49 protein-coding genes and 2 pseudogenes (2 of these 51 cut by a window edge) are annotated in these 57,671 nt (G+C 58.6%); 36 read left to right on the top strand and 15 right to left on the bottom strand.

What is annotated here, in order from left to right; all coding sequences use genetic code 11:
• The 15 genes from QRN33_RS04130 to QRN33_RS04060 form a co-directional block, all read left to right on the top strand.
• Nucleotides 1-373 carry the final stretch of an AraC family transcriptional regulator gene (locus tag QRN33_RS04130; protein WP_042610084.1) on the top strand. The gene continues 533 nt to the left of window position 1, outside the view, so the window shows 373 of its 906 coding nt (coding positions 534-906); its start codon lies beyond the left edge, outside the window; its stop codon occupies nt 371-373.
• Between the two features lie 341 nt (nt 374-714).
• Complete coding sequence (locus QRN33_RS04125) at nt 715-2,025, top strand: ABC transporter substrate-binding protein (protein ID WP_285407280.1); 1,311 nt, start codon at nt 715-717, stop codon at nt 2,023-2,025.
• Nucleotides 2,026-2,174: 149 nt separating this feature from the next.
• A complete protein-coding gene (locus QRN33_RS04120; RefSeq protein WP_041480415.1) occupies nt 2,175-3,101 on the top strand; it encodes a carbohydrate ABC transporter permease in 927 nt (308 codons plus the stop codon).
• Nucleotides 3,102-3,109: 8 nt separating this feature from the next.
• Nucleotides 3,110-3,940, top strand: coding sequence for a carbohydrate ABC transporter permease (locus QRN33_RS04115; RefSeq protein ID WP_016774872.1), 831 nt, complete (start codon nt 3,110-3,112; stop codon nt 3,938-3,940).
• Nucleotides 3,941-4,071: 131 nt separating this feature from the next.
• Complete coding sequence (locus QRN33_RS04110) at nt 4,072-5,175, top strand: ABC transporter ATP-binding protein (protein ID WP_285407278.1); 1,104 nt, start codon at nt 4,072-4,074, stop codon at nt 5,173-5,175.
• Nucleotides 5,176-5,190: 15 nt separating this feature from the next.
• Nucleotides 5,191-6,663 (top strand): mannitol dehydrogenase family protein, encoded by a 1,473-nt coding sequence (locus tag QRN33_RS04105; protein ID WP_285407276.1) that lies wholly within the window; start codon nt 5,191-5,193, stop codon nt 6,661-6,663.
• 432 nt (nt 6,664-7,095) lie between these two features.
• Nucleotides 7,096-8,592, top strand: a complete 1,497-nt coding sequence (gene xylB / locus QRN33_RS04100; RefSeq protein ID WP_285407274.1) for a xylulokinase — start codon at nt 7,096-7,098, stop codon at nt 8,590-8,592.
• A gap of 13 nt (nt 8,593-8,605) precedes the next feature.
• Complete coding sequence (locus tag QRN33_RS04095) at nt 8,606-9,544, top strand: carbohydrate kinase family protein (RefSeq protein WP_285407272.1); 939 nt, start codon at nt 8,606-8,608, stop codon at nt 9,542-9,544.
• Nucleotides 9,545-9,588: 44 nt separating this feature from the next.
• A complete protein-coding gene (locus QRN33_RS04090) occupies nt 9,589-10,209 on the top strand; it encodes a transglycosylase SLT domain-containing protein (protein ID WP_285407269.1) in 621 nt (206 codons plus the stop codon).
• Nucleotides 10,210-10,497: 288 nt separating this feature from the next.
• Nucleotides 10,498-12,591 (top strand): type VI secretion system Vgr family protein, encoded by a 2,094-nt coding sequence (locus QRN33_RS04085; RefSeq protein ID WP_285407267.1) that lies wholly within the window; start codon nt 10,498-10,500, stop codon nt 12,589-12,591.
• Nucleotides 12,591-13,430, top strand: coding sequence for a DUF4123 domain-containing protein (locus tag QRN33_RS04080; RefSeq protein WP_285407265.1), 840 nt, complete (start codon nt 12,591-12,593; stop codon nt 13,428-13,430). Before QRN33_RS04085 ends, QRN33_RS04080 begins: the two co-directional genes overlap by 1 nt.
• 86 nt (nt 13,431-13,516) lie before the next feature.
• A complete protein-coding gene (locus QRN33_RS04075; protein WP_240999301.1) occupies nt 13,517-14,008 on the top strand; it encodes a DUF3304 domain-containing protein in 492 nt (163 codons plus the stop codon).
• Nucleotides 14,005-15,810, top strand: a complete 1,806-nt coding sequence (locus QRN33_RS04070) for a phospholipase effector Tle1 domain-containing protein (RefSeq protein WP_285407261.1) — start codon at nt 14,005-14,007, stop codon at nt 15,808-15,810. The genes QRN33_RS04075 and QRN33_RS04070 overlap by 4 nt, the downstream gene beginning before the upstream one ends.
• Before the next feature lie 80 nt (nt 15,811-15,890).
• Nucleotides 15,891-16,388: a DUF3304 domain-containing protein gene (locus QRN33_RS04065; protein ID WP_285407259.1), complete on the top strand. Its 498-nt coding sequence runs from the start codon at nt 15,891-15,893 to the stop codon at nt 16,386-16,388.
• On the top strand, nt 16,276-16,833 hold the full coding sequence (locus QRN33_RS04060) for a DUF3304 domain-containing protein (RefSeq protein ID WP_350310275.1): 558 nt from the start codon (nt 16,276-16,278) through the stop codon (nt 16,831-16,833). The genes QRN33_RS04065 and QRN33_RS04060 overlap by 113 nt, the downstream gene beginning before the upstream one ends.
• Nucleotides 16,834-16,885: 52 nt before the next feature.
• Here the strand turns inward: QRN33_RS04060 and QRN33_RS04055 are convergent.
• Nucleotides 16,886-17,180 (bottom strand): annotated as a pseudogene (locus QRN33_RS04055) (hypothetical protein).
• A gap of 487 nt (nt 17,181-17,667) precedes the next feature.
• Here QRN33_RS04055 and QRN33_RS04050 point away from each other — a divergent pair.
• Together QRN33_RS04050 and QRN33_RS04045 are read left to right on the top strand one after the other, a co-directional pair.
• On the top strand, nt 17,668-17,895 hold the full coding sequence (locus QRN33_RS04050; protein WP_285407255.1) for a DUF2790 domain-containing protein: 228 nt from the start codon (nt 17,668-17,670) through the stop codon (nt 17,893-17,895).
• A 90-nt stretch (nt 17,896-17,985) separates the two neighbouring features.
• The gene (locus QRN33_RS04045; RefSeq protein WP_123419490.1) at nt 17,986-18,384 is read left to right on the top strand and encodes a hypothetical protein; all 399 of its coding nucleotides are present in this window, start codon (nt 17,986-17,988) and stop codon (nt 18,382-18,384) included.
• Here the strand turns inward: QRN33_RS04045 and QRN33_RS04040 are convergent.
• Complete coding sequence (locus QRN33_RS04040) at nt 18,381-18,650, bottom strand: DUF1652 domain-containing protein (protein WP_042606881.1); 270 nt, start codon at nt 18,648-18,650, stop codon at nt 18,381-18,383. The two genes, QRN33_RS04045 and QRN33_RS04040, sit on opposite strands and share 4 nt — an antisense overlap.
• Before the next feature lie 212 nt (nt 18,651-18,862).
• Nucleotides 18,863-18,991, bottom strand: a complete 129-nt coding sequence (locus tag QRN33_RS04035) for a hypothetical protein (protein ID WP_268893401.1) — start codon at nt 18,989-18,991, stop codon at nt 18,863-18,865.
• Between the two features lie 27 nt (nt 18,992-19,018).
• On the opposite strand from QRN33_RS04035, the gene eco reads away from it, so the two are divergent.
• Nucleotides 19,019-19,504, top strand: coding sequence for a serine protease inhibitor ecotin (gene eco / locus QRN33_RS04030; protein ID WP_042606880.1), 486 nt, complete (start codon nt 19,019-19,021; stop codon nt 19,502-19,504).
• Between the two features lie 37 nt (nt 19,505-19,541).
• On the opposite strand, the pseudogene ilvA reads toward eco, so the two are convergent.
• A pseudogene (gene ilvA, locus QRN33_RS04025) lies at nt 19,542-20,531 on the bottom strand (threonine ammonia-lyase, biosynthetic); the annotation flags it as partial.
• 249 nt (nt 20,532-20,780) lie between these two features.
• Here ilvA and QRN33_RS04020 point away from each other — a divergent pair.
• Nucleotides 20,781-21,119: a DUF2834 domain-containing protein gene (locus QRN33_RS04020; protein ID WP_042606879.1), complete on the top strand. Its 339-nt coding sequence runs from the start codon at nt 20,781-20,783 to the stop codon at nt 21,117-21,119.
• Nucleotides 21,120-21,217: 98 nt separating this feature from the next.
• Here the strand turns inward: QRN33_RS04020 and QRN33_RS04015 are convergent, their stop codons facing one another.
• The gene (locus tag QRN33_RS04015) at nt 21,218-22,012 is read right to left on the bottom strand and encodes a class I SAM-dependent methyltransferase (protein ID WP_285407250.1); all 795 of its coding nucleotides are present in this window, start codon (nt 22,010-22,012) and stop codon (nt 21,218-21,220) included.
• Nucleotides 22,013-22,172: 160 nt separating this feature from the next.
• Here QRN33_RS04015 and QRN33_RS04010 point away from each other — a divergent pair, with 160 nt between their 5' ends.
• Nucleotides 22,173-22,433, top strand: coding sequence for a hypothetical protein (locus QRN33_RS04010; RefSeq protein ID WP_148050745.1), 261 nt, complete (start codon nt 22,173-22,175; stop codon nt 22,431-22,433).
• A 5-nt stretch (nt 22,434-22,438) separates the two neighbouring features.
• On the opposite strand, the gene QRN33_RS04005 is transcribed toward QRN33_RS04010, so the two are convergent.
• The 3 genes from QRN33_RS04005 to QRN33_RS03995 form a co-directional block, all read right to left on the bottom strand.
• Nucleotides 22,439-24,706, bottom strand: coding sequence for a hypothetical protein (locus tag QRN33_RS04005; protein ID WP_285407247.1), 2,268 nt, complete (start codon nt 24,704-24,706; stop codon nt 22,439-22,441).
• Between the two features lie 277 nt (nt 24,707-24,983).
• Entirely contained in the window at nt 24,984-26,285 is a 1,302-nt protein-coding gene (locus QRN33_RS04000; protein ID WP_042606876.1) for an ATP-binding protein, read from the bottom strand.
• 4 nt (nt 26,286-26,289) lie between these two features.
• Entirely contained in the window at nt 26,290-26,991 is a 702-nt protein-coding gene (locus tag QRN33_RS03995) for a response regulator (protein WP_016774890.1), read from the bottom strand.
• Nucleotides 26,992-27,258: 267 nt separating this feature from the next.
• Between QRN33_RS03995 and QRN33_RS03990 the strand changes: the two genes are divergently transcribed.
• The 8 genes from QRN33_RS03990 to QRN33_RS03955 all read left to right on the top strand — a co-directional run bounded on the left by QRN33_RS03990 (nt 27,259) and on the right by QRN33_RS03955 (nt 37,797).
• Complete coding sequence (locus tag QRN33_RS03990) at nt 27,259-28,416, top strand: efflux RND transporter periplasmic adaptor subunit (protein ID WP_042606875.1); 1,158 nt, start codon at nt 27,259-27,261, stop codon at nt 28,414-28,416.
• 15 nt (nt 28,417-28,431) lie between these two features.
• A complete protein-coding gene (locus QRN33_RS03985) occupies nt 28,432-31,530 on the top strand; it encodes a multidrug efflux RND transporter permease subunit (RefSeq protein ID WP_285407241.1) in 3,099 nt (1,032 codons plus the stop codon).
• Nucleotides 31,531-31,692: 162 nt separating this feature from the next.
• Nucleotides 31,693-32,334, top strand: coding sequence for a DUF1345 domain-containing protein (locus QRN33_RS03980; protein ID WP_123419482.1), 642 nt, complete (start codon nt 31,693-31,695; stop codon nt 32,332-32,334).
• Between the two features lie 140 nt (nt 32,335-32,474).
• Nucleotides 32,475-33,503 carry a LacI family DNA-binding transcriptional regulator gene (locus QRN33_RS03975; RefSeq protein ID WP_285407240.1) on the top strand — a complete coding sequence of 343 codons (1,029 nt, stop codon included), beginning with the start codon at nt 32,475-32,477 and terminating at the stop codon, nt 33,501-33,503.
• A gap of 152 nt (nt 33,504-33,655) precedes the next feature.
• Nucleotides 33,656-34,438 (top strand): sugar phosphate isomerase/epimerase family protein, encoded by a 783-nt coding sequence (locus QRN33_RS03970; protein WP_065616265.1) that lies wholly within the window; start codon nt 33,656-33,658, stop codon nt 34,436-34,438.
• Nucleotides 34,431-35,450, top strand: coding sequence for a sugar kinase (locus QRN33_RS03965; RefSeq protein ID WP_285407239.1), 1,020 nt, complete (start codon nt 34,431-34,433; stop codon nt 35,448-35,450). Before QRN33_RS03970 ends, QRN33_RS03965 begins: the two co-directional genes overlap by 8 nt.
• Nucleotides 35,451-35,507: 57 nt before the next feature.
• Nucleotides 35,508-36,806 (top strand): MFS transporter, encoded by a 1,299-nt coding sequence (locus QRN33_RS03960; RefSeq protein ID WP_042606869.1) that lies wholly within the window; start codon nt 35,508-35,510, stop codon nt 36,804-36,806.
• A 13-nt stretch (nt 36,807-36,819) separates the two neighbouring features.
• The gene (locus QRN33_RS03955) at nt 36,820-37,797 is read left to right on the top strand and encodes a 2-hydroxyacid dehydrogenase (protein ID WP_285407236.1); all 978 of its coding nucleotides are present in this window, start codon (nt 36,820-36,822) and stop codon (nt 37,795-37,797) included.
• 117 nt (nt 37,798-37,914) lie between these two features.
• Here the strand turns inward: QRN33_RS03955 and QRN33_RS03950 are convergent, their stop codons facing one another.
• Nucleotides 37,915-39,102 carry a pyridoxal phosphate-dependent aminotransferase gene (locus QRN33_RS03950; RefSeq protein ID WP_285407234.1) on the bottom strand — a complete coding sequence of 396 codons (1,188 nt, stop codon included), beginning with the start codon at nt 39,100-39,102 and terminating at the stop codon, nt 37,915-37,917.
• 232 nt (nt 39,103-39,334) lie between these two features.
• Between QRN33_RS03950 and QRN33_RS03945 the strand changes: the two genes are divergently transcribed.
• Entirely contained in the window at nt 39,335-40,060 is a 726-nt protein-coding gene (locus QRN33_RS03945; protein WP_285407232.1) for a hypothetical protein, read from the top strand.
• 66 nt (nt 40,061-40,126) lie between these two features.
• Here the strand turns inward: QRN33_RS03945 and QRN33_RS03940 are convergent, their stop codons facing one another.
• From QRN33_RS03940 to QRN33_RS03930, 3 genes are all read right to left on the bottom strand, one after another.
• The gene (locus tag QRN33_RS03940; RefSeq protein ID WP_123419476.1) at nt 40,127-41,752 is read right to left on the bottom strand and encodes a methyl-accepting chemotaxis protein; all 1,626 of its coding nucleotides are present in this window, start codon (nt 41,750-41,752) and stop codon (nt 40,127-40,129) included.
• 304 nt (nt 41,753-42,056) lie between these two features.
• A complete protein-coding gene (locus QRN33_RS03935) occupies nt 42,057-43,196 on the bottom strand; it encodes a glycerate kinase (protein ID WP_285407229.1) in 1,140 nt (379 codons plus the stop codon).
• 199 nt (nt 43,197-43,395) lie between these two features.
• Nucleotides 43,396-44,514, bottom strand: coding sequence for a sugar diacid recognition domain-containing protein (locus QRN33_RS03930; protein WP_285407227.1), 1,119 nt, complete (start codon nt 44,512-44,514; stop codon nt 43,396-43,398).
• 189 nt (nt 44,515-44,703) lie between these two features.
• Here QRN33_RS03930 and QRN33_RS03925 point away from each other — a divergent pair, with 189 nt between their 5' ends.
• Nucleotides 44,704-46,014 (top strand): MFS transporter, encoded by a 1,311-nt coding sequence (locus QRN33_RS03925; protein ID WP_285407225.1) that lies wholly within the window; start codon nt 44,704-44,706, stop codon nt 46,012-46,014.
• 270 nt (nt 46,015-46,284) lie between these two features.
• On the opposite strand, the gene QRN33_RS03920 is transcribed toward QRN33_RS03925, so the two are convergent.
• Nucleotides 46,285-48,231 carry an Ig-like domain-containing protein gene (locus QRN33_RS03920; protein WP_285407223.1) on the bottom strand — a complete coding sequence of 649 codons (1,947 nt, stop codon included), beginning with the start codon at nt 48,229-48,231 and terminating at the stop codon, nt 46,285-46,287.
• Between the two features lie 222 nt (nt 48,232-48,453).
• Here QRN33_RS03920 and QRN33_RS03915 point away from each other — a divergent pair, with 222 nt between their 5' ends.
• From QRN33_RS03915 to rarD, 3 genes are all read left to right on the top strand, one after another.
• Nucleotides 48,454-49,467, top strand: coding sequence for an aldo/keto reductase (locus QRN33_RS03915; RefSeq protein WP_064362739.1), 1,014 nt, complete (start codon nt 48,454-48,456; stop codon nt 49,465-49,467).
• Between the two features lie 155 nt (nt 49,468-49,622).
• Nucleotides 49,623-51,737 carry an acyltransferase family protein gene (locus QRN33_RS03910; protein WP_285407220.1) on the top strand — a complete coding sequence of 705 codons (2,115 nt, stop codon included), beginning with the start codon at nt 49,623-49,625 and terminating at the stop codon, nt 51,735-51,737.
• A 176-nt stretch (nt 51,738-51,913) separates the two neighbouring features.
• A complete protein-coding gene (gene rarD, locus QRN33_RS03905) occupies nt 51,914-52,795 on the top strand; it encodes an EamA family transporter RarD (protein ID WP_285407218.1) in 882 nt (293 codons plus the stop codon).
• Between the two features lie 147 nt (nt 52,796-52,942).
• Here rarD and hppD read toward each other — a convergent pair whose 3' ends face one another.
• Complete coding sequence (gene hppD / locus QRN33_RS03900) at nt 52,943-54,019, bottom strand: 4-hydroxyphenylpyruvate dioxygenase (RefSeq protein WP_123419469.1); 1,077 nt, start codon at nt 54,017-54,019, stop codon at nt 52,943-52,945.
• A 351-nt stretch (nt 54,020-54,370) separates the two neighbouring features.
• On the opposite strand from hppD, the gene QRN33_RS03895 reads away from it, so the two are divergent.
• Both QRN33_RS03895 and QRN33_RS03890 read left to right on the top strand, forming a co-directional pair.
• A complete protein-coding gene (locus tag QRN33_RS03895; RefSeq protein ID WP_285407352.1) occupies nt 54,371-55,906 on the top strand; it encodes an EAL domain-containing protein in 1,536 nt (511 codons plus the stop codon).
• Between the two features lie 227 nt (nt 55,907-56,133).
• Nucleotides 56,134-56,499 (top strand): histone-like nucleoid-structuring protein, MvaT/MvaU family, encoded by a 366-nt coding sequence (locus QRN33_RS03890; RefSeq protein WP_042606858.1) that lies wholly within the window; start codon nt 56,134-56,136, stop codon nt 56,497-56,499.
• 215 nt (nt 56,500-56,714) lie between these two features.
• Here QRN33_RS03890 and QRN33_RS03885 read toward each other — a convergent pair whose 3' ends face one another.
• Nucleotides 56,715-57,233 carry a DUF4946 domain-containing protein gene (locus QRN33_RS03885; protein WP_285407214.1) on the bottom strand — a complete coding sequence of 173 codons (519 nt, stop codon included), beginning with the start codon at nt 57,231-57,233 and terminating at the stop codon, nt 56,715-56,717.
• Between the two features lie 137 nt (nt 57,234-57,370).
• Here QRN33_RS03885 and gloA point away from each other — a divergent pair, with 137 nt between their 5' ends.
• Nucleotides 57,371-57,671, top strand: the 5' portion of a protein-coding gene (gloA, locus tag QRN33_RS03880; protein WP_285407212.1) for a lactoylglutathione lyase. The gene runs 221 nt beyond the window's last position; only the first 301 of its 522 coding nucleotides appear in the window; it begins with the start codon at nt 57,371-57,373; the stop codon falls past the right edge of the window.

The following is a 57,671-nucleotide window of genomic DNA, read 5'->3' as shown; positions in this document are numbered from 1 at the left end:
CACGCCGCAATTGGCCGACGAACACAATATCGACCGCACCAACCGTGCGGTCGATTACATCTTCAGTCACTACGCCCGAGATATTTCATTGGAAGAGGTGGCGGAGCACTTGGGCATGACGCCGACCTATTTCAGTCGAGTGTTCAAACAGGCCACCGGACGCAATTTCATCGAGTTCGTCAATCGCCTGCGCATCAGCAAATCCTGTGAACTGCTGGCCGACGGCGACAAACCGGTGACTGAGGTGTGCTTCGAGTCGGGCTTCAACAATATTTCCAACTTCAATCGGCGCTTTCAGCAGCTCAAGGGCATGACGCCTTCACACTATCGACGGCTGGCGGTGCAGCGCCTGACAGAACAAAACCACGGCTGATAAACAAAGCCCCTGTAGGAGTGAGCCTGCTCGCGATGGCGGTGAGTCAGCCAACACATTTGCAATGTGAAACACCGCTATCGCGAGCAGGCTCACTCCTACAGGGGCTGTGTTGGCATCAAAAATCTGTACGCATTCGCTAACGCTCCCTCGCGCAAAACCCCTTCCCTGCGTTCCCCCAAGCAAACCCCAGTGCAAAAAAGTATCAACAAAAGTGCTAGGGATGATTTGTCAGTCCTGCCATTGAAGGCTGTAATCAGCGCAGATTCTTCCTGCATTCGGAAGACACAAAAACAATAACTGTCCTTCTGCCCCGACGGGTGTCAGAAAAGGAGTGCACGATGCAACCCACTGCAAAAGCTCTGCTCGCTCTCACCTGCATGACCCTCAGCAGCGTCAGCCTTGGCGCCCAGACCCTGACCATCGCCACCGTCAACAACAGCGACATGATCCGCATGCAAAAACTCTCGAAGACCTTCGAGAGCGAGCACCCGGACATCAAGCTCAATTGGGTGGTGCTGGAAGAAAACGTCCTGCGTCAGCGCCTGACCACTGACATCGCCACCCAGGGCGGACAGTTCGACGTGTTGACCATCGGCATGTACGAAGCGGCACTCTGGGGCGGCAAGGGCTGGCTCGAGCCGATGAAGGATCTGCCGGCCAGTTACGCTCTGGACGACGTGTTCCCCTCGGTGCGCGAAGGCCTGTCGGTGAAAGGTTCGCTGTATGCGCTGCCGTTCTACGCAGAGAGTTCGATCACCTACTACCGCACCGACCTGTTCAAGGACGCCGGGCTGACCATGCCGGAGCGTCCGACCTGGGAAGAGATCGCCGGTTTCGCGGAAAAACTCACCCAGAAAGACAAAGAGCAATACGGCATCTGCCTGCGCGGCAAGGCCGGTTGGGGCGAGAACATGGCGCTGGTCACCACGGTCGCCAACGCCTACGGCGCGCGCTGGTTCGATGAGCAGTGGAAACCGGAATTCAGCGGGCCGGAATGGAAAAATGCGCTGAATTTCTACGTCAACACCATGAAGAAATCCGGCCCGCCGGGCGCATCCAGCAACGGTTTCAACGAAAACCTCGCCCTGTTCAACAGTGGCAAATGCGCGATCTGGGTCGATGCCAGCGTCGCCGGCTCGTTCGTCACCGACAAGACCCAGAGCAAGGTCGCCGATCACGTCGGCTTCACCTTCGCCCCGCATCAGGTCACCGACAAAGGCTCGGAGTGGCTGTATTCGTGGGCGCTGGCGATTCCGACCAGCTCCAAGGCCAAGGATGCGGCGAAAACCTTCAGCGCGTGGGCCACTTCCAAAGAGTACGGCGAACTGGTTGCCAAGACCGATGGCATCGCCAACGTGCCGCCGGGCACCCGCGCTTCGACCTACAGCGACGCGTACATGAGCGCCGCGCCGTTTGCCAAAGTGACGCTGGAGTCGCTGAAGGCCGCCGACCCGAGCAAACCGACGCTCAAACCAGTGCCGTACATTGGCATTCAGCTGGTGACCATTCCTGAATTCCAGGCAGTCGGCACCCAGGTCGGCAAGCTGTTCTCGGCCGCGCTGATCGGCCAGACCACGGTGGATCAGGCGCTGGCAGCGGCGCAGCAGACCACGGAACGTGAGATGAAGCGCGCGGGTTATCCGAAGTAATCCGCAAAGCTTGCTCCTGCTTTTGTAGGAGTGAGCCTGCTCGCGATGAGGCCGTGTCAGTCGACATCAACGTTGAATGATATTGCGCTATCGCGAGCAGGCTCACTCCTACAGGGGATCTTCATTCGCCTGTCGAATCGGTTACTGCCATGAATACTTCAACTGCCAAAGCCCACATCGACCTGTCGCCACCCCAGCGCAAGCTGCGGGTGCGCAACCCAGGCTGGTTTCTGGTCAGTCCTTCGGTGGCACTCTTGCTGCTGTGGATGATCGTGCCGCTGGGCATGACCCTGTACTTTTCGATGATCCGCTACAACCTGCTCTACCCCGGCGAAAACGAATTCGTCGGGCTGGAGAACTTCACCTATTTCCTCACTGATTCGGGTTTCATGCCCGGCGCGACCAACACGTTGTTGCTGGTTGGCAGCGTGTTGCTGATCAGCGTGGTCTTCGGCGTGCTGATCAGCGCGTTGCTGGAGGCCAGCGAATTTCTGGGTCGCGGCCTGGTGCGAGTGATGCTGATTTCCCCGTTCTTCATCATGCCCACCGTCGGTGCGCTGATCTGGAAGAACCTGATCTTCCACCCGGTTTCGGGGATCCTCGCCTACATCTGGAAGCTGTTCGGCGCGCAACCGGTCGACTGGCTGGCGCACTACCCGCTGCTGTCGATCATCATCATCGTTTCGTGGCAATGGCTGCCCTTCGCGATCCTGATTCTGATGACGGCGATGCAGTCGCTGGATCAGGAACAGAAGGAAGCCGCACGCCTGGACGGTGCCGGCCCGATTGCGATCTTCTGGCATCTGACGCTGCCGCATCTGGCACGGCCGATCGCCGTGGTCGTGATGATCGAAACGATCTTCCTGCTCTCGGTATTCGCGGAAATCTTCACCACCACCAATGGCGGCCCCGGCTACGCCTCGACCAACCTCGCCTACCTGATCTACAACCAGGCGCTGGTGCAGTTCGACGTCGGCATGGCTTCGGCGGGCGGTTTGATTGCCGTGGTCATCGCCAACATCGCCGCGATCATTCTGGTGCGGATGATCGGCAAAAACCTGACTGACAAAGCGTGAGGCCTGCCATGACGCTCCAACAATCCCGCCGCCTGCAAAGCCTGCTGCTCGGTACGCTGGCCTGGGCCATCGCGATCGTGATTTTCTTCCCGATCTTCTGGATGGTGATGACCAGCTTCAAGAGCGAAATCGACGCCTTCGCCACGCCGCCGCAGTTCATCTTCACACCGACGCTGGAGAACTACCTGCACATCAACGAGCGCAGCGATTATTTCAGTTTCGCCTGGAATTCGGTGGTGATCTCCTTCAGTGCCACCGCCCTGTGTCTGTTGATCGCGGTGCCGGCGGCCTACTCGATGGCGTTCTACGAAACCCAGCGCACCAAAGGCACGCTGCTGTGGATGCTCTCGACCAAGATGCTGCCGCCGGTGGGCGTGCTGATGCCGATTTATCTGTTGGCCAAGAGCTTTGGCCTGCTCGACACGCGCATTGCGCTGATCGTGATCTACACGCTGATCAACCTGCCGATCGTGGTCTGGATGGTTTACACCTACTTCAAGGACATCCCCAAAGACATCCTCGAAGCCGCCCGGCTTGACGGCGCGACGCTGTGGCAGGAAATGGTGCGCGTGCTGCTGCCGATCGCCAAGGGCGGCCTCGCCTCGACCGTGCTGCTGTCGCTGATCCTGTGCTGGAACGAGGCGTTCTGGTCGCTGAACCTGACCTCGTCGAATGCCGCGCCACTGACTGCGTTGATCGCCTCGTACTCAAGCCCCGAGGGTCTGTTCTGGGCCAAGTTGTCGGCAGTCTCGACCCTCGCCTGCGCGCCGATTCTGATCTTTGGCTGGATCAGCCAGAAGCAACTGGTGCGCGGGCTGTCGTTTGGTGCCGTGAAATGAATTGAAAAGCAAAAGATCGCAGCCTTCGGCAGCTCCTACAGGGAATGTCGAATCGGCATGAATCTCCTGTAGGAGCTGCCGAAGGCTGCGATCTTTTGATCTTGAAAAACAACAATGCGGAGGCCCATCTCATGGCCAACCTGAAAATCAAGAATCTGCAAAAAGGCTTCGAAGGCTTTTCCATCATCAAGGGCATCGACCTGGAAGTGAACGATAAGGAGTTCGTGGTCTTCGTCGGCCCGTCGGGCTGCGGCAAGTCCACCCTGCTGCGGCTGATCGCCGGCCTGGAAGAAGTCAGCGGCGGCACCATCGAACTCGACGGCCGCGACATTACTGAAGTCAGCCCGGCCAAGCGTGATCTGGCGATGGTGTTCCAGACCTACGCGCTGTATCCGCACATGACCGTGAAGAAGAACATGTCCTTCGCCCTCGATCTGGCCGGCGTGCCGAAAGCCGAGGTCGAGCGCAAGGTCGGCGAAGCGGCGCGCATTCTCGAACTCGGGCCGATGCTCGAGCGCAAACCGAAACAGCTGTCCGGCGGCCAGCGCCAGCGCGTGGCGATCGGCCGTGCCATCGTGCGCAACCCGAAGATTTTCCTTTTCGATGAACCGCTGTCCAACCTCGACGCGGCGTTGCGCGTGCAGATGCGTCTGGAGTTGCTGCGCCTGCACAAAGACCTGCAAGCAACGATGATCTACGTGACCCACGATCAGGTCGAAGCGATGACCATGGCCGACAAGGTCGTGGTGCTCAATGGCGGCCGGATCGAACAGGTCGGCTCGCCGCTGGACCTCTATCACAACCCGGCCAACCTGTTCGTCGCCGGCTTTCTCGGCACGCCGAAAATGGGTTTCCTCAAAGGCAAGATCGCGCGCATCGACGGCGCCAGCTGCGAAGTTGCGCTGGACGCCGGCACGCGCATCACCCTGCCGTTCAATGCCGCCAACCTCAGCGTCGGCAGCGCGGTGACGCTGGGCAGTCGCCCGGAACACCTTGAGCTGGCGCAACCCGGCGACTGCACGTTGCAGGTGACTGCCGACGTTAGCGAGCGCTTGGGCAGCGACACCTTCTGCCACGTCACCACCAGCGCCGGCGAAGCCCTGACCATGCGCGTGCGCGGCGATCTGGCCAGCCGTTATGGCGAACAATTGAACCTGCGCCTGGACCCGACTCACTGCCATCTGTTCGACGCCGACGGTGTGGCGCTGACCCGCCCACTGCGCGCTGCCGCCTGATTTCGAGACTATCCGATGAAACTCAACCAACAGAACCTCAATCGCCTCGCCGCCGAAGTGCAACTCCCCGGCTACGACCTCGGCGACACACGCCAGGGCATCGCGCATATTGGCGTCGGTGGCTTCCACCGCGCGCATCAGGCCTATTACACCGATGCCTTGATGAACACTGGCGAAGCGCTCGACTGGGCCATCTGTGGCGTCGGCCTGCGCCCGGAAGACCGCCGCGCTCGCGATGATCTGCGCGAGCAGGATTATCTGTTCACTCTGTTCGAACTGGGCGACAGCGACGACACCGAAGTGCGCGTCATCGGCGCCATCCGCGACATGCTGCTCGCCGAAGATGGCGCACAGGCGCTGATCGACAAACTGGCCGAACCGCAGATCCGCATCGTCTCCCTGACCATCACCGAGGGCGGTTACTGCATCGACGACAGCAACGGCGAGTTCATGGCGCATCTGCCGCAGATTCAACACGACCTGGCCCATCCCGAAGCGCCGGGCACCGTGTTCGGTTTCCTCTGCGCCGCACTGGCCAAACGCCGAGCGGCGGGCGTTCCGGCGTTCACGGTGATGTCCTGCGATAACCTGCCGCACAACGGCGCGGTCGCTCGCAAGGCACTGCTGGCATTCGCCGCCCTGCGTGATCCGCAACTGCGCGAGTGGATCGAGCAGAACGTCAGTTTCCCCAACGCCATGGTCGACCGCATTACACCGATGACCAGCACCGCACATCGCCTGCAACTGGCCGACAAACACGCCGTTGACGATGCCTGGCCGGTGGTCTGCGAACCGTTTGTGCAGTGGGTGCTGGAGGACAAGTTCGGCAACGGCCGCCCCGCATGGGAAAAGGTCGGGGTGCAGTTCACCGACGATGTGTCGCCGTACGAAGAGATGAAAATCAAACTGCTCAACGGCAGTCATCTGGCGCTGACGTATCTGGGCTTTCTCAAGGGTTATCGCTTCGTCCACGAGACCATGAACGACCCGCTGTTCGTGCGGTACATGCGCACCTATATGGACATCGACGTCACGCCGCAACTGGCACCGGTACCGGGCATCGATCTGAGCGAGTACAAGGACACGCTGGTGGCGCGATTTTCCAATCAGGCGATTGCCGATCAGCTTGAGCGGGTGTGTTCGGATGGCTCATCAAAGTTTCCCAAATTCACCGTGCCGACGATCAACCGGTTGATTGCCGATGGCAAAGAGACCAAACGCGCGGCATTGGTCGTCGCCGCGTGGGCCTTGTATTTGAAGGGCGTGGACGAGAACGGCGATACGTATTCGATTCCGGATCCGCGAGCGGCTTTCGTACAGGGACTGGTAGCGGACGATGAGTTGATCAGCGAACGCCTGCTGGGCGTGGAAGAGATTTTCGGCACGGCGATCGCGAAATCGGCGGAGTTTGTTGCGGCGTTCGAATGGTGCTGCCAGAGTCTGCGCGAGGTTGGGGTTTCGCGGACTCTGGAACGGGTGCTCGGCTGAAAAGCCCCTCACCCTAGCCCTCTCCCGGGGGGAGAGGGAACCGACCGCGGGGTTCTTCCGTTGTTCATCGACCTGAAATTCCGAGTCGAATAAAGAGTTTGAAAAGCATGACAATCTGCTCCCTTTCCCCCTCGCCCCCCTGGGGGAGAGGGAACCGACCGCGGGGTTCTTCCGTTGTTCATCGACCTGAAATTCCGAGTCGAATACAAAGCTTGAAAAGCATGAAAATCTGCTCCCTTTCCCCCTCGCCACCCTGGGGGAGAGGGAACCGACCGCGGGGTTCTTCCGTTATTCATCGACATGAAATTTCGAGTCGAATACAAAGCTTGAAAAGCATGAAAATCTGCTCCCTTTCCCCCTCGCCCCCCTGGGGGAGAGGGCTGGGGTGAGGGGGTAGCTCTTGATCTTCAGCGCAATCTGACAGGCCCATACATGACAACAACAAAGCTCTTCCTGGGTATTGACTGCGGCACCCAAGGCACCAAAGCGATCATCCTCGATGCCGACAGCGGTCAGGTGCTCGGTCTGGGCGCGGCGCCCCATACGATGATCAGCGGCGCCAATGGCCGCCGCGAACAAGACGTCCAGCAGTGGCTCGACGCTTTCGTCAGCGCCACTCGCCAGGCCTTGCAGGCGGCCAATGTCGACGGTCAGGCGATTCTCGGCGTCGGCGTCTCCGGGCAGCAACACGGTCTGGTTCTGCTCGACGAGCAAGGCGCAGTGCTGCGCCCGGCCAAGCTCTGGTGCGATACCGAAACCACGCCGGAAAACGACCGCTTGTTCGCGCAACTGGGCGGTGAGCAAGGTTCGCTGGAACGCCTCGGCGTGGTCATTGCGCCGGGCTACACGGTATCGAAACTGCTCTGGACCAAAGAGCAGCATCCCGAGGTGTTCTCACGCATCGCTCGGATCCTCCTGCCCCACGACTACCTCAACTACTGGCTTACCGGCCGCGCCTGCAGCGAATACGGCGACGCGTCCGGCACCGGTTATTTCAACGTGCGCACGCGTCAGTGGGATTTGCAGATCCTGCGCGACATCGACGCCAGCGGCTGTTTGCAAACCGCGCTGCCGGAGCTGATCGACGCGCACGCCGCCGTGGGCACCCTCCTGCCAGCGATTGCCGAGCAACTCGGCATCAACCCCAACGCAGTCGTTTCGAGCGGCGGTGGCGACAACATGATGGGCGCCATCGGCACCGGCAATATCCAGCCCGGCGCGATCACCATGAGCCTCGGATCGTCCGGCACGGTCTACGCCTTCTCCGACGCGCCGAAGGTCAGCGCCGATGCCTCGGTCGCCACCTTCTGCTCGTCCAGCGGCGGCTGGCTGCCGCTGATCTGCACCATGAACCTGACCAACGCCACCGGCGCGATTCGTGAATTGTTCAAGCTCGATCTGCCGACCTTCAATGAATTGGTCGCGCAGTCGCCGATCGGCGCCGAAGGCGTGAGCATGCTGCCGTTTCTCAACGGCGAACGCGTCCCCGCCCTGCCCCACGCCACCGGCAGCCTGCACGGGCTGACCATGGACAATCTGACCCAGGCCAATCTGTGCCGCGCCGCCGTCGAAGGCACCACCTTCGGTTTGCGCTACGGGCTGGATTTGCTCCGTCAGAATGGTTTACAAAGCCTGCGCATCTGCCTGATCGGCGGCGGCTCGAAGAGCGCGGTGTGGCGGCAGATCGTCGCCGACATCATGAACGCCCCGGTGATCTGCACCGAACAAAGCGAAGCCGCCGCACTGGGCGCAGCGATTCAGGCAGCGTGGTGCGCGTTGCGTTTGAACGGTGACGATGTCTCCCTGGCCGCTCTGTGCGAACGCTGCGTGAAACTCGACGCGCGCAGTGAAACCCTGCCGATTGCCGCCAATGTCGCGGCGTTCCAGCAGGCCTACGAACGCTATCAACAGCATGTCGCAACCCTATAACGAGCAAACAACTATGTACCTGGTGTGTGGCGAAGCCCTGTTTGATTTCTTCAGCGAAAACGATGCCAGCGGTCTGGCCTCGAAAGTCAATTTCAAAGCGATTGCCGGCGGCTCGCCGTTAAACGTCGCCGTCGGTTTGCGGCGTTTGGGCGTGGACTCGGCGTTGTTCGGCGGCCTGTCCACTGACTACCTCGGCCGCCGACTGCAGCAAGTGCTGCAGGACGAAGGCGTCCGCCCGGACTATCTGGTGGATTTCGCCGCGCCGACCACCCTGGCAATGGTCGCCGTGGGCGCCAACGGTTCGCCGCATTACAGCTTCCGTGGCGAGGGTTGTGCCGACCGGCAGTTGAGCGAGGCGCATCTGCCGACACTCAGCTACGAGGTTCGCGGCCTGCACATTGGCTCGTTTTCGCTGGTGGTGCAGCCGATTGGCGACACGCTGCTGAAACTGGTCCAGCGTGAAAGCGGCAAACGCCTGATCAGCCTCGATCCCAATGTGCGCCTCAATCCCGAGCCGAACATCGATCTATGGCGCGAGCGCATCGCCACGCTGGTGCGGCTGGCCGATCTGATCAAAGTCAGCGACGAAGACCTGAGCCTGCTCTATCCCGAGCAGGATCCGCAGCAGGTGATTGAAGGCTGGCTCGAACATCGCTGCCAGATCGTCTTCCTGACGCGCGGCGGCGACGGCGCAACGGTGTTCAGTCGCGCCCACGGCTCATGGTCGGTGCCGGCCAACCCGGTAACGATTGCCGATACCGTCGGCGCCGGTGATACCTTCCAGGCAGCGCTGATCACTTGGCTGACCGAGCACTCGCTGGACTCGGTCGCAGGCGTGCAGCAGCTCAGTCGCGAGCAAATTGACGGCATGCTCAGGTTCGCCGTGCAAGCCGCCGCGCTGACGTGTAGCAAAACCGGTCCGGATCTGCCCTATCGTCATCAATTGAGCTGAGCGCGTAGACTGTCGGCCTTTTTGCGCACGACGGAAAACAGCTTTTGAATCGCAGGCACATCTTCGCCCTCCTGACCCTAGCCACCCTGCTGAGCGGTTGCGGCACCTCGCCGCCCCGCTCGCCGGAAGACATCTGCGCAATCTTCCGCGAGAAAAGCGACTGGTACGACGCCGCACAAGTCACCCAGAAACGCTGGGGCGTGCCGATCCAGGTGCCCTTCGCGATCATGTACCAAGAGTCCGGCTATCGCTACGACGCCAAGACGCCTCGCAAATACCTGCTCTGGGTGATTCCTTGGGGCCGCGTCTCGACCGCGTCCGGCTACGCGCAAGCCAAGGACGAAGTCTGGGCCGACTACCAGAAAAGCACCGGTCGCAACTGGGCCGACCGCGAAGACTTCGACGACGCCATCGACTTCGTCGGCTGGTACATGGACAAGACCACCACGATCAACGGCGTGTACAAATACGACGCCTACAACCAGTACCTGAACTACCACGAAGGCTGGGGCGGCTTTCGCAACAAGACCTACGCGAGTAAAGCGTGGCTACTGCCGACCGCACGCAAGGTGCAGAACCGCTCGGATCTGTACGCGCAGCAGTATGCCGGGTGCAAGGAAGACCTCAATCGCGGGTTCTGGAGCCGGTTCTGGCATTGGTTGTAGGGTGATCCGAACGCCTCATCGCGAGCAGGCTCACTCCTACAAGAGATCTTCGGTGGACGCGGTAATCATGCCCGCCACCCATCCAATGCAGGAGTGAGCCTGCTCGCGATGGCGCCCGATCAGACACTAAAAATCCATTCGCTGCCCGGCTTCACTGGCCGAAACCGCCCTCCTAAGGGTTTTCCCTATGGCATCGCGGTCCCACGCCTACGCCATTTGCGCCTTGAATGAGGCCGTCTAATCCTGCAACATCCATCACCTGCTTATTCAACGGACGGAATTCAAGGCATGCTGGACGCCAACGCAACCCACATCACCCTCTCGATCGAAGACGCCAACGCCGACCTGCAAGTCCTCAGCTTCACCGGTCGCGAAGCCCTCAACGAACCGTTCCGTTTCGACCTCGAACTGGTCAGCGCCCGCCCCGATCTGAAGCTCGAAGAGCTGCTGCACAAGCGCGCCTGCCTGACGTTCGGCGCCACTGGCGAAGGCAAGATTCACGGCCAGGTCTATCGCATCGAGCAGGGCGACTCCGGCAAGACCCTGACCCGCTACAGCATCAGCCTGATGCCACAATTGGCCTATCTGCAGCACAACCATGATCAGCAGATCTTCCAGCAGCTGACGGTGCCGAAAATCATCGCTCAGGTGCTGGAAGATCGCGGCATTCTCTCCGACGCCTATAGCTTCCAGCTTGGCGCCGAGTACCCGGAACGCGATTATTGCGTGCAATACGACGAGTCCGACCTGCATTTCATCCAGCGTCTGTGCGAAGAGGAAGGCATTCACTTCCACTTCCAGCACAGCAGCAGCGGCCACAAACTGGTGTTCGGCGACGACCAGACCGTATTCCGCAAACTGAAACCGGTCAGCTACCAGCAGGACTCCGGCATGGCCGCCGAGAAGCCGGTGATCAAGCGCTTCAACCTGCGCCTGGAAACCCGCACTACCCGCGTCAGCCGCCGCGACTACGATTTCGAAAAACCCAAGTTGCTGCCGGAAGGCGCGGTCAAATCCGAATTCGCCCCGGATCTGGAAGACTACGATTACCCCGGCCGCTTCACGACTCGCGAGCGCGGCAAGTTCCTCTCGACCCGCGCCCTGGAGCGCCATCGCAGCGACTACAAACTCGCCGAAGGCAAAGGTGACGAACCGACCCTCACCAGCGGCCATTTCCTCACGCTCGCCGAACACCCGCGGGCCGAGTGGAACGACCTGTGGCTGCTGCTGGAAGTCTTTCACGAAGGCAAACAACCGCAAGTGCTCGGCGAAAACGTCACCAGCGACGTCACCGACAACAAAAGCGATTTCCACCAGGGCTACCGCAACAGCTTCCTTGCCACCCCGTGGGACGCGCACTACCGCCCTGCCCTCGAACACCCGAAACCGAAAGTCCTCGGCAGCCAGACCGCCGTCGTCACCGGTCCGCCCGGTGAAGAAATCCACTGCGATCAGTACGGCCGCATCAAAGTGCAATTCCACTGGGACCGCGACGGCCAGTCCGACGACAAAACCACCTGCTGGATGCGCGTCGCCAGCGGCTGGGCAGGCAGCGCCTACGGCGGCATCGCCATCCCGCGCATCGGCATGGAAGTGCTCGTCACCTTCCTCGAAGGCGACCCCGACCAGCCCCTCGTCACCGGCTGCCTGTACCACAAGGAAAACGTCGTCCCCTACGACCTGCCGGCCAACAAGACCCGCAGCACCTTCAAAACCCTCAGCTCCCCGGGCGGCAAGGGCTATAACGAATTCCGCATCGAAGACAAGAAAGGCGCCGAACAGATCTACATCCACGCCCAGCGCGACTGGGACGAAAACATCGAACACGACCAGAAAATCCGCGTCGGCAACGAACGGCATGACACCGTAGAAGCCAATGTGTTGAGTGAATTCAAGGTTGAAGAGCACCGGATTACCCATCTGGATCGCATCAGTGAGATGCGCGCGGATGATCACCTGACGGTCGGTGTGACGCAGCATGTGAAGGTTGGGACTGGGCAGTTTGTTGAGGCCGGGACCGAGATTCACTATCACGCTGGTGAGAAGGTTGTGGTTGAAGGCGGCATGGAGCTCACGGCTAAAGCTGGCGGGAGTTTTGTGAAGGTTGATGCCGGTGGTGTGACGATTAGTGGGGCTGAGGTGAAGGTGAATACCGGTGGTGCGCCTGGATCAGGTACAGGTATTCAGATACTTGCACCATTCATTCCGGGCCTCGCAGCCGTTGATAACGCCGGACGCCTGATGCAAACCCGCGCTAACCAGATGATGCAGGCGGAGTCCCTCGCCGTGACGCCGAAACTCAAAGCACCTACCGGCATCTGCGTTGAATGCCTGAAAAAAGCCATGCGCGAAAAGCTCGCCCTGCAATCGGGGGCCAATTGATGACAAAGAGTGACGCAGCGAAAGCCTGGAGCGAAGCGCAAAAGAACGCTCAGGCGATATTCGCGATCGTTGAAACCGGCTTGTTGCCGGAATCCGCTCGATTGCAGTTCATTAGAGCTGAGCCGTCGCGACGGCCGCTGATGGTGCAACCGGAATTCTCCGAACTGCGCAACTACGGTCCTTGGCTGGTCGACGTTAGCCACATGGAATTCGAGGCCTTTCTCGCTCACGAACACTTCACCGGCTGCACCGCGATGGCCAGTTGGATTCGTACCGACTGCCCAGCCGACAAGCTCGCTGCTCACCTGAGTGATGCGTTGCTGGCAAAAAATGAAGCTGGCGAAGTCCTGATGATTCGTAGCTACGCGCCAGAAGTGGTGCCGATGCTGCACGCACGCGATGATCTGTCTTGGCATGCGTGGCTGTTTGGCCCACTGCAGGAATGGTGGGTGCCAGCAGAGGAAGATCAATGGCAGTGTCTGAAGGGGCTCAACCTCGAAAAGCCCGGAAGATACGAGCCTATTTTCCTCGACGGAAAGCTTTGGACGGACATGGAGATCGATCCTCTGCCCTACAGCCTCACCACTGAACTGGAAAAAGAAGCGCCTGAAGTGTTTGCCAGCACCTGCCACGGTGCACGGTTGAAGCAAGTGAAAGAAGCGCTGGACGCTGGCCGCAGTGAAGGTTTAACAGACGCGGAAGACGTCACTCTCTTTGCCAGCCTGCAATTGATGGACCGCGAATTTCCGGCGAACTGGCCAATGTGGGAAAAGGCGAAAGAACGGGCAATTGGAGAGAAGTTGCCGCTTGGTGTGGTGATGCGAGAGTTGTCGGAGTGAGTGTCGAGATGAGCATGTTGATCAGCACTTTCTGTCTCATTTTTCTGGATATTCAAGATGCACTGCTGGATAAGGGATTTACGTAAATGACCGTGGCTATGAATACTAAACGGCAAAAAATATGGCGTCGCCGCAACCTTGTCATTGGGGTATTCGTTTTACTGCTGCCTTTCATTGGATCGTATCTTTATAACCAGTTTCGTACGCCGGGTGCGATGTTGACATCTGCGAACTATATGGATCGGCCTATTCTAAGCTTTTGGATAAACGATTTCTGGGGCGGAAATCTCGCCGCAATGGGAGGCGGCGGCACTATGTGCTGCAAAAAAATTCAAGGGCCTACTGTAAAAGTAACTTGGATTCTTAGCCGAACTGGAGAGCAACTCCGTCAAGGGGTAAAAAAAGAAACTCATGAAAGAATTCTTCCCTTACCTGAACGTCAGAGGACAGATGAGTTTCTTCACGTACGATTCCTTCCTGGAAATATCGTAGAACTGAAATGGAGTCCTGACCTCGTTAGCCCATTCGAAAAATTCCATAGATCTTCAACCAGTCCGCAGCAAGGAAGCCTGAAATGAGCGGAAACTCTAATCTAGATCGTGCTCAGACGGTCAGTACAAAAGCTTGCGCAGTTACTGACGGGCAGAAAAAATCAGTTTTGCCCTGCGAGTCCACGCTACACATCTCATTTTTTTTTGATGGGTTCGGTCGAAATTCGGTCAAAGATATTCAGGAAGGTAACCTAAGCAATGTGGCCCGCCTGTTTTTCGCACATCCGGATGACACTGGCCAAGACAGAATTCAAACAAATGTGGATCGCCGCAGATTCTACATATCCGGTCTAGGGTCTGACTTCGATGCGTCACTCGGCGGCGGCGCTCCTACCAGCGGGGCTGGCATTGATGGCGCGTTGAGCCGAGCCAAAGACAGTGCTTTGAAATCCCCCGAAGACACTTTCAGTAAGAGCCCACTTGATGCAGCAAAAGATATTCTCACGGGTAAAAAATGGTGGGAATCTTTGTTAAACAACCTGAAGGTTGGCAATGTCATCTCCGGAGCTATTAAAGCCGCAGCGCCGGCGGGGCTAGATCTTTTCGGAATAACTCGAGACAACGAATATACCGCTACTTTTTTCAAAACAGGCGTTGATACGCGACTTGAGGCAGCATTTAAAGTCGTAGAAAAGACACTCGCTGATGCAAAAGAAAAAAGTGGTGCGCCTGTAAAGCGTATTTCCATCTCTGTTTTTGGATATGACTTCGGGGCGAGTCTTGCTCGAGCATTCACCCATAAACTGTTCGAAGAGTGTGATCCCGCAACAAATGTTTTTAAAGGCGCCCAACTCGAAGTGAATTTCGCCGGATTGTTTGACGCGGTGGATCGAAGCGGCGACAGCTCTATTTTACTGGAATATTTCATCCCGTTTGTGAACATTGTGGATGACGGCGAGTGCCTCGCTGGGCCCGTTAAATCTGCGCTTCATCTCGTTGCCGCCCATGAGTGCCAGGATTCTCGTCGCTCCAGGCTGATCGGCACTGGTCCGTCCACTCCTAAATGGGAGGAACGATTAGTACCAGGGACGAGCTACGACGTGGGAGGCGGTTTGAAAAAAACCGACGTCGCTCATAGCACTGAGCTTCAACTAGCAAGTTTGCATGAAATGTATCAAGCTGCCCGAAAGGCAGGAGTTCCCTTTCCTACACTTGACGAATTGCATGAGAGCCAGCCAGATATCGCCGAGTATTTCATACTGAACGATCATATCAACGGGGCAAGTGCGATCGGCGCGAGCAAAGATTACATGAGTAAAGCGGGTAATAAAAAAGTATCTGCTGAAAGCTTCCTAGCCCATCGTCGATTGTATATCCAACGTTTGCGTGGTTTATGGGAGTTGTATCGTGGGCAGCATCAAGCATATGACGACCAAGAAGAGCGCCTGCAACGTCCTATTTTTAGCAAACAAGGCTCAATCGCGCGAGCGCTAGGGATGAGCAGCGAAAGCGCCGCTCAAACAGCAAAACGCGACCAGGCTCTCAAGCAAACTCAGCAAGGCAAGGCTGCCCTCCGCGCCGAGCTAAGTTGGCTTGAGGACGTAGACCGCGAAGCCTGGAGGTTGAAAACCAGCTTTCCCTCTGCCCCCGTAAAAGCGCTGTTGGACGAGTGGTTTGCTCCAGTTCCCAAAGGCCTTAGTTTCGACGTTGAAGATCTACTCGAATTTTACGTAAACGATCAATACATGATCCAACAGATACCTCGGGGCACAGGTATTCCGATACCTAAATACTTTCGCGTTCGAGAGTTCGACATGCCGAGCCTGAATAAAACCAAAGGGATGGCCCCCGACTATCTGGAACAGATGATGCGGAAACCTTCAGCATAGGCTCCCGGTGCATCAACCTAAACTCAGGAAGATTCATTTCAGTCTCAAAGACTCAATATTGCTTTTCTAGTTTGGATTTCATGCGCTTGATAGATATTGCTGCGGATGCACGTCGAAAACGAACATGGCGAAGAAGGCGAATAGCCCTGGCTGTACTGGTTTTGCTGCTTAGCTACGCCACCCCAAAAATCATTGATCTATTTCGTACGCCCGGCGCCATGCTGACATCAGAAAATTACACAGATCGGCCAATATTCAGCTTTTGGATAAATGACTTTTGGGGCGGCAATCTGTTCGCAATGGGCGGCGGTGGAATAATGTGCTGCTCCAAATTTGAGGGAGACACAGCTAAAGTTACCTGGATATTGGACATGACCCAACAGCAGCAAATACAGGGCTCGGTAGAAGAGCGCCATGAAATTCAGCTTTCGCTTCCCCAGCGCGGCCCGCACGATCAGTACCTGCATGTGCGCTTTGATCCGGGTAATAAAGTACGGCTCGGATGGAGTCCTGATTTGTTTAGCCCATTTGAATCCCGACCAGCCAAAGCTGTTTCGGAAAGCAGTCAGGCGCAGTAAGGATATGCGATTCAGTCAGACGCCCATGTCCAGTCGCTCGAAGATATTGATCTGCGCGACAGTGCTGCTGGCCGCTTTTGTGACATCTCTAATACATGACCGTGTTCGTACGCCCGGGGCTGCCCTTACATCCCACAACTACACTGATCGTCCCATCGGCAGCTATTGGGTAAATGGTCACTGGGGCGGTAACGGAGGCGTGACCTGCTGTTGGAGCATCGATGGCAACACCGCTAAAGTTGTGTGGATTCTGAGCATGTCTAAAGCTCAAGAGGATCAGGGGATGAAGATCGAAAGACACGAAGTGCAAGTGCACTTGCCTTCACGCAACCGTGGCGATGACACGTTGCATGTCTATTTTCTACCGAACAATCGTATCGAGTTGATGTGGGCATCGACGGTGCTGGATCCGCGTCATCACTCAACGGAATCCTTGCCACGCTGAAACACGGGTCGTTTCTCACTCCGTCCCGTGGTTGCGTCCTTTCAATTCCTCATCAAACCGGCGCCTTCCAACTCAACATCTGCTGCTGCGCCACCTGCAGCAAATCATTGCCATCCTGCGTCAGCAGGTAAAGTGCATGGGTGAGGTGTGGAATGTCCTGCACCTCGGCGTGCTTGAAGCATAGGCAATGCAAGGTTTCGAGCAGATCGGCAGAGGCGCGGATGCGTTGAACGGCAGCTTCGAGGATGTCTTTCGGGTTCGCTTGGGTGTCGAGAGCAGCGTCGGGGTTTCGGTGACGTTGGTGCTGGGGGGAGATAGCGGCTTTGTAGCGGCTTAATTATTGGCATTTTGATTACTCAACTGTATTAGAAGGTAACCGCCATAGCCGTGACCAAACGTTGGGAGGCGGCCGTGTACAGGCTTGGTCAACCGAGAACAGTTCAAAACTCAGCTCGCCCGAAGGCGTCCTGCACACAGCCGCGACAGCAGTGCACTTCGCGGACCAGAAATTCGCGCAGGGCAAATGATGGCACATATGCAACGAACTTTTCTCAGGTGACCCAACCCGAACCACTGATTTTGCAGCGGCACCGGACAATAACCCTCCCCTCCACCTGCCGAAAGCAGACTAGCTTTTGTAGGAATTCGCCGAACCTTCTAAAGAAAACCACCGCAATCCCTAACAGCCGGCGTTCAGCTCGGTTAACCATCCTTATCGCCGTATTCAAAATACTCTACTGAACCGCACGCCCTCAGCCATTCTGGCTGGCCCCCAGTGCGGCAGGTTCGAGTGAATCACGCCGAATTCTAGAACCGCCACACGGGAGTCCTCTCATGAACATTCGCGCTTTATCGCTCAGCGTCGCCCTCGCCTGCATCGCATTTGCCGGGCTGGCACAGGCCAATGACACCTCTGCTACATCCAAGGTGGTGTCGTTGACTGAGCCACCAACGCAATTGTGCAAAGTGGTTACGGCCGATATGAAGTACATCGACAAAGCCGGTAATCCCGAGGAAATCAGCTACCGGAAATTGTCTGACGCGTGCAAATTCCAGAACTGACAGAAACGTCTGATTTGCGGGTTTGCGGTAGGCGTGCGGTGGTTTCGGCGGGTATGCTCGGGGCCTTCCCTACTGCCGCAAGGACTGGCCATGCAGTTGTCGTTTCGCACGCTGTCGAGCTTCACTTCCATCCTGTGTTTTCTGCTGGCGCTGGTCTGGGGGTTTTTTCCGGAGGTGTTGCTGGCGATCTGGAGCATCGGGTATTCGGAGGGCACCGGCGTAGTCGCTCGGCGCAGTGCGGTGCTGTTTGCGGCGTTGGGGGTGATGTTTTATTTGCTGCGTAATGCTCCGCCGTCAGCGGCACGCAGTGCACTGAGCAATGGTTTTATCGTCGGCTGTTTCGGTTTGTCGGCGCTGGGTTTTGGCGAGTGGCTCAACGGCCATGCCGGCCCCGGGATTTTGCTCGCGGTGCTGGTCGAGTTCGCGCTGGGCCTTGGTTTTGTGCAGGCCCGGCGCGTGACGGTCGAACTGGGTGAAACGGTGGGTTAAACGGCTCGAGAACGAGCGCTGGTTTGATGTGTCGCGGTTTGCTGTGCGAGATCGGAACGCAGGCCAGCGACCAGGTTGTTGATTTCACGGCAGCTGTTCAGGCGGCTGGCGTCGATTCCGCTGACGTAAAGATCGGCTTGGTCAGTTCGATGATCGCCAAACACTTTGACGGACATCGACAAATCGGGTGACAGCGTGCACTGGCAGCGTTTCGGCAGGAAGCTGCTTTCAATGATATTGCGTAATTCCAAGGCAGATAAAAACATGGCGAACCCTCTCCTTTCTGTACGATTGCCAATCAAGTATTCACGCTGACCCTTTGCTGCGCCTTCACGGGTGTGCCCCCGCTGTTTCCCTGGTGCGGCAAGTGGTGGTACTGCGAAATGCCTATTGGAGTGTAGGCGCCCAAATCCTGTGCGCCGCACTTGAATAACGCATAAAACGTGCCTTTGGTCGGCCTGTTTCGCCTCTAGCTAAATCAAGCACTTGGAAGCGTCGCCAGCATTTTGCTATTTGCAAAATGCATGAATCGACCACCCATCCCCTGCAATATGCAATCCCGGGTGAATTTGCTTTCGAAGACCATGGCGGCAAGAATGTCTTCCATTCCAATTCAACCCGCACGGAGGCTTCCATGAATTCCTTACGCATTTGCGCGATCACTGGCCTGTGTATCGCCAGCCTGTCCACGCTTGCCCATGCCGCCAAGCTCGAAGACGTCGCGCCTTATCCCAAAGCCGAAGCCGGGTTCACCCGACAGGTCATCCATCTGCCCAAGCAAGAGCAGGAAGAGAATTTTCAGGTTGAAATTCTCGCCGGCAAAACCCTCGAAGTGGACTGCAACCGCCAGCGTCTGGGCGGTGTGCTCGATGAAAAGAATCTGCAAGGCTGGGGCTATCCGTTCTACCGTCTGGAAAAAGTCATTGGCCCGATGAGCACGCTGATGGCCTGCCCGCCCGGCAGCCAGAAAAAGCGCGCTTTCGTTCCGGTCGTCGGTGACGGCTTCATGTTGCGCTACAACAGCAAGTTGCCGGTTGTGGTGTACGCGCCCTCCGACGTAGAAGTGCGCTATCGCATCTGGTCCGCGTCGGACAAAGTCGGCACCGCTCTGCAGGAATAACCGCTGGGCACCATCACGCCGGCACGCTGCAAGCAGCGGCGCGCTCGGCGACATGGCGCAGGCTGTCAAAGTTGATATTGGCCCCTGAATCGATGGCGACGAAGGTCTGGCCACTGGCGCCATTGCGCGCCACGTACTGCTTGATCCCCGCAACAGCCAGGGCGCCGGATGGCTCGGTGATCGAGCGAGTGTCGTCGTAAATGTTCTTGATCGCCGCGCAGAGCTCGTCATTGCTGACCTTAATTACCTCATCTACACAAAAACGGCAGATCTCGAAGCCATATGCACCGATCTGCGCCACCGCCACGCCATCGGCGAAGGTTCCGACGCTCGGTAGAACCACACGCTCCCCCGCGCGCAAAGCGGCTTGCAGGCAGGCCGAATGTTCGGACTCGACGCCAACGATCCGTACTTCCGGACGCAGGTATTTGACGTACGCCGCGATGCCGGCGACCAAGCCTCCGCCGCCGACCGGGACAAAAATCGCATCCAGCGCGCCTTGATGCTGACGGAGGATTTCCATCGCCACGGTGCCTTGGCCGGCGATCACATCTGGGTCATCGAAGGGTGAAACGAACGTGCATCCGGTCTGCTCGGCCAATTGCAGCGCATGAGCCAATGCAAAGGGGAAACTCTCGCCGTGCAGCAACGCGTCGGCACCGCGACTGCGCACGCCGAGTACTTTGAGCTCAGGAGTGGTAGACGGCATGACGATCGTCGCCGCGATGCCCAACTCCCGCGCCGCCAGCGCTACGCCTTGCGCATGATTACCCGCCGATGCAGTGATCACTCCCCGCGCTCTCTGCTCATCGCTCAGTTGCACGAGTTTGTTGTAAGCACCACGGATCTTGAAAGAAAACGTCGGTTGCAGATCTTCGCGCTTGAGCAGGACCCGATTGCCCAGTGCTTCCGACAACGCCGGAGCTGGCTGCAACGGCGTGCGCACCGCAATGTCGTACACCGGCGCGGCGAGGATCTTTTTCACGTAGTGCTCAAGCAGGGCTTGCTGGTCGGGGCTGTGCGGCATGGTCGTCTCCTGACATTTTTCAGAACCCCGGAGACAGAAAGTAAAAACCCGCCTCTAGGGCGGGTTGGGTGCTGCAGTCGTGAGCTAGCCCGCCAAATGAGGAATGGCGGTAATAATCATTGGCTGGCAGCGCGATACGGTGAAAGTCATGGGCTGGAAATTAGCCTGCGCGGTGCTGGCAAGTCAATGGCCAATTCCTGGCGGCGGCGTTAGTCTGGCGACTCTCTCATCACACCAAGGAAGGATTGCATGATGTCTATCGCCCTGCCCCTCACGGCTTTGCTCGCTTTTACCGGTTACACCGTTTCTGTGATGCTTAAAGCCGAACAGTCGTTGATCGACTTCGGCATCAGCCTGATGTCGCGGCCCGATACCGCGCAGGTGGTGATTGATCTGTACCTGCTGGCGACACTGGCGGGCATCTGGATGGTCAAGGACGCGCGGTCGCGTGGGCAGTCGGTTTGGTCGGTACTGCCGTATTTGTTGCTGACCGCGGTTTTCGTGTCGATCGGGCCGTTGTTGTATCTGGTGGTGCGTGGGGTTCGCGAGCGGCGCAAGGCGGTGGAAAAGTGCAGCCAGATACTATGAACACCTGAAAACCCTGTAGGAGTGAGCCTGCTCGCGATAGCGGAGTGTCAGCCAAAGATGAGTTGACTGACGCTCCGTTATCGCGAACAGGCTCACTCCTACACTGGAATGTCATGGGGTTCAGCCTTTTTCACGGTGACGAATGCGGCGGTTTCATAAGGCACTGTCACCGTGTCCCTGCCGCGCAATTCTGGCTCTGCGGCAATCAACGCGCGAATCTGCTCTTCGACCTGCGCCCGCTGCGCCTCCGGCAGCGCGGCGATGAAACTGGTGGAACGCACGCGGTTGAAGATCACGTCTTCCGGCGATCCAGTATGACCATGGTGAAACCGTTCAACCTGCAAGGGCGCGAATGCAGGGTGCGGAAACGCTTCGCGCCAGGCGCCGGTGTAATAGCGCGGTGTGTCACCTTCCAGCGCATTGACGATGGCATCCAGTTTCGGCACCCAACTGACTTGGCTGTCACGCAGGTTCCAGATCAGCCCCAACTTGCCACCGGGCTTGAGCACCCGGGCAATTTCGCTCAGCGCCTCGGCGCTGGCAAACCAGTGAAACGCTTGCGCACAGATCACCACATCCACTGAAGCGTCGGGCAACGGCAGGTCGGTTGCGGTGCCGCTCACCGCCAAGACCTGGGGCCATGCGTCAGAGAGTTTTTCCAGCATCTGTGGCACCGGTTCGACGGCGATGACTTGCGCGCCGGTCGCCAGCAGCCGGCCAGTGAACTTGCCGGTGCCGGCACCCAGATCGATCACGGTCTTGTGCCTATCCAGACCCAGCGTCGCGACCAACCACTCGCTGACCTGCGGCGGATAGTCCGGCCGTCCTTTGACGTAGGTGTCGGCAGCGCTTTTGTAGCCGGCAGCGGCTGAGTGATGGACCTGATCGTTCATGACAATGCTCCTTCAGGCAAAACATCGGATCAACGGCAGACGCTTCCGAGCATAGCGCTTGAATTTACGCTGAACTTGAACAGTCACTGATAAAGCAATGAATAAAAATTCACCCTGTGGGTGTTCAAAGTGAAACACAACCTTCTGTGGAGCCTTGCCCATGACTATCCGTCCCGTTATGTTCGCCGCCCCGTTGCTGCTGGTCGCGGCGATGTCCAGCCAATTGGTCGTGGCCAGTGGTGGCGAAAAAGACCCCGTCCAGAAACCCGAATGCCCGAAAGGCCAGGTCTGGGACAGCAAAACGCAGAAATGCGTGCTGCAAACCAGCAGCCTGCTGCCGGACGCCGACCGTACTATTTATGCCTATCGCCTAGCAGATGGCAACGCTGTTGAAATCGCGGTTCATCGGTTAGTGCCCTGAGGGAATCAGGCATCCACTTTGAAAGTATCGAGGGAAAACCAGTCCGGCGTCGGCATGTGGAACTCCAGGCGTGCGATCCCCGGTGCATCAAAGGCAACATTGACCGGTTTGCCGTACGACATGCCTAACGTCCGACGTCCCAGGAGCGTCCCGTTGCTGGCGAAGTAAGCCACGGTGCTGTCCTCATAGTTCACGCTTAAATGAAAGAAGCTGATTCGCGAGCAGGTATTTTTCAGCTTTATTTCTACGACTTGCGCAGCCTGGCCAAACGCGTCGCGACCGATGCTCAGTACCTGACCTTCGATTTGGCCGGGAAAGGATTCGCCGATGTCGGAACGCGGCATGATCGCGCATTCGCCGTCACCGGATTTGAACGTGATCTGCATAGTGGGCGTTTCCATGATTGCGCCCTGCCGTGCCGTCTGATTCGGTACCCCGGTGAAATCTTCCATTAGCGTCGCTGGAGAATTCAGCACGGTAAATGTCGGCGCATTGAACACCACCGCCGTGGTTTCATCATCGAGCCCGTCATAGGCAACTTTCAATTCCATGCGCAGGGGCGTACCTGGCTTGAGCTTCAGAAGTTCGCTGCGAGGCAGCGCATTATCCAGCCCACTGTCTTTCTCCGGCGCTGTCACTGGAGCAGCCTTGGCGATGACAATCGGGTAATCGTCACCGTTGATACCGGTGCCGTACAAGCGGAACCAACGCAACTGCCCCACCGCCATCGATGGCCACACCGCACATTGCGCCTGCGCACCACCGCTAAAATCAGCCAGATCAAGTATCCCGTTGCGGGCCTGAGGAATATCGGGTGTCGGCAGCCGTCGATCCCGATCCTCGATCCGCTTGAGCACCACGTCACGGTGCATGGAGGGTTGAGGGGCCGCACCACGCAGCAGCTCCCATGACAGCTGGATTGTCTTGCCATGACTGGCCGCCAGCACTGGAGACTCGATCAGAAAGTTGGCCCGGTGATTCTTGTTGAATGCGGTTGGAGCAAAGACCGGCGAGACGGGCCCGGCTGCGCCCTGGATCAACAATCTCGCTTCGTCACCCGGTTGATCCTCCAGATACTCGACTCGGGCTGTCACGCCGTTGGGCACATCCAGAGGGTCGATCAGGTAACCGGAGCCCACCAATGCAGGTGGCGGAAGTGTCACAGCGGGTTCGCCAGTGATGCTGGCTTTCAGGGCGTAGGACCGATCGAGTTCGGCCCCTTGGCTGACGCGCCTATAGGTAAACACTGCATGGCCCTTCGCGGCGGCGGCAAACGCTGCGTAAGGCACAGGGATCGAGTAGGAAAACGGCGCATTCTTCACTTTTTCGCTCAGCGTCAAATGGTCCAGTAACACTCCGTCCTCAGCGTAGAAGCGCCCCGTAAAACGGATTTCATCGTCTCTGAGCCAACTGCGCGATACATAGATTTGTGCAATCGCTGGTCCACCAGCCAGCTTGTTCAGGTCGATGATACTGACGTCATCGTCAGGATCATCGGGCTTCTCGCTGAGGATCGGCGGGTCATACCAATTGCCCTTCCGATTGACATAGAGGTACTGGCTGGCCGAGGCAGGACTGTTGACATCCGGACTGTTGCCCACGCGATCAAGTACCGTGAAACGCACTTCGAAGCGCGGACTGTCACCCGCCTCGTCGAAGGTTGCCTCATCGATGATCATCTGGATGGGCTGCTGTCGATTCGCCTCTTCCTCACTGACCGGGTGGCGCAAGGTTTTACCATTGCAATACAACACGATGGTGTCGAACGCTCTCATCAGCGGGTACGCCACCCTGGCGCTTACACCTGCAAGCGCGCGATCAGCGTCGATACCTTCATCCACTGCATCCTGATCCACTTCAAGCACCAATTCGGAATGGCCTGCCTCCTCAGGAAAACGGTCCACGTTACCCGGACGCTTGTCGTGATAAATGACCGTCAAAGGCGCCGAAGTTTCGAGCTCCATGCCTCCTCGCTCCAACCCGTACTCGAGAACGTTCAGCGGACTCTTCCATTTATCCGCAGCCACATAAACGATTACCTGTTGAGTCGTCTCGCCGATGGCGATGGTTTTGTCGGCAACCCGCTCTCCGTTCAAGCGCACGACATAGGTGTCATCGTCCTGCGCGGTAGAGGCGGGTTCGATGAACACCTTCACCCCCTCGGGGTACAGATAAGTGAGTGCCAGAGGCAGCCCGGCGTCTGCATTTTCCGGTCCGAGGACTGGCTGACTCATGCCAGGGATTCGTGGTTTTTCGAGGGTTTTGACGTTCATGGTGGTCATCCTTTTCCAATCGGGATCCGATGCGATGGGTGGCGAAGAGGCATGTCCTGCGCATGAGACACCCATCGGCTGCGGTTGCCTACTGTCAAACCTGACAGGTACCCCCTATGAAACCGGTGCAAAAAGTTTCCATTGGTCGGAAAAACACAATCCCACTGTGAAGCGAGCCTGCTCGCGATGACGGTATATCAGCTGAATATGCGCTGACTGACCCGACGCCTTCGCGAGCAAGCCAGCTCCCCCACGTCACTACTCAGAGACATGAATCTCAGGCGTTAGTGGGCAACCACAACCGGAACCGTGCGCCGCCCAACGGCGAGGGCTCCACGGTCAACACGCCCCCCTGCGCTTCCAGTGCCCGGCGGCTGATCGCCAGGCCCAGACCAAACCCACCGGTGGCGCGATCACGGCTGCGGTCGAGTCGATAGAACGGCTCGAATATCCGCTCACGCTCGTCGTCGGGAATCCCGATGCCGTCGTCATCGACCCAGATCTCGCAGCCCTCGGCATTCACCTGCACGCCAATCTGGATGCGCTTCCCGCAATAGCGCATGGCGTTGCGCAGCAGGTTCTGGATCGCCCGCGCGGTCAGGCGCGGGTCCAGCGCGAAGCGTTCGAGCTGACCGTGCAGCAGAACATCGATAACGATTTCAGGTGATTCCAGCTCCTCGTCGACGCTGCCGAGAATGCTGTCGATGAACTCGTCCAGCGAAACCTCGATACGCTCGGGCGATTGCGCGGGGTTCTGCAAGCGGCTGTAGGAAAGCAATTCCAGCACCAGTTCATCCAGCTCACGAATATGCGCAACCAGGCTCTGCAAGCGCTCGCGGCTGGCGGCCGGCAAGTCTTCGGAGAGCGCCAGCGCCAGGCCGAAATCCAGACGCGTCAGCGGCGTACGCAGTTCGTGGGAAACAGCGTTGAGCAGGTCGCGTTGCTGGTTGAGCAGGTTTTCGATATCACCGGCCATGGTGTCGAACACGTTGGCGAGGCTGCCGATGTTCGAACTGGGCGCGATTTTGGTCCGTTCGCTCAAATGGCCTTTGCCGAAGCGCTCAGCGGTGCCTTTCAAGCGTTCCAGATCGCGCCAGTGCGGGCGCAGCCAAAGCAGCAGGCAGCCGAGCAACATGGCGCCGATCAGCACATTGATGCTCCAGTACAACAGGTCAACGTCGACCGGATCCGGCGGCACGACCATGCGCACGGCCATGTCCGCATTCAGCGGAGTGACCGCCAGCGTCCGCCAGCCCCAGTCGCCGATACGCACAACGTTTTCACCACGGTGTAATCGTTCCTGCTCAATGGGCGTAAATACCGGGTCGTCGATTGGCGTCAGGACGATGTGCAAAGGCTGGAATTCCTTGTCCATCGACGCAGCAATCGCCGGCCACTGTTCTTGCGGCGCGGCATGAAACTGACGGGTGATCAGCGATTGCAGGCCTCGGGAGAACTCCAGGTTGTAGGTGACGAAGCGATCCCGAAAGACCATCACCACCAGATCCGGCACCAGATAGATCGCCGCGCTATAGGAGACGATCGTCACCAGATACAGGCGAAACAGGATGCGAAACATCAGTTCAGCATTCCCATTCCGAGCGGCTGAACAGATAGCCCTTGCCCCACACTGTCTTGATCTTGCGCGCCTCGCCGGCGTGATCATCGAATTTGCGCCGCAGCTTGGAAATTGCCACGTCCACCGAGCGGTCGGTGCCGTTGAATTCGATACCGCGCAGTCGCTGCAGAATCTGATCGCGACTCAGCACTTCGCCGGCGTGCCGCGCCAGCACCACCAGCAAATTGTATTCGCCGCTGGACAGTTCGACCGCTTGATCGCGCCAGGTCACGGTGCGTTCGGAGAGGTCAATGCACAGATTGCCCATGACGATCCGGTCATTGACCGCCAGCGGTTCGCCGAGGCTGCTGCGTCGCAGCAACGTGCGCACCCGCGCCAGCAGCACCCGGGGCTCGCAGGGTTTGGTCACGTAGTCATCAGCGCCCATCTCCAGGCCCAGCACCTGATCATGACTGTCATCGCGGGCCGTGAGCATGAGGATTGGCAGCGTCGCCGAATCGGCGCGCAGCAAACGGCAGACTTGCAGGCCATCGAGGCCCGGCAGCATGAGGTCGAGGATCACCAGATCCGGCGGACTGATCCGCGCCCGCTCGCGCACATGGTCGCCACGGCCAATGACGCTGACGGAATAACCGTTACGTTCCAGGTAGCTGGAAATCAGTTCGGCGAGGGCGGTGTCGTCTTCGACCAGGAGGATGTTGGGCATGGGGTGTTCCAGAAAAATGCTGGGGCGACAGTTCGGGCCTCATCGCGAGCAGGCTCACTCCTACAGTTGGAATGCGATCCTCTGTGGGAGCGAGCCTGCTCGCGAAAGCGATCGAACTGTCGCAATAAATTTCAAGGCCTGCAGGATATACGCCCTCACCCGCCACTGAGCAAAACCCTTACACAATTTCACACAGCAACTACAAAGCTTCACCGCTAACCTCCCCGTCTGGCCGTAGGATGCGGCCTTCAATATTGGGGGTTGTACATGTCTGGAAAACTGCTGGCCGGGCTCGGCCTGATCGCATTGGCGCTGACGCTGAGCGCTTGTGATTCGTCCTCGAATGCCGAAGAGCAAGCGCCACCAGCCACGGTACGCATCGAGACCATCAAAACCCAGCCACTATCGATCAGCAGCGAATTGAGCGGGCGCATCGCCGCGCCACGGATTGCCGAAGTGCGTGCGCGAGTGGCCGGCGTGGTGTTGCAGCGCACTTATCGCGAAGGCAGCGACGTGAAAAAGGGTGATGTGCTGTTCCGCATCGACCCGGCGCCGTTCAAGGCCGATCTCGACAGTGCCGAAGCCGCACTGCGCAAAGCCGAGGCCAATGCCTTTCAGGCCAGACTGCAAGAACAACGCTACGCGCAATTGATCGAAGACAAGGCCATCAGCGGTCAGGACTACGACAACGCCCGCGCCGCTGCCCGGCAAACAGCAGCTGATGTCGCGGCCAGCAAGGCAGCGCTTGAACGGGCGAAACTGAACCTCGGCTACGCCACTGTCACCGCGCCGATTTCCGGGCGTATCGGCCGCGCGCTGGTCACCGAAGGTGCGCTGGTCGGGCAGAACGAAACCACGCCGCTGGCGCTGATTCAGCAACTCAACCCGATCCACGCCGACCTGACCCAGTCGACCCGCGAGCTCAACGAACTGCGTCGCGCATTCCGTTCCGGGCAGTTGCAGGAAGTCGGTCAGGATCAGGTCAAGGCCACACTGATTCAGGATGACGGCAGCCTGTACCCGCTGCCCGGCAAGCTGTTGTTCAGTGACATCACAGTCGATCCGGGCACTGGTCAGATCATCCTGCGCAGCGAATTCCCCAACCCCGATCTCGACCTGCTGCCGGGCAGCTTCATCCGCGTACGCCTTGAACAGGCGACCATCCAGAACGGCATCACCGTGCCGCAACGCGCGGTGCAGCGTGACAGCGCCGGCATTGCCCAAGTGCTGACCGTCGACGAACAGATGCGCGTTGCCGAGCAACCGGTGCAACTGGGTGCGGTGCAGAACAATCGCTGGATCGTCACCGGCGGCCTCAAGCCCGGCGACCGTATTGTTATCGAAGGCCTGCAACACGCCCGTCCCGGCGAAAAGGTGCAGATCGACGAAACCCCTCTTCCACTTGCCCAGACCTCTGGTCAGTAAGCAGGACGCTTTTCTATGCCGCAGTTCTTTATCGACCGCCCGGTATTCGCCTGGGTGGTCGCGTTGTTCATCCTGTTGGCCGGTGCGCTGGCCATCCCACAGTTGCCGGTGGCGCAATACCCCGACGTCGCGCCGCCGCAGATCGAAATCTACGCCGTCTACCCTGGCGCCTCGGCGCAAACCGTCGATGAAAGCGTGGTCAGCCTGATCGAGGAAGAGCTTAACGGTGCCGATCACCTGCTCTATTTCGAATCGCAGAGCAGCCTTGGCAGTGCGACGATCAAGGCAACCTTTCAGCCGGGCACCAACCCCGAGCTGGCGCAGGTCGACGTGCAAAACCGTCTGAAGGTTGTCGAGTCGCGTCTACCGCAAGCGGTCAACCAGCAAGGTCTGCAGGTGGAGAAGGTTTCTTCCGGTTTTCTGTTGCTGATCACCCTGACCTCCAGCGACGGTAAGCTCGATGACGTCGCGCTCAGCGATTACCTGGCGCGCAACGTGATGAATGAGATCAAGCGTCTGGACGGTGTCGGCAAGGCGCAGCTGTACGGCGCCGAACGGGCCATGCGCATCTGGATCGATCCGCAGAAGCTGATCGCGTTCAATCTGACACCGGCAGACGTCAACGCAGCCATCGTGGCGCAGAATGCCCAGGTGTCCGCCGGCAGCATCGGTGATCTGCCGTCACCTTCAACGCAGGAAATCACCGCGACGATTCTGGTCAAAGGGCAATTGTCGACACCCCAGGAATTCGCCGACATCGTGCTCAAGGCCAATCGCGATGGCTCCACGGTGCGCATTGGTGACGTCGCGCGAGTGGAGATCGGCAGTCAGGAATACCAGTTCGGCACACGCCTGAACGGTAAACCGTCCACCGCCGTCGGCGTGCAACTGTCACCAGGTGCCAACGCGCTGAACACCGCGACGCTGGTGCGGGCGAAGATGGACGAGCTGGCGCGCTACTTCCCGGTAGGCGTGGAATACAAGATTCCTTACGACACTTCGCCCTTCGTCAAGGTCTCGATCACCAAAGTGATCTATACCCTCGGCGAAGCGATGCTGCTGGTGTTTGCGGTGATGTTCCTGTTCCTGCAGAACGTGCGCTACACGCTGATCCCGACGCTGGTGGTGCCGGTGGCGCTGATGGGCACGTTCGCGACCATGCTGGCGCTGGGGTTCTCGATCAACGTGCTGACCATGTTCGGTATGGTGCTGGCCATCGGCATTCTGGTCGACGATGCCATCGTCGTGGTGGAAAACGTCGAACGGATCATGGCCACCGAGGGCTTGTCACCCAAGGAAGCCACGCGCAAGGCCATGACGCAGATCACCGGCGCGATCATCGGCATTACTCTGGTGTTGGTCGCAGTGTTTATTCCGATGGCGTTCATGCAGGGGTCGGTCGGGGTCATCTACCAGCAGTTCTCGCTATCGATGGCCACCTCGATTCTGTTCTCGGCGTTCCTCGCCCTGACGCTGACGCCGGCCTTGTGCGCGACCTTGCTCAAGCCTGTTGCCAAGGGCGAACATCACGAGAAATCGGGCTTCTTTGGCTGGTTCAATCGTCGTTTCGAGCAATTGACCGATCGCTATCAGGGCTGGGTCGGCTATGCGCTGCAGCGCACCGGTCGCTACCTGTTGATCTACGTCGTCCTGCTGATCGGGCTCGGGATATGTTTTGCGCGCCTGCCCTCCTCTTTTCTGCCGACCGAGGACCAGGGCTACACCATTACCGATATCCAACTGCCACCGGGGGCGACGAAGAACCGCACGGTGCAAGTGGCCGAACAGCTCGAAGCGCACAACGCGGGTGAGCCGGGGATCAGTGACAGTGTGGTGATTCTCGGTTTCAGCTTCTCCGGTAGCGGACAGAACGCAGCGCTGGCGTTTTCGACCCTCAAGGATTGGTCGGAACGCGGCAGTGACGATGCCGCCAGTTCGATCGCTGACCGCGCGAACGCTGCCCTCAGCCAGATCAAGGACGCCATGGCGTTCTCGGTACTGCCGCCGCCGGTGGATGGGCTCGGCACGTCCAGCGGTTTCGAGTTCCGCTTGCAGGATCGTGGTGGGCTCGGGCATGCGACGTTGATGCAGGCGCGTACGGAACTGCTCGCCGCGGCCGAGAAAAGTCCGGTACTGATGAACGTGCGCGAAAGTGCGCTGGCCGAAGCGCCGCAGGTGCAACTGATCGTCGACCGTAAACAGGCGAATGCCCTGGGCGTTTCGTTTGCCGACATTGGTAACGCGTTATCCACCGCAGTGGGGTCCAGCTACATCAACGATTTCCCCAATCAGGGCCGCATGCAGCGGGTGGTGGTGCAAGCTGAAGGTGATCAGCGCAGTCAGGTGGATGATTTGCTGAAAATGCACGTGCGCAACAACGCCGGGAGCATGGTGCCGCTGTCGGCGTTCGTCCAGGCCAACTGGATTCAAGGCCCGGCGCAGCTGACCCGCTACAACGGTTACCCGGCGATCGCTATTTCCGGCGAACCGTCCGAGGGGCACAGTACCGGTGAGGCCATGGCGGAAATCGAACGGCTGGTGGCGCAAGGGCCGAAAGGTCTGGGCCAGGAATGGACCGGCCTGTCGTTGCAGGAACGCCTGTCCGGCAATCAGGCGCCGATCCTGCTCGGTTTGTCGTTGCTGGTGGTGTTCCTGTGTCTGGCGGCGCTGTATGAGAGCTGGTCGATTCCAACCTCGGTGTTACTGGTCGTGCCGCTGGGTGTTCTCGGTGCGGTGTTGGCTGTAACGTTGCGTGGGATGCCTAATGATGTGTTCTTCAAAGTTGGTTTGATCACCATCATCGGTCTGTCGGCGAAGAACGCGATCCTGATCATCGAGTTCGCCAAGAGCCTCTATGACGAAGGCCACGACCTGATCGACGCGACATTGCAGGCAGCGCGTCTGCGACTGCGACCGATCGTGATGACGTCGCTGGCGTTCATTCTTGGCGTGGTGCCGTTGGCGATTGCCACGGGTGCCAGTTCCGCCAGCCAGCAGGCGATCGGCACCGGCGTGATCGGCGGGATGATTACTGCGACGCTGGCGGTGATCTTCGTACCCGTATTCTTCGTCGTAGTGATGAAACTCGTACAACGATTCACCAAACCCCACTGATCCAAATGTAGGAGCTGTCGAGTGCAACGAGGCTGCGATCTTTTGATCTTGAAAAGCTAAAACCAAAAGATCGTCCGATCGCGGCCCGAGCCATCGGCAGCTCCTACAAAAGCAGTGTTGCGTACGCTATGGTGCAGAGACCATTCTCCAACGTGAGTCTCCATGCGCTTCCTCGCCCGCACCCACCCACGCCTCTCCGCCGCCGCTCTGCTCGGAATCGCCACCGGCCTGCTGTTCCCCGCCGATTCGATCGTCAGCAAAATCCTCATCGGCTGGAACGCCGGTGTCTGGACTTACCTGATCCTGATGTTCTGGCTGACCGTGCGCGCCAAGGCCCCGGACGTCAAACGCATCGCTGAAGTCGAAGACGAAAACGCCGGCCTGGTGTTGTTCGTGGTGTGCATTGCCGCGCTGGCGAGTCTGGCCACCATCACCTTCGAACTGGCCGGCAGCAAGGATCTGGATAGCACCCACAAACTGCTCCATTACGCGTTCACAGCACTCACGGTAATTGGTTCATGGCTGCTGATCGGGGTGATTTTCTGTGTGCACTACGCCAGGCTGTTTTACACCTGGGACGGCAAGGACCCGGCCCTGCGTTTCGCCGAAGGTCTGACCACCCCTAATTATTGGGATTTTCTGTACTTCTCGTTCACTGTCGGCGTCGCGGTCCAAACGTCGGATGTGGGCGTAGCGACGCGGGGCATCCGCAAAATCGTACTGGCGCAGTCCCTGATCGGCTTTGTGTTCAACACTGCGATTCTGGGTTTTTCGATCAACATCGCCGCCGGATTATTCGGGTAGGCAGCGCCCGCCCGTCGGTATCAGCGGGCAATCTCACGATCATTCACTTGACGCCCTATTTGTTTCTGGTGTTTCCTGAAACCGGTTTCAGGGCATCTTTCCGCCTTGGGCCTATAAATCCAATAACAAGGTTTAAGACCGTGCACGACTTTTCCGCCGCCCAGCGCAGCCGCGTCACCATGCTCGATGTCGCCGAACGCGCGGGCGTGTCCAAGGCCAGCGTATCGCGCTTCATCGGTGATGACCGCGCCCTGCTCTCCGAAGCAATCGCCCTGCGCATCGAGCAGGCCATCAGCGAACTTGGCTACCGCCCGAACCAGATGGCCCGTGGGCTCAAACGCGGGCGCACTCGCCTGATCGGCATGCTCGTCGCCGATATCCGTAACCCTTATTCAATTGCCGTGATGCACGGGGTGGAAACCGCCTGCCGTGCGCACGGTTACAGCCTGGTGGTGTGCAACACCGACCGCGATGACGAGCAGGAACGCCAGCATCTGGCGCTGTTGCGCTCGTACAACATAGAAGGGCTGATCGTGAACACGCTTGGCCACCACCGTGACGAATTGCACGAACTGCGCCGCGAGATGCCGCTGGTGCTGGTGGATCGCAAGGTGGACGGCCTCGACAGCGACATGGTCGGGCTGAATAACCCGCAAGCGGTGGAGATGGCGCTCGCGCACCTCGGGCAGCGAGGGTATCGCGATGTTTTATTAATCACCGAACCGTTTGATGGCACCAGTTCGCGGATCGAACGGGTCAGCAGTTTCCAGGCGCAGATCGCGGAGCGCTCGGGGTTAACCGGGGCAGTTGTTGAAACCGGTGATGGTCTGGCGAGCCAACTTCAGCAGTTCATGAACACGACCAATGCAGGGCCGAAAGCACTGTTTTGCGCCAATGGTGTGGCAGCGTTAGCCGCGACGACGGCGTTGCGCCAAATCGGTTGTCGGTTGTTCGAGGATGTGGGGCTTATCGCCCTGGATGATCTGGATTGGTATCCGTTGGTGGGCAGCGGGATTACTGCGCTGGCGCAGCCGACGCAAGAGATTGGTGCGTGGGCGTTTGAGTGTCTGCTCAGGCGCCTGCGCGGGGATAACGAGGTGGCGCGGGTGATGGATTTTGCGCCGGTGCTGATTGAGCGGGGGTCTACTCTTGGGATTTGTGGTGTTTGAGCTGACGCTATCGCGAGCAGGCTCACTCCTACAGGGGAATGCATTGCAAATTTAGGAGTGAGCCTGCTCGCGATAGCGCCCGAGAGAACAACGCAGAAACACCCGATATTTTTCTTGAACAAAAATGAAACCGGTTTCAGAGGTCAATAACAATGAACAAACCAGCCGTTTCCATCAGTCTGTCCAGCTACGGTGCCGATCTTGTGCGCCAGCGTGGCCAGGATTCCTTCATCGATATTCTCGCGGCGGCCGGGGCCAATCGCATCGAGTGGCGTGAAGAGCTGTTGACCCGTGAGGATCCGGCGCAACTGGCCCAGGCCACGCAAGCGCAAGGCCTGCAAAGCATTTATTCCTCGCCCACCGAACTGTGGCTCGCAGGGCAAGCGCAGCCGAATCCCGAATTGATTACTGCGCTGCATCAGGCCCAGGCGTTCGGGTCGAAATGGCTGAAAGTGTCGCTCGGCTACTTCACCGACAACTCTGATTTGCAGGCGCTGGCCGAGCGACTCCAGCAGAGCCCGGTGCAATTGCTGGTAGAGAACGACCAGACCTTGCATGGCGGGCGCATTGAACCGTTTCAGCGTTTCTTCGCCGCCGTCGAACAGCACCACCTGCCGATCAAAATGACCTTCGACATTGGCAACTGGCATTGGCAGGACCAGTCCGCCGCCAGTGCCGCCCGCGCGCTGGGGCGACATGTCGGTTATGTGCATTGCAAGGCCGTTGCGCGCCGGGCCGACGGCAAACTGGTCGCCGTACCGCCAGCCATCAGCGACCTGCATCTGTGGGAACAACTGCTGCGTCACATGGACCAAGGCGTTATGCGCGCCGCCGAATACCCGTTGCAAGGCGATGACCTGGTGCAACTGACCCGCGAACACGTCGCCGCCCTCGCCCGCCTGGGGCAATCGCGCCTGGAGCCAGCTCATGTCTGAGATCGATATTCTTTCTTTCGGTGAAACCATGGCGATGCTGGTTGCCGAGCAGACCGGTGATCTGGCGAAGGTCGAGCAGTTTCATAAACGTATTGCCGGGGCCGACAGCAATGTCGCGATCGGCTTGTCGCGGCTGGGCTTCAATGTCGCGTGGCTGAGCCGCGTCGGTAATGATTCACTCGGGCGCTTTGTGGTCGAGACGCTGATCAAGGAAGGTCTGGATTGCAGCCACGTTGAAGTCGATAAAACCCATTCGACCGGGTTCCAGTTCAAATCGCGCAATGACGATGGCAGCGACCCGCAAGTCGAATACTTCCGCCGTGGCTCCGCGGCCAGTCATCTGTCGCCGCGCTCCATCACCGACAACCTGCTCAGCGCCCGCCATTTGCACGCCACCGGCATTCCGCCGGCGCTGTCGGCTTCGGCGCGGGAAATGTCCTTCGAACTGATGACCCGCATGCGCAACGCCGGACGCAGTGTGTCGTTCGATCCGAACCTGCGCCCGAGCCTTTGGGCCAGCGAGGGCGAGATGATCCGCGAGATCAACCGCCTCGCCGCCCTTGCCCATTGGGTGCTGCCGGGTTTGAGCGAAGGTCGTTTGCTCACCGGTTTTGACGACCCGGCGGACATCGCTGCGTTTTATCTTGATCAAGGTGCGGAAGCGGTGGCGATCAAGCTCGGGCCTGAAGGCGCTTACTACCGCACGCAGCTGGATCAGGGTTTTGTCGCTGGCGTGCCGGTGACCAACGTGGTCGATACGGTGGGTGCCGGAGATGGCTTTGCGGTGGGGATGATCAGCGCCCTTCTCGAGCATCAAAGTTTTGCCGAGGCGGTGCAGCGGGCGAACTGGATTGGCAGTCGCGCGGTGCAGAGTCGCGGGGATATGGAGGGCCTTCCAACCCGTCTGGAGTTATCGATTGAATTTGAATCCGCCTTCGCGAGCAGGCTCGCTCCCACAGGGGAACGCGTATCAAATGTGGGAGCGAGCCTGCTCGCGAAGAGGCCTGCCTAGGCAACGCAAATTTTTGAACCTGCTGCGACAAAAACAACAAGCTCAGGAGTCACACCGATGAAAACCGCAACCCTCGCCACCCGCCGCTGGTGGTACATCATGCCGATCGTGTTCATCACATACAGCCTGGCCTATCTCGATCGCGCCAACTACGGCTTCGCCGCTGCGTCGGGCATGGCCGAAGACCTGATGATCACACCGGGCCTGTCCTCGCTGCTCGGTGCGTTGTTCTTTCTCGGTTACTTTTTCTTCCAGGTACCGGGCGCGATCTACGCGCAAAAGCACAGTGTGAAGAAGCTGATTTTCGTCAGCCTGATCCTCTGGGGCGGTCTCGCCACGTTGACCGGCGTGGTCTCCAACGCCTATTGGCTGATCGTCATCCGCTTCATGCTCGGCGTGGTCGAAGCGGCGGTGATGCCGGCGATGCTGGTCTATCTCTGCCACTGGTTCACCCGGGCCGAACGCTCGCGCGCCAATACCTTTCTGATCCTCGGCAACCCGGTGACCATGCTGTGGATGTCAGTGGTCTCGGGTTATCTGGTGCAGCATTTCAGCTGGCGCTGGATGTTCATCATTGAAGGTCTGCCGGCGGTTCTGTGGGCCTTTATCTGGTGGCGACTGGCTGATGATCGTCCGGCCCAGGCCAAGTGGCTCAACGATCAGGAAAAACACGATCTGGAAAGCGCCCTCGCCGCCGAGCAGGTCGGTATCAAAGCGGTGAAGAATTACGCTGAGGCATTCCGTTCGCCGAAGGTGATCATCCTGGCGCTGCAGTTCTTCTGCTGGAGCATCGGCGTTTACGGCTTCGTTTTGTGGCTGCCGTCGATCCTCAAGGCAGGCGCGCAGATGGACATGATCGAGGCTGGCTGGCTGTCGGCGCTGCCGTATCTGGCGGCGGTGATCGGCATGCTAGCGGTGTCGTGGGGCTCGGACAAATTGCAGAAGCGCAAACGCTTCGTCTGGCCGCCGCTGCTGATCGCCTCGATTGCGTTCTACGGCTCCTATGCCTTGGGCGCCGAACATTTCTGGTGGTCGTACACACTGCTGGTGATCGCCGGCGCCTGCATGTACGCGCCGTACGGGCCGTTCTTCGCCATCGTTCCGGAAATCCTGCCGGCCAACGTCGCGGGCGGTGCCATGGCGTTGATCAACAGCATGGGCGCGCTCGGCTCGTTCGGCGGTTCATATCTGGTCGGTTATCTGAACAGCTCCACCGGTTCGCCCGGCGCTTCCTATCTGTTGATGAGCGGCGCGTTGCTGCTGTCGGTGGTGCTGACGATTTTCCTCAAGCCCGGCGCCAGTGATCGCGTCGTCGCCAAAGCCGTCGCCACACCGCGTGTGCCGGCGCATTCCTGAAAGGATTTTTGCCATGAAAAAACAGGTCGTGCTGTACAAGAAACTCTCGCCCGCGCTGATGGCGCGCCTGCAAGCGCAGTTTGACGTGACGCAGATTGAAAGCCTCGACGCCGATGGCCTCATGCAGTTGCGCGATGCCCTGCCCCGGGCCCACGGTTTGCTCGGCGCCAGCCTGAAACTCGATGCGGCGCTGCTGGATCTGGCGCCGCAGCTGGAGGCGATTGCCAGCGTTTCCGTCGGTGTCGATAACTACGACATTGATTATCTGAGCCGGCGCGGGATTCTGCTGACCAACACGCCGGATGTGCTCACCGAGACCACTGCCGACACCGGTTTCGCGCTGATCCTCGCCGCTGCTCGGCGCGTGGTCGAACTGGCGAACATGGTCCGTGGCGGCCAATGGAGCCGCAACATCGGTCCGGCGCATTTCGGCACCGATGTGCACGGCAAGACGCTGGGCATCATCGGCATGGGCCGCATCGGCGAGGCCCTGGCCCAGCGTGGGCATTTCGGCTTTGGCATGCCGGTGATCTATCACAGCCAGTCGCGCAAGCCGGCGGTCGAGGCGCGTTTTGATGCGCAGTATCGAAGCCTCGAAGAATTGTTACAGCAGGCTGATTTCATTTGCCTGACCTTGCCGCTGACGGCGCAGACCGAACGCTTGATCGGCGCCGAACAGTTTGCGCTGATGCGCCCTGAGAGCATCTTCATCAACATCTCGCGGGGCAAAGTGGTCGATGAGGCAGCAATGGTCGAGGCGTTGCGCAACAAGCGTATTCGCGCGGCGGGGCTGGATGTGTTCGAGCGCGAGCCGTTGAATCATGATTCGCCATTGTTGCAGTTGAGCAATGTGGTGGCGACGCCGCACATGGGCTCGGCGACGCATGAGACGCGCGAGGCGATGGCGCGGTGTGCGGTGGAGAATCTGTTGGCGGCGCTGGGTGGGCAGCGGCCGGCGAATCTGGTGAATGCCTCTGCATGGCAAAGCTGAGATCTCTGGTGTCAATAAAGCCGCCTTCGCGAGCAGGCTCGCTCCTACATTTGAAATGCGTCCCCTTGTAGGAGTGAGCCTGCTCGCGATGAGGCAGGAACAGGCAACACAAAACTGTCAGGCACTGCGCGCCTGCAACAGCTGCACCGCACACAACGCAATCCGCGCGCAGGCATCCGCCAGTTTCACCCGATCCACCACCAGCCCTATGCGGATATGCCCCGCCGCGCTAGGCCCGAACGCCTCGCCGGCCAACACCGACACCCCGTAACCTTCCAGCAACCGCTCGGCAAACGCCTGGGCGCCGAGGCCAGTCTGGCGCACGTCGACCATCACGAACATGCCGCCATCCGGGCGGATCGGCTGCAAACCGGGGCAACCCTGCAACCGTTCGCAAACCAGATCCCGGCGCAAGCGGTACTCCTCGCGCATCTGCGTGACTTCCGGCAGATCGGTTTGCAGCGCCACTTGCGCGGCCTTCTGGACGAAATCCGGCAGACCGAAGAGCATGCTCAGTGACAGGTTCACCAGATGTTCCGCCAAGGGTTTCGGGCCGATCATCCAGCCGATGCGCCAACCGGTCATCGCGTGGGATTTCGACAGGCTGTTGATCGTCGCTGTACGTTCGGCCATGCCTGGCAGGCTCGCCGGACTGACGTGTTCGCCTTCATATAACAGCTCGCTGTATACCTCGTCGCTGATCAGCCACAGGTCATGCCGAATGCACAGCGCCGCCAGTTCCTGCCAGATCAGCAGGGACAAGCTGGCGCCGCTGGGATTGTTCGGGCTGTTGAGCAGCATGGCGCGGGTTCGCGGGGTGATGCGTGCGGCGACATCGACCGGGTCGACTCGAAAACCGTTTTCCGGGCGCACCGGCACCGCGATCACTGTGGCACCACACGCGCCAAACACTCCTTCGTAGGTGACGTACATCGGCTCAGCAACGATCACTTCATCGCCCGGATCGAGCAGACACTGCGCCACCGAATAAACTGCGCATTGCGCGCCGGGCAGGACGATCACCTGATCAGGATCCACCCGTTGACCACTGCGCTGGCGATGACGCTCGGCAATCAGCCAGCGCAACTCGAATCGACCACGCACGTCGGCATAGTGCGTATCGCCGGCCAGCAGGCTGTCGATCGCGCCATGGACGATCGGCAACGGCGTATCGAAATCCGGATCACCGACACTCAACAGCAGAACATCAACGCCCTCGGCGCGCAGTTCCAGCGCTCGGTCGTGAATCTGCCAGGCAGCGGCACCCTCCCCGGCGATTCGTTGGGTCAAGGCTGAATAGCGCATGTACGTCTCCTGAGGGGGCAGTCTCCAGCCTTCACCGTATCTCAAATCACGAAACGCGCCAGCCGTTTTGTCCCCAGGATGAATCTGAGGAGAAACTTCGCAGGATGCTCGATCACCGGTCCGGTGCCTACCTGTCAGAGTTGACAGTAGACCGATTGCAAGAATATTCCTCTAATGAACCCGCGGCAAAATGTTCAGCCGTTTCTTATCAAAACAACGGAGTGTTAAAACGATGACAACTAATGAAGATATTCTCGTTCTGGACCCACCGCTGATTCCTGATGCGTTACCAAATTTTCCTGACAGTCAAGTTAACTTGTTGCCATTGACTGCGCTGGAGTCGCCCTTGCTGGTGTTAATCCCAGAATGGTCGGATTTACCCACAACTCCAGGCATGCAAGTCCTGGTGAGTCTGTTGTTAAATGAGCAGCAAGTGGCGCAGTACCAGTACACGACGCCTATTAACCCAGCGCTTTTCCCACTGAACGTACATATTCCTAAGCATCATTTAGTAGAGGGCGCACACCGGGTTTCATACATCATGACAGTTTTCGGAAACCCTATGCCGTCAGCGAGCACGCCGGTCACCGTCGATACAAGCGCTCCAAACCGCGGCAACCCGGGACACGCTCCGAACTTTCCACCAGATGTCATCCTTGAAGGGATTACGCAGAGCTATCTAGACGAGAACGGTGATGAAGTTCTGTTAACTATTGACCCGTATCTGCAGCAACTAGCCTGCGACAGCATCGAGCTTCACTATGGTTCACTAACAGATAAACCTGTCATCGTTAAAACGGTGCATGACTCGATCTCCCCTACCAAAATCAAACTGAGTGGCGAGATTATCCGTAGATACGGCTCCGGCAAGATGCTCGCCTTCTACAGACTGGGCGATCGCGCAGGAAACCGGGGAAGTATTTCTGAATTCGCGCAGATCAACGTGAACCTTTCTTGAACGGTGATTGCCTGACGTGGGCCGGATAAAAACTGTTTCAGCCCACTTCAGGCAATTCCGTATTTCTCAAATCACAAAACGCGCCACCATCGCATTCAAATCCACCGCCAGTCGTGACAGTTCGTGGGTCGCGGCGCTGGTCTGGTTGGCGCCGGCGGCCGATTGTGTGGCCAGATCGCGGATGTTGACCAGGTTGCGGTCGACCTCGCGCGAGACTTGCGCCTGTTCTTCCGAGGCGCTGGCAATCACCAGATTGCGTTCGTTGATCTGATGAATCGACTGGGTGATCTGCTCCAGCGCCACACCGGCGGCGCGGGCCATTTCCAGGGTGGACTGGGTGCGCTGATTGCTTTGCTGCATCGACGAGACCGCTTCACCCGTGCCGTTCTGGATGCCGGCGACCATTTTTTCGATTTCCTGAGTCGACTGCGCGGTGCGATGGGCCAGTGCCCGTACCTCGTCCGCCACCACGGCGAAGCCACGCCCGGCTTCCCCGGCACGGGCCGCTTCGATGGCCGCGTTGAGCGCCAACAGGTTGGTCTGCTCGGCGATGGCGCGAATCACGTCCAGCACTTTGCCAATGTCGCGACCTTGCGCGGCGAGGCCTTCGATCATCTGCGCGGTGTTCTGCACGTCGTGGGTCATGGTCTGGATCGCGTCAACGGTTTTCACCACTTGATCGCGCCCTTCGCGGGCGGCGTGGGTCGACTGGTTGGAGGCCTCGGAAGTCGACACGGCGTTGCGCGCGACTTCTTCCACCGCAGCGGTCATCTCGTTGACGGCAGTGGCGGCTTGTTCAATTTCATTATTCTGCTGCTGCAAGCCACGGGAAGCTTCTTCGGTAACGGCACTGAGCTCCTCGGCAGCGGCGCCCAGTTGCGTGGCGGAGCCGGCAATCTGTTCGATGGTTTTGCGCAGGTTGGTCTGCATCGCGGCCAAGGCTTCGAGCAGACGCGCCGGTTCATCCTTGCCGTCCACTTCGATGGCTTTGCTCAGGTCGCCGCCGGCAATTGTCTGCGCGGCGAGCACTGCGCGGTTGAGTGGCGTGACGATGCTGCGGGTCAGCAACCAGGCGAGCAGCACGGTGGCCAGCGCGGCGATCACGGCAACGATGATGATCCCGGTGATGGCGCTGTCATAGTTTTCACCGGCCTGGATGGCCGCCGCTCTGGCCCCGGCCGTATTCATGCCGATCAATTTGTTGAGCTGCTCGCCCATTTGATCGGTGCCTTCCTTGATGCGCGTGTTGATCAATGCACGCATCGCTTCCAGATCGCCCTGGCGCGACAGCTCAAGCATGCGGTTCTGCGCTTGCAGGTAGTTATCGAGGGTGGTCGAAAACGTCTGGAAGACCGCGCGCTCGTCAGCGCCTGCCGGCAGCGCGGCGTAGCTGGCCTGGGCTTTGCGCACCTTGTCGACCAGCACAGCGATGCGGGTTTCTGCTTCTTGCAAGCTGGCCGGTTCGCGATTGACCAGCACACGGAACGAGAGAATGCGCATGCGCAGGACGTTTTCCGTGACCACGCTGAGGTGGGTCACGCTGGGCAATTGGTTGGTGTCCATATCGATCGACGCCTGACGAATGACCGTCATGCGGCTGACGGCGAACACGCCGAGGACGATCACCAGCAAGGCGATAAAGGCAAAACCGAGGAAAGCACGGGGCGCGATATTGAGGTTACGCAGGGACATGGTCGGACTCTCGATAGAAAGAAACTGCGAGCGTCCATGCCGTGAGCACTGGCCCTTGGCGGGCGGCAGTCCGGCGTCACTGGGTTATGGTTTTGTGCGCGCCTGACCGTTGTATCGGCCAGGCTTGAGGAAGGTTTCGGGTCCGCAGCAAATATTTTTCGGAACGTCACAACAATCAACCCAGCTCCGCTGCCTTTGGTAGGAGCTGTCGAGTGCAACGAGGCTGCGATCTTTTGATCCTGCTTTTAAAAGTGAAAAGATCGCAGCCTCGTTGCACTCGACAGCTCCTACATAGGCAAGCCGATCAGCGTTGGGTGGCGAGTTGCCAGACCCGAGCAATATCGGTGGCACGCTCACTCAGCAGCCGTGGGGCTTCGGCGCAAGCCTGTTCCAGGGTCATCGGTCCGCTGGTCACGGCGAACGCGGCGTCGATGCCATGTTGATAGAGTTCCTGATAGCCCTCGCCCAAGGTTCCGGCAATCACAATCACCGGCACGGCATGCTGTCTGGCTATCCGCGCAACACCGAACGGCGTCTTGCCGCGCAGGGTCTGCGCGTCGAACCGACCTTCTCCGGTGATCACCAGATCGGCGCCATTGACCGCCTCAGCAAGCCCGACCAATTCCGCCACCACCTCGACACCCGCCTGAAACTGCGCGCCGAGAAAAGCCTTGGCCGCAAACCCCAGGCCACCCGCCGCGCCGCTGCCCGGCTCATCGCGCACATCCTTGCCCAACGCCTGCGCGCAGAGTTCGGCGAAGTGCCCCAGCGCCTGATCCAGTTGCTCAACCTGCACAGGCGACGCGCCCTTCTGCGGACCGAAAATGGCCGAGGCACCATGAGGGCCGCACAGCGGATTGTTGACATCAGCGGCGATGTCGAAACGCACCTGCGCGAGACGCGGATCGACTTCGCTCAAGTCCAGCTTCGCCAATTGCGCCAAGGCCAGCCCACCGGGCACCAGCGGCTGATCCTGCGCATCCAGCCACTTCACGCCCAAGGCCTGCATCGCCCCGGCCCCGCCGTCGTTGGTCGCGCTGCCGCCAATCGCCAGAATCACCCGTTGCGCCCCCGCATCCAGCGCAGCACGAATCAATTCGCCGGTGCCGAAGGTGCTGCTGATGCAGGCATCGCGCTGTCCCGGCGACACCAACTGCAGGCCGCTGGCCTCGGCCATTTCGATGATTGCCGTATGACTGTGCGGCAACCAGCCCCACGCCGCGTCGACCGGCGTACCCAACGGGCCGCGCACGCGGGTGCGGCGCAGTTCGCCTTCGCAGGCCGCGAGAACCGACTCGACCGTCCCTTCGCCGCCATCGGCCATCGGGCACTTGATCAGTGTCGCCTGCGGCCAGACCTGGGCCAGTCCGCGGGCGATGGCTTCGGCAACGCCTTGGGCACTCAGGCTGTCCTTGAACGAATCGGGGGCGATGACGATCTTCATGGGAATTCTCCGGTTGCATTGGCGTTCATGCTGCCAGTCGCCATGGGCGTTGACGCCGGTCGGGTGCACAAGGGCTGGAGGTGATTGTTGTTCATTTTCACAAAAGGCTCTGCGGTGAATGTACCGCCGCCATCGCGAGCAGGCTCACTCCTACAGGGGAATGCATTCTGCTCGCGATGGCGTCTTTGAAGACGCCCAATTAACCCGGATCTGTCTGCGGCAGTAGCTGCACCCCAAGATACAACGCCAGCATCCCGTCCAGCTTCAACGGATCAACCCCGCTCAACTCGGCAATCCGCTCCATCCGATAACGCAAACTGTTGCGATGAATCCCCAAGGCATCGGCACACGCCTGACTCTGACCATCGTGCTCGCACCAACTGCGCAAGGTCGCGAGCAACTGGCCGTTGCTGTCCTTGGCAATGACCTTGCGCAGGGGTTTGAGCAGTTCGTCCAGCGCATCATCGTTGCGATGGCGCCACAGCATGACCGGCAAGCGGTAACGATTGAGCGTCAGCAGCCTCGAATTCGGCAGCACATCACGTCCATAAGCGAGCAAATCGCCGACCCGTCGATAGCAGCGACGCAACCCGGCCAGGCCATCCGCCTGCCCGCCGACGGCGATACGCAGAATCTTCCAGCCAAGGCCGTCGAGTTTTTCCAGCAGGCGATCATGCTCGACGTGCTGGCTCGCCGGGCGACACCAGAGCAGCGACGACTTCGCCGAACTCACGCACCAACTGTCGGGATAACGCGATATCAGCCATGCACTCAACGCCTCGACGGTTTGCCCGGGGCCGTGTTCGAGGCCCAGCTCGAACAGATAGGGCACCCGCGTCAATTGTGGTTTCAGCCCGAGCTGCTGCGCCTCGTCGACCAGACGCGGCGAATCCGCCGCCTCGCTCAACAACAGCGCCAGCAGATCATCACAACGCTGGCGCCGCCACTGCTGCTCGGCCTGCTGATTGCGCTGGCCGACGAGCATTTCGGCGGTCATGCGCACCAGTTCGGCGTAGGTGCGCAATTGTTCCGGCTCGCCGGTGATGCCGAGCACGCCGATCAGGCGCTGGTCGAGCAGCAGCGGCAGATTGATCCCCGGCTGCACGCCTTTGAGATGCACCGCCGTCTGCGCATCGATTTCCACTACACGCCCGTTGGCCAGCACCAGTTGCGCGCCTTCATGACGGGTGTTGATCCGCTCCGGCTCGCCGCTGCCGAGGATCAAGCCCTGACTGTCCATGACGTTGACGTTGTACGGCAAAATGGCCATGGCCCGGTCAACGATGTCCTGGGCAAGGTCGTGATCGAGTTCGAACATAGCGGCGGCAATCCTTCATTTCAGGCACAAGCAGTTGTTCAGCCGCACAGGGTCTGGCGACAAACCCTGTGCTCAGGCACAAAGACAATCCGGCCGAAGGTGGCCGAGACTCTCAGGGCGATCAACGTTACCCTTTGCATCGCAAAAAATCATAATAAAGAGAGAGCCGCTATGTCGCAGAGAGCCGCTATGTCGCAGAGCGCCGCAGCTACCCAGACCATCGACGACGGTAAAAACGCCGTCTACAAACGCATCACCCTGCGTTTGATTCCCTTCATTTTCATCTGCTACCTGTTCAACTACCTCGACCGGGTCAACGTTGGTTTCGCCAAGTTGCAGATGCTCGATGCACTGAAGTTCAGCGAAACCGTGTACGGCCTCGGCGCCGGGATTTTCTTCATCGGCTACGTGCTGTGCGGCGTGCCGAGCAACCTGGCACTGACCCGTTTCGGCCCACGGCGCTGGATTGCACTGATGATGATCACCTGGGGCACGCTGTCGACCTGCCTGTTGTTCGTCACCACACCCACTGAGTTCTACACCCTGCGCTTCTTCACCGGTGCGGCTGAAGCCGGTTTCTTCCCGGGCGTCGTGCTGTATCTCTCGCAGTGGTTCCCGACCTTCCGCCGTGGGCGGATCATGGCGCTGTTCATGTCGGCAATTCCGGTCTCAGGTTTGCTCGGAAGCCCGTTTTCCGGGTGGATCCTCAACCACTTCGCCGCTGGCCAGGGTGGCCTGGCCGGCTGGCAATGGATGTTTCTGCTGCAAGGCATTCCGACCGTGATCCTCGGCGCGCTGGCGTATTTCCTGTTGAGCGACAGTTTCGCCAACGCCAAATGGCTGACCGCCCACGAACGTTCGGTGCTCGAAGCCGACCACGCCGAAGACCTCGCCAACAAACCGAAAACCGCCACCGACTCGCTGCTCGCGGTGTTCAAGAACCCGGCGATCTGGGCGTTCGGCCTCATCTATTTCTGCATCCAGAGCGGCGTCTACGCGATCAACTTCTGGCTGCCTTCGATCATCAAGAACCTCGGCTTCAGCGATAACCTGGTGATCGGCTGGCTAAGTGCGATTCCGTATCTGCTGGCGGCAGTGTTCATGTTGGTGGTCGGGCGTTCGGCAGACTTGCGCAAGGAGCGTCGCTGGCACCTGGTGGTACCGATGCTGATGGGGGCCGTCGGGCTGGTGATTGCAGTGGATTTTGCAGCGGATCCGGCGATTGCGATTCTCGGCCTGACCATTGCGACGATGGGAGCGCTGACCGGCCTGCCGATGTTCTGGCCAGTACCAACGGCCATGTTGAGCGCGGGTGCGGCGGCCGGTGGCTTGGCGTTGATCAACTCGATGGGGCAGATGGCGGGGTTCCTCAGTCCGTACCTGGTCGGATGGGTCAAGGACAGCACCGGTTCGACGGATGCGGCGTTGTATGTGCTGGCGGCGGTGATTGTCGGCGGGAGTCTGTTGGCGTTGCGGATGACGCGGGCGTTGCGGGCGTGAGTTTTGATGCAAAGAGAGACGGCTTTTTTGAGGGCCGTTTTTATTTGACTGAAGCAGGTCGGCATATGCCGATAGGTTTCGCGAGTCCGTCGAGTGGCGTTGCCGATCCTGCCGCTATAGCGCTATGTCGCATGCGGTGCAGTTTTTTGCGAGAGCGGTGCGAGGGTTGGCCGGATCAATCACTTTGCCCCGTTGCGCGCCTTGATCCTTCCCACGCATAGCATGGGAAGGATCATGATCTTTGTGTTACTCATTTATAACCCGCTAAGCTTATAGAGGGGTTAAACACCACGCTGTATATAGTTTCGCCGATGGTAGGCCATAGACACTGAAGTCCGGCCTCATATAGGTATACCAACCACCGTTCATCTGACATGTATTAATGTTCTCCGGAAAAACTGGCAAGTAAACCCGACGTACATCTCGGATAAACACTGATCGATAAACATGCAGACCTCCCTGGTTGTTCATCCAGTCGATAGCGACATTCGCATACAGCTTCTCATCGCTGATCTGCAACTTATAAACATTCGTAACGGCCACCAGATAATTAACAGTCTCACCCTCCCGGTCCGTGACATATATCGTCGCCACACCTTGTTTGAGCCCCGTCACCTTACCTGCCGCAGTCACCGGTGCAGTCAACGGATCCGAAGATGCATAGTCATACGGCGGAACCCCACCCGTCGGTACGCGAATACCCGTATTACCAAGCGAATCCTCACCGGTTTTCGGCCATTGCGGCACCTTCACCGAGAAACCGTCCAGCTTCATCTGCGTCCGGTCGATGTTGAGCGCCAAACGTTGAAACCGCCAAGGATCAGACTCAAATTGATTCCCGGTTTTTTCCTTCACAGTAAAGCTGTGCTGCCCCACTGCAATCGGTAGCAACTTGCTCTGCCACTTATAGTTCGCTCCGGTTTGAATCTCTTCAATAACCCGCTCGCCATCAAAAAGCTGCAACACCATTCCCGACAGCGCAGACCCCGACAACACCACTTTATTGTCCGAAACCGTGCCGCCGTTCTGCACGTCCGCTCCGGATGAATTTTTCACCGCCAGAATGACTGGCTTCACAATCACTAGTGCCCGCCCATTTTTCGACGTTGCATTAACGGTTCCTCCACGCACTTGCTCGTACAGCACAGCGACTGCACTGTCGCCGATGACCTTGACATTGGGAATCATCAACCTGTGCACAAAAGGAAGCCTGGTGACAGGCTGGTCAACTGTGTGTGCGACAACGGGTCCGCTTTTTGGTGTGGCTGTGTATTTCACTCGGACAATGTCGTTGATGGCCCAGAGAGGTTCCAGTACATGGACCTGAGTGGTCAGGTCCTTGGAACCCAGTTTGTTCAGGTCAATGGTGTCCGGCGCGTCATCCGGATCATCCGGATCTTCGGCAATATCGGGAGCGGCCATCCGTGTGCCCTTAAGGTCGACAACGACGTGAATCGTCGCCGACCATGGCGAATTCAGATCGGCACCGTTACCGATCTGGTCGTAGACCGTATAGGTGAAAGCGAACTGCGGATGATCGCCTGCCGCCTTCAAGTCGGCTTCTGTCAATAAACGTCCAATGCAAGTCGGAGTACTGGTCGGTGCGGCCGGGGCCTCGTCCGGATGCACCTCCCACTCAACATCATGACCATTACAGTTCAGCACAATTCGGTCGAACGGCCGGCAATAGGGGTAGCAGAAACAGACCTGTACACCCTGTGCGGCGTGATCGGCATCGATACCGTCCTCCAGCACATCCCGAGGCAGCACGAACTCGAGTTCGGAGTGCCCTTCGTCACTGTTCTGGTCCTCCATGCCGGGGCGAACTGCGTTGTACAGGATCGTCAATGGCGGGTCATAGGTTTCTTCGGCACCCGTGGTGCGTCTGACGGTGTAATTGAGCGTATTGACGAAACCCGGATCGGATCTCAGCAGATTTTTCGGAATATGCAGGGTCACTGCGTCATCCGTGGATTGAGACTGCTGGCTGTCGACCCGCATGATGCCGTTCACGTTAATTGAAAACGTATCTTTTGGCTGCTGCGCCAGAACCGGATTGATAACGACCGTTGCACCATTCGGTCGCAGATCATAAAACGCCTTGGCGATACCGCAATCGGCACCGGCCACGGACTTATTGCTGTCCGGAAGTTGTGGCGCGTAGAGGCTCACCTCGGCGTCATCGCCCAAAACCTCATCGGAAGAGTGTGTGTTCATGAAAGCGCTCCTGATTCAAGAATAAAGCCCTTTTTCAACAAGGCTGTCTTTGAGGATCAGGCCTGAACAACCACTGACCTGCCTACTGTCAGATCTGACAGTCGAGACCAACGGTCACCCTTCTGCAGGGCCATGAGGTTCTTTTCTGGATAAAAACGGTTGGCCGGGTTCAGCGCTTCTGGTATTTGATTAACCCCTTCCCACCGACAAAAGGATTTCGGCATGAGCTTCCGCACACTGGGCCACTCGGGCTTGCAGGTCTCGACCCTCACCCTCGGCACGATGATGTTCGGCGAACAGACCAGCACGGAAGATTCGCTGCGCATCATCGACAAGGCATGGGATCAGGGGATCAATTTCATCGACACCGCCGACGTCTACACCAACGGCCGTTCCGAAGAGATCGTCGGTGAGGCGATTGCCCGGCATCGCCACGAATGGGTACTCGCCACCAAGGTCGGTTTCGGCCCAGTGGACGGTGTGCCGAACCGCAGCGGTCTGAGCCGCAAACACATCTTCAACGGGCTCGAAGCCAGCCTCACGCGGCTGGGAACTGACTACGTCGACATCTATTACCTGCACCGCGAAGACCACAACACCCCGCTTGAAGTCAGCGTGTCGGCGATTGGCGACCTGATTCGCCAGGGCAAGATTCGTTATTGGGGCTTGTCGAATTACCGAGGCTGGCGGATTGCCGAGGTGATTCGCATTGCCGACAAACTGGGCGTGGATCGGCCGGTAATCAGCCAGCCGCTGTACAACATCGTCAACCGCCAGGCCGAGACCGAGCAGATCACCGCCGCGCAAACCTACGGCCTCGGTGTGGTGCCTTACAGCCCGCTGGCCCGTGGCGTGCTCAGCGGCAAGTACGCCCCCGATGTGACCCCAGACGCCAACAGCCGCGCCGGGCGTCAGGACAAGCGCATTCTGGAAACCGAATGGCGCGTGGAGTCGCTGCGCATTGCCCAGCAGATTCAGCAATACACCGAGCAACGCGGCGTCGGCATGGTCGAGTTCGCGATTGCCTGGGTGTTGAACAACCGCGCGGTGACCTCGGCGATCGTCGGTCCACGCACTGAACAGCAGTGGGACGCCTACACGCTGGCGCAGGCGGTGCAGATCACCGCCGAAGACGAGGCGTTCATTGATTCGCTGGTGACACCGGGGCATGCCTCGACACCGGGTTTCAACGATGTGAGCCATTTTGTTTCTGGGCGCAAACCGATTCAGTCCTGACTTTTGCCCCAGCCCTCTCCCGAAAGAGAGGGCTGGCCGGTGGAAACGAAACAAGGCCTTTGTAACAAAACCTATATACTCGGCCGCTTTATGGAACCGAGCTTAAGCAGCCACGACCTACGGTTGCTCGCTCGAAAAGTCAGCCAGGATAGTCAATGTTCAATCGGCCTCTCGAGTTTGCCTGCAAGCCTCTGCGCGCGATGTTCAAAGCGTTCGATAACAAAAAGGCATACGACACCTCCCCTTCTGCGCCGCCAACCAGCGCCAACCCGCGGATTGCCGCCCTTGAATACCGTGCGGACATCGACGGGCTGCGGGCAATCGCAGTTCTGCTCGTTCTCGTCTTCCACGGCGGCCTGACGCTGTTTCCGTCGGGCTTTATCGGCGTGGACATCTTCTTCGTGGTTTCGGGATATCTGACCACCTCGATCATCATGAAAGCGCTGGAGAACCGCACGTTCAGCTTCACCGGGTTCTACACCCGGCGAATCTGGCGCCTGCAACCGGCAGTCATTGCATTGCTGGTAGTGACGTTAGTCGTCAGCACGCTGCTGTATTTGCCCGATGACTACATCGACTTTCTGAAAAGCGGGAAATACACCTCGCTGCTCATCTCCAATCAGTACTTTTCCAAAGTGACTACGGGCTATGCGACGCCCGACGCGGCGAGTCTGCCACTGTTGCACACCTGGTCGCTGGCCATTGAATGGCAGTGGTACCTGCTACTGCCATTGGGCATCTGGCTGCTTGATCGCTATGTGCCGGGAAAAGCGTTCAAAGCCGTCGTACTGGGTTTGACTGTGGCCGCCACGGCGCTCGCGCTGTACCTGTCGCGGGCCTATCCCGACCTGAACTACTACTTCTTCACCGCGCGAATCTTTGAATTGATGATCGGCTCGTGTGCGGTCATTTTCAGCTCGGACAGATTTCGCCTGGGCCGTTTGAGCGCTTCTCTGGTTTGCGCGCTTGCACTGGCAACAATTTTCTACTGTGCGATTCAGGATGACATCCTCGGTGGCTTCCCCGGTCCCCATGCTGTCGCGGTGTGCATTGCCACCGCGGTGCTGCTGTTTCGCGGTATCGGTGACGTCAGCATCACCTCGAATGCCCTGGCATTTAAACCGTTGGTATTTATCGGCACCCTCTCCTACTCGCTGTATCTGTGGCACTGGCCGATTCTCGCGGTGCTCGCTTATCTGGGCATCGCGCTGACGCCGAGTGTGACGGTCGTGTACTTCATCGCCACGTTCGTGATCGGTTACCTGTCGTTTGTGCTTGTTGAAAACCGCTTTCGCAAGGCGCGAGCCGGTTTCGCCAAAACCCTGCTGTTGATGATGGTACTGCCCGCGATCTGCCTGTCGCTGCTGCACGCGGCGGGTAGAAACCATGAGGGCTGGCCTAACCGGTTTGGTGAAGACTCGGTCGCCATGTTCAGTACGTTGAAAGCCTACGTACCGCTCAACCGTGAGGATTGCCTGGGCGCCAGTGATGGCACCAATCCGGGCTGCATCATGGGCGCGACGCAGGCGAAACCGCAGGTGATGCTGATCGGCGATTCTTACTCGAACCACTATTGGGGCTTTGTCGAAACACTCGCCAAGGACGCTGGCCTGTCGGTGCTGGCGCAGGGATATCCCGCCTGCCTCGCACTGCCCCGGATCTATCTCTACAACTGGTACAAAGCCAAAAACGCGCTGTATGAGAAATGTCACGCCGCGGCGCAACGCTACTACGACCTCATCGCCAGCAATCGTTTTCAGTACGTGATCATCGGCCAGTTCTGGGAGGCTTACCTCACCGATTCCATCGTCACGAAACTCGATGACCCGCGCAGCCTGAAGTTGTCGCAGCAACGACTGGGGATGGCGCTTCGAGAGGCGCTGGACATCATCGTCAAATCCGGTGCGCGGCCGATCCTGCTGATGAATACCCTGCCCATGCCCGCGAGAATCAACGAGTGCCTGCTCCGACAGGTCAAGCTGCGCGGGATGATGGGCAGCGCTGAACAGAGCCGTCTGTGTGCTGCCGTGCCATGGTCAGGCCTGGAGGATCCGTTCATGGCGAAGCTGTTCAGCGAACTGCAGACGGACTATCCACAATTGATGGTGCTTGATCCAAAAACCGTGCAATGCAAAGACGGCACCTGCATGACCACGGTCGATGACGTGCCGGTGTACCGCGACATCGGTCATGTGTCCGATTACGCCTCGTACAAGTTCGGTGAGCTGTACCTCAAACGCTTCGGCAATCCGTTGAAGGCTGATCGATAACGGTCGCTAACCAACCAGAGCTCGCCAAGGCAGATTCGCCAACTATGCTGAGTCTGCCAACAGGTCCGGCGCCCGCGCGCTTGCTCTGCGTTTGAAATAATGAGCACTTGCTCAATATTCGCGACGAAAAACCCGTATCCTGCGCACCCGTTCAACCCTCAACACGCGAGGACAGTTTGTCTAAAGGTATCGCTTTATCAGTGTCAGCCTCGGTGCTGTTTGCCGTCATGTATTACTACACGTCGCTGCTTACGCCTCTGAGCGGTGTGGAAATTTTCGGCTGGCGGATGCTCCTGACCGTGCCGTGCATGACCTTGTTCATGCTGGTATCCGGGGAATGGCGTCGGGTACTGGAGTTGATCCGGTTGATGGCGGCCAGGCCGAAACTGATCGCCGGGCTGCTTGTTTCGTCGGCGCTGCTTGGCGTCCAGCTATGGCTGTTCATGTGGGCGCCGCTCAATGGCTACAGCCTCGATGTATCGCTGGGCTATTTCCTGCTGCCACTGGCGATGGTGCTGACCGGGCGGATTACCTACGGCGAAAGCCTGTCTTACCTGCAAAAAATCGCAGTGTTCTTTGCCTGCCTCGGCGTGGTGAACGAGCTGTATCAGGTCGGTGGATTTTCCTGGGCGACGCTGGTCGTCGTGGTCGGCTATCCGCTGTACTTCGTCCTGCGCAAATACCTCAAGACCGACAATCTTGGCGGCCTGTGGGTCGACATGACCTTGATGCTGCCGATTGCTTACTGGTTTGTGCAGGGCGGCGAACAAGGTCTGGGAGTATTCGATCAGTATCCGGGCCTGATGTGGCTGATTCCGCTGCTCGGCCTGATCAGTGCTTCCGCGCTGGTGGTGTACATCATTGCCAGCCGCCTGCTGCCTTTCAGTCTGTTTGGCTTGTTGAGTTATGTTGAGCCGGTGTTGTTGCTTGCAGTGGCGTTGTTGCTTGGGGAAAGCATCAAGCCGGGCGAATGGCTGACTTACATCCCGATCTGGCTGGCGGTGGTGGTGCTGGTTTTCGAGGGCTTCAAGCATTTGACGCGCCACCGCCGCTCCTGAAAGCAAAAGATCGCCGCCTTCGGCAGCTCCTGCATTTGGAATGCGTTTTTCCTCTAGGAGCTGCCGAAGGCTGCGATCTTTTGAACCTGAAAAAAAAATCCCGGCCCTGCATCTCTGCAGGCCGGGATTTTTCATTTCAGGTGCGGATTACTCAGTGGTCAGCACACCACGACGCACCTGGTCACGCTCGATCGATTCGAACAACGCCTTGAAGTTGCCTTCGCCGAAACCATCGTCACCTTTACGCTGGATGAACTCGAAGAACACCGGGCCCATCAGGGTCTCCGAGAAGATCTGCAACAGCAGACGCTTGTCGCCCTGCTCCGACGCCCCGTCGAGCAGAATGCCGCGCGATTGCAGCTGATCGACCGGCTCGCCGTGATTCGGCAGACGTCCTTCAAGCATTTCGTAGTAAGTGTCCGGCGGCGCGGTCATGAAGCGCATGCCGATTTTCTTCAACTGATCCCAGGTCTTGATCAGGTCGTCGGTGAGGAAGGCAACGTGCTGGATGCCCTCGCCGTTGAACTGCATCAGGAACTCTTCGATCTGCCCGGCGCCTTTGGACGACTCTTCGTTCAACGGGATGCGGATCATGCCGTCCGGTGCGGTCATCGCCTTCGAGGTCAGGCCGGTGTACTCGCCCTTGATGTCGAAATAACGGATCTCGCGGAAGTTGAACAGCTTCTCGTAGAAGTTCGCCCAGTAGGCCATGCGACCGCGATAAACGTTGTGGGTCAGGTGGTCGATGATCTTCAGGCCGGCGCCGGCCGGGTTGCGATCAACGCCTTCGATAAACACGAAGTCGATGTCGTAGATCGAGCTGCCTTCGCCGAACCGGTCGATCAGGTACAGCGGCGCGCCGCCGATGCCTTTGATCGCTGGCAGATTGAGCTCCATCGGACCGGTTTCGATATGGATCGGCTGAGCGCCGAGTTCCAGTGCACGGCTGTAGGCTTTTTGCGAATCCTTGACGCGGAACGCCATGCCGCAAACGGACGGGCCGTGTTCGGCAGCGAAGTACGAGGCGACGCTGTTGGGTTCGTTGTTGAGGATCAGGTTGATCGCGCCCTGACGATACAGGTGCACGTTCTTGGAACGGTGGGTCGCGACTTTGGTGAAGCCCATGATCTCGAAGATCGGCTCAAGCGTGCCAGGAGTCGGCGCTGCAAACTCGATGAACTCGAAGCCCATCAGGCCCATTGGGTTTTCGTATAAATCTGCCATGGTGACGCCTCATCATTTCTTATCAATTAACCAGGGTTATTTGTCAGGAACGTGAGGCAGAGGGAGGCGCACAGGAGATGCCACGCACGCTGCGGGCGAGGAAGTCTCCGTAGATCAGTTGAAACCCGAATATCTTCATTGTCGACCCAAGGCTCTTGCGGGCGAGGCTTCTGCTGCCAGAAGACGATTATTATTGTATGCGTAACCCGATTCTACACAGCGTAACCTGGCTTGTCTGCCCTCCCTTTAGAATCCGCTTTTTTGCCTACTGTACAAGAGCCATCTGCCATCTATTCTCCCCTCTGGCTCAATTGTTTACCGGGCCCGACTTCCATGCCACAGGATGTGCCCATGCCGTTGACCCGCAGGCCCCGCCGCAAACGCAGCACCCGCATCGCAGTAACGCTGTTCAGCGGTTTGCTGCCCATCGCGCTGGGCAGTGTGATCCTCTATATGCAGGCAGAACGCACGCTGCAGCAAAGCGCCGGGGAAACTGCCGAACAAGCGTTGCGCCAGTTCGACCTGATGCTCGATAACACCGCAGAAGCCGCCCGGGCTTTGCTTCCGCTTGCCGGAAAAAACTGCGAAGAGGTGAAGCTGGCCCTGCGTGAACAAGTGACCCGCCGGCCATTCGTGCGCTCGACCAATCTGGTCTGGGATAACAATCTTTACTGCAGCTCGCTGTTCGGTCAGTTCGAGGAAGCCGTGAATGCCGGGGATTATCATCAGGGCCGGCTGTGGTTGATGAATGGTAACCCTGTGACACCCGATACGGCGCTGCTGGTCTATCGCCTCAGCGACGGTCGCGGCGGCGCGCTGACCACGCTCGATGGTTATCACCTGAGCAATATTCTGCGCCTGATCGGTCGCCAGACATTGCTGATGCTGCAAGTGGGCGATAACTGGTTGTCCGCCGACGGCAAAGTGCATCAGGGGTCGCTGCCGACCTTGCCGGTCGCGCAGAGCATGCTGGAATCCCGGCAATATGGTTTCAGAGTTACGGCGGGTTTCCCTCAAGGCGAAACCTGGCGATACATGGCGGCTGAGTATCCGCCACTGTTCAGCCTGCTGATCTTTTTCGGCGTGGTCTCCGGCGCGATCGGACACTTCCTACAAAAACGCTCGAGCTCCCCCAGTCACGAAATGCTCCGTGCGCTGGAAGCCGGTGAATTCATTCCATACTTCCAGCCCGTGGTTAACGGCGGCAGCCAGCAATGGTCAGGCGCCGAAGTATTGATGCGCTGGAACCACCCGAAAGAAGGACTGGTGCGTCCGGATCTGTTTATCCCGTTTGCCGAACACTCGGGCCTGATCGTGCCCATGACCCGCGCCCTGATGCAGCAGACAGCCCTGCTGCTAGGGCCTCACGCGGCGACCTTCGCCAAGCCGTTCCACCTGGGGATCAATATCACCGCCAGCCATTGCCGGGACCTGGAACTGGTGGAAGATTGTCGCGAGCTCCTTTCTGCATTCGCGCCGGGTAGCGTGCAACTCATACTGGAACTGACGGAGCGCGAGCTGATCGAGCCGACCGACATCACATTGCAGCTGTTTGAGCAGTTGCGTGCGTTGGGCGTAAAGATCGCGATCGACGACTTCGGCACCGGCCACTCCAGTCTCGGTTACCTGCGTACTTTCAATGTCGACTTTCTCAAGATCGACCAGAGTTTCGTGGCTATGGTCGGCATCGATGCCTTATCGCGGCACATACTTGATTCCATCATTGAGCTTGCCGCCAAGCTGGAGCTGGGTATTGTTGCCGAAGGTGTCGAAACCCAGGCCCAGGCCGATTACCTGACCGAACATCACGTTAACTTTCTGCAGGGTTATTTTTACGCTAAACCAATGCCAGCCGCAGATTTCATCGATGCATTAACTCATCATTAACTCCCCCGACCACCCTGCCGAACAGGCGCACCAATTTGATACAAAAAATCATTGTTGTTACATGACGACAACATCAGGATTTACTCTTGTCGCATTAACTACTACAATTTTTTCAACCTCAGCCGGATTGGCAGGTGAGCCATTTATCACCGAGTCGCTTCAAGGCTCTTGGCTTATAGCTTTGTTTGCGGTTGGTATCAGCCAAACACACTATTGGAGTAAAGATATTGTCCAGACTCGCTGAATTTCGTGCAGCTGAAAAGGCCCTTCAGGAACAGCTCAAACAGCTGGAATCGCTGAAGAACGATGCCGGGCTCAAGAAAGAAATCGAATTCGAAGAGAAGCTCCAGGGACTGATGAAAAGCTACGGCAAAGGCCTGAAAGACATCATCGCCATTCTCGATCCGAACCCGGCAAAGTCCGGCCTGCAAGCGCCTGCAGCGCCCAAGACCCGCCGCGCTCGCGTGGTCAAGGTTTACCAGAACCCACACACTGGCGAACTGATCGAAACCAAGGGTGGCAATCATCGCGGCCTGAAAGCCTGGAAAGAACAGTACGGTGCATCCACTGTTGATTCCTGGTTGCGCGGTTAATCTGACGCCAGCAAAAAGCCCTGCTCGATGCAGGGCTTTTTTATTGACAATATCTAACAAATGAGATGATTTTCATCAAATAAGTTAGAATTTTGTGTAACGTTAGTGAGTCAGTCGCTTAAACATTCTGCTGCGCGATGTTGCCGTGAGTACCTGATAAAACTTTGTGCTTAATCCTTTCCGGTATTCAATTTTCAGCGACTTAGTACGAACGTCTATAGTTTCAGGCTGTTGCGAGCAGCCACTATTTCGTCCTCGCTCGCCTTATAAACCTCTGCCTGGCCGGCGTATGAAAGTACATAAGCCTTGTCCGATTGCACAGCTGCCACCAACGTTTGTGATAATACGTGCCGGCCATTTTCGGTTACCGTGCAGGTCGTCTCCAGCCCGGTCAATGCACCCAGTGCTGCGGGATGAATCCTGTTGCATACGCTTTGATAACCACTGCGGAAAAAATCCTTCTGAATGGATTTGCGCATCTCCAGCAGCACACCCTGCAAATTGACCTGATGCCCCGCCTCCACCTGGCTCATGGTCAACTCCATCACCATCACCTGGTTACCATCGGCATCGTGCTTCACCGCCCTTTGTCGCGAGACCGGCGCTGCGGTGTCCGGCAAGGCTTCAACTTCCCAGCCTGCCGGCCAGGTGATGGCTGGTTCGGCCACCGCCGGAAAAACCACGGTCGACGACAAGACAAAAAAAACAAACACGGATTTGAACAGTCGGATCATTGCCGGACGCACTCGCAGGTAGAAGACAAAGTCTGAGCCCCGCCTTCGCGCAGGGCAAGCCCGCCTTGCATTTGGCGATGCCGGCCGGCATGCGTATCATTGCGCCCATACACTTGCCCATTGTTATTGGAGGGCCCATGAGCCTCAACGAACTGAACACTTGTCCCGGCGTGACTGCTACGCCAGACAGCGCAACCCGCAACTTCGTGTTCAACCACACCATGCTGCGCGTCAAGGACATCACCAAGTCGCTGGATTTCTACACCCGCGTGCTGGGTTTTTCGCTGGTCGAGAAACGTGATTTCCCGGAGGCCGAGTTCAGCCTGTACTTTCTCGCGCTGGTCGACAAAGCACAGATCCCGGCTGACGCCGCTGCACGCACCGAGTGGATGAAATCGATCCCGGGCATTCTCGAACTGACCCACAACCACGGCACCG

Source organism: Pseudomonas sp. FR229a (assembly GCF_030209115.1).
Classification (GTDB): domain Bacteria; phylum Pseudomonadota; class Gammaproteobacteria; order Pseudomonadales; family Pseudomonadaceae; genus Aquipseudomonas; species Aquipseudomonas moraviensis_A.
This window is presented reverse-complemented; position numbering and strand designations above follow the sequence as displayed.

Coding starts and splice junctions, on each gene's coding strand:
- QRN33_RS04125 (WP_285407280.1), top strand. CDS start 715: ATGCAACCCACTGCAAAAGCTCTGCTCGCTCTCACCTGCATGACCCTC.
- QRN33_RS04120 (WP_041480415.1), top strand. CDS start 2,175: ATGAATACTTCAACTGCCAAAGCCCACATCGACCTGTCGCCACCCCAG.
- QRN33_RS04115 (WP_016774872.1), top strand. CDS start 3,110: ATGACGCTCCAACAATCCCGCCGCCTGCAAAGCCTGCTGCTCGGTACG.
- QRN33_RS04110 (WP_285407278.1), top strand. CDS start 4,072: ATGGCCAACCTGAAAATCAAGAATCTGCAAAAAGGCTTCGAAGGCTTT.
- QRN33_RS04105 (WP_285407276.1), top strand. CDS start 5,191: ATGAAACTCAACCAACAGAACCTCAATCGCCTCGCCGCCGAAGTGCAA.
- xylB (WP_285407274.1), top strand. CDS start 7,096: ATGACAACAACAAAGCTCTTCCTGGGTATTGACTGCGGCACCCAAGGC.
- QRN33_RS04095 (WP_285407272.1), top strand. CDS start 8,606: ATGTACCTGGTGTGTGGCGAAGCCCTGTTTGATTTCTTCAGCGAAAAC.
- QRN33_RS04085 (WP_285407267.1), top strand. CDS start 10,498: ATGCTGGACGCCAACGCAACCCACATCACCCTCTCGATCGAAGACGCC.
- QRN33_RS04080 (WP_285407265.1), top strand. CDS start 12,591: ATGACAAAGAGTGACGCAGCGAAAGCCTGGAGCGAAGCGCAAAAGAAC.
- QRN33_RS04075 (WP_240999301.1), top strand. CDS start 13,517: ATGACCGTGGCTATGAATACTAAACGGCAAAAAATATGGCGTCGCCGC.
- QRN33_RS04070 (WP_285407261.1), top strand. CDS start 14,005: ATGAGCGGAAACTCTAATCTAGATCGTGCTCAGACGGTCAGTACAAAA.
- QRN33_RS04065 (WP_285407259.1), top strand. CDS start 15,891: ATGCGCTTGATAGATATTGCTGCGGATGCACGTCGAAAACGAACATGG.
- QRN33_RS04060 (WP_350310275.1), top strand. CDS start 16,276: ATGTGCGCTTTGATCCGGGTAATAAAGTACGGCTCGGATGGAGTCCTG.
- QRN33_RS04050 (WP_285407255.1), top strand. CDS start 17,668: ATGAACATTCGCGCTTTATCGCTCAGCGTCGCCCTCGCCTGCATCGCA.
- QRN33_RS04045 (WP_123419490.1), top strand. CDS start 17,986: ATGCAGTTGTCGTTTCGCACGCTGTCGAGCTTCACTTCCATCCTGTGT.
- QRN33_RS04040 (WP_042606881.1), bottom strand. CDS start 18,650: ATGTTTTTATCTGCCTTGGAATTACGCAATATCATTGAAAGCAGCTTC.
- QRN33_RS04035 (WP_268893401.1), bottom strand. CDS start 18,991: ATGGAAGACATTCTTGCCGCCATGGTCTTCGAAAGCAAATTCACCCGG.
- eco (WP_042606880.1), top strand. CDS start 19,019: ATGAATTCCTTACGCATTTGCGCGATCACTGGCCTGTGTATCGCCAGC.
- QRN33_RS04020 (WP_042606879.1), top strand. CDS start 20,781: ATGATGTCTATCGCCCTGCCCCTCACGGCTTTGCTCGCTTTTACCGGT.
- QRN33_RS04015 (WP_285407250.1), bottom strand. CDS start 22,012: ATGAACGATCAGGTCCATCACTCAGCCGCTGCCGGCTACAAAAGCGCT.
- QRN33_RS04010 (WP_148050745.1), top strand. CDS start 22,173: ATGACTATCCGTCCCGTTATGTTCGCCGCCCCGTTGCTGCTGGTCGCG.
- QRN33_RS04005 (WP_285407247.1), bottom strand. CDS start 24,706: ATGAACGTCAAAACCCTCGAAAAACCACGAATCCCTGGCATGAGTCAG.
- QRN33_RS04000 (WP_042606876.1), bottom strand. CDS start 26,285: ATGTTTCGCATCCTGTTTCGCCTGTATCTGGTGACGATCGTCTCCTAT.
- QRN33_RS03995 (WP_016774890.1), bottom strand. CDS start 26,991: ATGCCCAACATCCTCCTGGTCGAAGACGACACCGCCCTCGCCGAACTG.
- QRN33_RS03990 (WP_042606875.1), top strand. CDS start 27,259: ATGTCTGGAAAACTGCTGGCCGGGCTCGGCCTGATCGCATTGGCGCTG.
- QRN33_RS03985 (WP_285407241.1), top strand. CDS start 28,432: ATGCCGCAGTTCTTTATCGACCGCCCGGTATTCGCCTGGGTGGTCGCG.
- QRN33_RS03980 (WP_123419482.1), top strand. CDS start 31,693: ATGCGCTTCCTCGCCCGCACCCACCCACGCCTCTCCGCCGCCGCTCTG.
- QRN33_RS03970 (WP_065616265.1), top strand. CDS start 33,656: ATGAACAAACCAGCCGTTTCCATCAGTCTGTCCAGCTACGGTGCCGAT.
- QRN33_RS03965 (WP_285407239.1), top strand. CDS start 34,431: ATGTCTGAGATCGATATTCTTTCTTTCGGTGAAACCATGGCGATGCTG.
- QRN33_RS03960 (WP_042606869.1), top strand. CDS start 35,508: ATGAAAACCGCAACCCTCGCCACCCGCCGCTGGTGGTACATCATGCCG.
- QRN33_RS03955 (WP_285407236.1), top strand. CDS start 36,820: ATGAAAAAACAGGTCGTGCTGTACAAGAAACTCTCGCCCGCGCTGATG.
- QRN33_RS03950 (WP_285407234.1), bottom strand. CDS start 39,102: ATGCGCTATTCAGCCTTGACCCAACGAATCGCCGGGGAGGGTGCCGCT.
- QRN33_RS03945 (WP_285407232.1), top strand. CDS start 39,335: ATGACAACTAATGAAGATATTCTCGTTCTGGACCCACCGCTGATTCCT.
- QRN33_RS03940 (WP_123419476.1), bottom strand. CDS start 41,752: ATGTCCCTGCGTAACCTCAATATCGCGCCCCGTGCTTTCCTCGGTTTT.
- QRN33_RS03935 (WP_285407229.1), bottom strand. CDS start 43,196: ATGAAGATCGTCATCGCCCCCGATTCGTTCAAGGACAGCCTGAGTGCC.
- QRN33_RS03930 (WP_285407227.1), bottom strand. CDS start 44,514: ATGTTCGAACTCGATCACGACCTTGCCCAGGACATCGTTGACCGGGCC.
- QRN33_RS03925 (WP_285407225.1), top strand. CDS start 44,704: ATGTCGCAGAGCGCCGCAGCTACCCAGACCATCGACGACGGTAAAAAC.
- QRN33_RS03920 (WP_285407223.1), bottom strand. CDS start 48,231: ATGAACACACACTCTTCCGATGAGGTTTTGGGCGATGACGCCGAGGTG.
- QRN33_RS03915 (WP_064362739.1), top strand. CDS start 48,454: ATGAGCTTCCGCACACTGGGCCACTCGGGCTTGCAGGTCTCGACCCTC.
- QRN33_RS03910 (WP_285407220.1), top strand. CDS start 49,623: ATGTTCAATCGGCCTCTCGAGTTTGCCTGCAAGCCTCTGCGCGCGATG.
- hppD (WP_123419469.1), bottom strand. CDS start 54,019: ATGGCAGATTTATACGAAAACCCAATGGGCCTGATGGGCTTCGAGTTC.
- QRN33_RS03895 (WP_285407352.1), top strand. CDS start 54,371: ATGCCGTTGACCCGCAGGCCCCGCCGCAAACGCAGCACCCGCATCGCA.
- QRN33_RS03885 (WP_285407214.1), bottom strand. CDS start 57,233: ATGATCCGACTGTTCAAATCCGTGTTTGTTTTTTTTGTCTTGTCGTCG.